Genomic DNA, 56,713 nt, shown 5'->3' with positions numbered 1-56,713 from the left:
GTCTGCTCATCATGGCGGACGAGACCATGGGTGGTGGCCTGATCGGCACCTGGGCGTTCGAGGTGTCCGACGGGAGGCTCGCGGCGATCCGGGGTGTGGTCAACCCGGAGAAGCTAGGGCACCTGGGGCCGTTGGCCGACCTGGACCGGATCCAGGCGTGGTTGCGGGGCCCCGGGCGGCGCCGGCCGGCGCGCTAGGGCGGCGCCGCCCGGACTGCCCCCGGCGGCGCTCACCCGTCGGCTACGGGGGCCTCCTGGACGAACCACATCAGGACGAGACCGAGGAGGACCACTGCGACGATGCCGAGGGTGCCCCAGATGGTCGCTCCCGTCACGGCGATGAGGATGGTCCACAGTCCGTGGGACATCCAGGACGTCGCACGGCCCGTGGTCGCGTAGAGCCCGAAGATCTCGGACTCCCTGCCCGCCGGCGTCACGCGGGCGAGGTAGGACCGGGACGCGGCCTGTGCCGGGCCGACGCACGCCGACAGGATCAGTCCGCCCACCCAGTAGACGACGGGGCCGAGGTCGCGCAGGAAAACGACCGCGAGGCCGGCGACCACGATCACGCTGAGCGTGGTGAGGATGACCGACCGCGGCCCGAAGCGGTCGTCGGCGCGTCCGACGAGGATGGTACTGATGCCGGCCACGAGGTTGGCGGCGATGCCGAAGATCACCACCTGATCGAAGCTGAACCCGAAGCTCAGCGTGCCGATGGCCGCACCGAACGCGAAGACGCCGCTGAGCCCGTCGCGGAACACTGCGCTGGCCAGCAGGAACCAGAACGTGCGCCGGGCGTTGCGCCACAGCCCTTTGATGTCCCGGTAGAGAACCCCGTAGCTGGCGAAGAACCCGACCTTGGGCCGGCCCTTGGTGGGCGGCAGCTCGGGCACGAACGCGAAGATCGGCCAGACGAACACCAGCGCCCAGAGCGCACAGCCCACCGCGATGACGCGGAAGCTGAGACCGTTGTCGGTGGGCATACCCCACCAGTCCGCGCCCGTAGCGATCACCACGAGCACCAGCACGAGGATGCCGCCGACATAACCGAGGCCCCAGCCGAGACCGGAGACCTTGCCTACGGTCTTCGGCGTGGCGACCGAGACCATCATGGCGTTGTAGTTGACGCCCGCGATCTCGCTGAGCACGCTGCCCAGGCCGATCACTATCGCACCGAACACGAAGTAAGCGGGGTCCGCCTCGACGAACCACAGCGCGAGCATGCACAGCACCATGCCGCCGGTGGCGCCGCCGAGCCACGCCTTGCGCCGGCCGGAGGCGTCGGCCCGCTGGCCCAGCACGGGGGCGAGCAGCGCGACGAGCACTCCGGCGAGGGTGGTCCACAGACCGAGACCACTGGCCAGCTCGGCGAGGCCGCGATCTCGGGCCGGGTCGCCCTCGCCGAGCGCCGCCAGCTCGGGATCCAGGAACGACTCCGTGAGCAGGTACCCCACGGTGAACACGAACGTGAGGATCACCGTGTTGAACGGCTGCGTCCCCCAGTCCCACAGCGCCCACGAGAAGATCTGGCGGCGTGGGATCCGCACGCCGTCCCGCAGCTCCAGGCCTGTCGTCGGCGGCGGCGGAGCGCTCGTCGAGCCGGAGTCCGGTGTGTCAGGTCGGTGGGGGGCGTCGGTCATGGCCGCAGTCTGCCCGCGTCGCGTGAATCATGGGTGCTGGGCCGGTCACGATCCCATACCGACCACCCGCCGACGGCGAGGTTGTGCCGCCCGATCTGCCCGGTCTCCGCGACACCCGCGAGCGCCATCGTGAGGTCGAGCTCGGCCAGGACGTGCTCGGTGACGGCGCGGACGCCGTCGGCTCCCGCGAGGGCGAGGCCGTAGACCCAGGGGCGGCCCAGGAGGACGGCGTCGGCGCCGAGGGCGAGCGCGGTGAAGACGTCGGCGCCGGTGCGGATGCCGGAGTCGAACAGGACGGGGACGGTCGCCCCGGTGCGTGGCCCGGCGCCCGGGTGCGCGCGGACGGCGTCGACGACGGGGCCCAGGGTGTCGAGGGACGCGACGGCGTTGTCGACCTGCCGTCCGCCGTGGTTGGAGACGATGATGCCGTCGGCCCCGTGGTCGAGGGCGGCGCGGGCGTCGTCGGGGTGCTGGATGCCCTTGACGAGGATGGGCAGGGTGGTGCGTTCGCGCAGCCAGGCGAGGTCGGCCCAGGTGAGGGTGGAGCGGGAGAAGACGTCGAGGAAGGTCTCGACGGCGGCGCGGGCGTAAGGCTGGGTGAGGTTGCGCAGCGTGGGGCCGGGGTGGTGGGCGGCCATGGACAGCAGGGAGTGGACGGCGGCGACGGTGGGCCGGGCGGACGTTCCAGGGGCCGACGGCGCCGCCCCGCGGGCGCGTGCCTCGACGAGCTGCTGGAACGCTGGGTCGCTCAGGTACTGGGCGATGCCCTCGGCGCGGGCGAAGGGCAGGTAGCCGAGGTCGAGGTCCATGGTGCGCCAGCCGAGCACGTGGGTGTCGAGGGTGACGACCAGCGCTTCGCAGCCGCTGGTCTCCGCGCGGGTGATGAACGACTCGACCAGGGCGTCGTCGGACGACCAGTAGAGCTGGAACCAGCGCGGGCTGCCGCCGAGCGTCGCGGCGGTGTCCTCCATGGGCGTGGATGCCTGGGAGGAGATGACGACAGGCAGGCCCAGGTCGCGGGCGGCGCGGGCGAGCACGGGCTCGGCGTTGCGTGGTGCGGCACCTCGGCCTCCGCGGGCGAGCTGGTGCTGTACGGCGAGCTCCAGCGCGCCGACGGGCGCGAACAGCAGGGGTGCCGGGAGGTCGCGTCCGAGCAGGGTGGTGGCCAGCGACCGCTCCCCCACGTCGACCATCTGCCGCGGCACGATCGGGTAGCGGCCGAACGCCTCCCGGTTGGCCGTGACGGTGCGCTGCGCCCCGGCGCCCCCGGCGACGTAGGACCAGGCGGCGCGGGTCATCCGCCGTCTGGCGGCGTCGGCGAGCGCGTCGGGGCTGGTGGGGACGACCGGCCGGTGGCCGTAGACCCCGTTGCGGTAGATCGACGACTGCACCGTTCGGCCGATATTTCGCATGCCGGACATCTTGTCACGCGCGCGTCGTCCGGCTCCGGAGGTCCCCGGGACCGGCTCGTCGTGCCGCACGACAGCACCGGACCGGGCTACGATCCACTCGTGCCCGTACCGCCCCTGCCCGAGTCGCAGCAGGTCACGCACGGCTGGCGCACCGACCGCCTGCTCGGTGAACCGTTCGAGGAGACCCCGCTGGGACCCGCGACGCTGGTGCGCTACCCGCGGCCGGCCGACGCTCCCGAGCCGCACGCCGCCGTCGTCCATGTGCACGGCTACAACGACTACTTCTTCCAGGCGCACCTGGCCCGCGCGTTCGCGGCGGCCGGCTACGCGTTCTACGCCGTCGACCTGCGGGCGGCAGGACGGTCGCTGCAGCCCGACCAGATCCCGCACTTCGTGATGGACCTACGCGAGCAGGCCACCGACATCGCGGCCGCCGCCCGGACGGTGCGCGTCCTGGAGCCGGGGCTGCCGCTCGTCGTGCACGCGCACTCCACGGGCGGGCTCACCGGAGCGCTGTGGGCGCACGCCCACCGCAACGCCGCGGGGGCCGACGCCGGGCCTGACGTGCTGGTGCTCGACTCGCCGTTCCTGGACCTGCAGGCACCGCACTGGAAACGCACCTTCGGGACGCGGGTGCTGGACACCGTCGGTCATCTCGCGGCGACCGCCGTCGTCAGCGACGGCCCGTCCCGGTACGCGGAGCACCTGCTCGCCGCGAACGGCGGGCGCTGGACGTTCGACACCACGCTCAAGCGGCCCGAGGGCGTGCCGAGCCGTGTCGGCTGGTTCGTCGCCGTGCGGCGCGGGCAGGCGCGGGTCGCCGCGGGGCTGGACATCGCGTGTCCCGTGCTGCTCGCCCGGTCCGGCTCGTCCGGTCCCGACACGCTCGACAACCCGCTGCTCGACGCGCAGGACACCGTGCTCGACGTGCGGCAGATGGCCGCGCTCGTGCCGTGCCTCGGCCACGACGTCACCGAGCTCGTCGTCCCGGGCGGCGTCCACGACCTGACGCTGTCGGCCGACGGACCGCGCGAGGCCTATCTCGACGGCATGTTGGAATGGACGAGCACCCGGGTGGGCGCCGCCGTCGGTGCCCGCGACGCGACGTAGTACCGATGAGCAGACCAGGACGCAGCACCGAGACATGAGGGACAGCCAGTGACCTATTTCGAGGGGCCGTTCCAAGCCCTCGCCCATCGCGGGTTCGCACACGCTTCGGCCGGCACCGAGGGGCTGGAGAACTCGTTGGCGGCGTTCGGCGCCGCCGTCGACCTCGGCTACCGGTACGTCGAGACGGACGCGCACGGCACGTCCGACGGCGTGGCCGTCGCCCTGCACGACGAGTCGCTCGACCGCACCACCGACGGCACGGGCCTCGTCGCCGAGCTGCCCTGGTCCGAGGTCCGCGAGGCCCGCATCGCCGGCCGGGAGCCCGTCCCGCTCCTCGAGGACCTGCTGGCCGGCTGGCCAGGGCTGCGGGTCAACATCGACGTCAAGCACGTCTCCGGTGTTGGGGCCGTGGCCAGGGCGATCGAGCGGACGGCGTCCTGGGACCGCGTGTGCGTCACCTCCTTCGAAGCCGTCCTGCGCCGCGGGACGGTCGACCGGCTGTCCCGACCCGTCGCGACGTCGGCCGGGCGCGCCGCGGTCAGGACGTTCCTCGCCGGGGTACGGCTCCACGCACGGCCCTTGGCCCGCCGCGCCCTGCACGACGTCGACGCGCTGCAGGTCCCGGTGCGCGAGAAGTCCGTCACGGTGGTCGACGCCGCGTCGATCGAGGCCGCGCACGCGCTCGGCAAGAAGATGCACGTCTGGACCATCAACGACCCGGACGAGATGGACGTGCTCATCGACCAGGGCGTCGACGGCCTGGTCACCGACCGTGCCGACCTGCTCAAGGACCTCCTGGTCGAGCGGGGCCTCTGGGAGTAGCTGCGCGCTCGGGGGTGACCGCGCTGCAGTGCCGGCCGTCACTCACAGCCCACGCCGTCACCGTCCCGGTCCAGGTGCGAGCCGTAACCAGGGTCCCCGCTATACACGGGCGCGGCGCCGGCAGCCCGCGCCGCGTCACAGTTGTCGTAGTACTCCGTGCCGCCCGTGTCCGCGGCGCCGTCGTCCGAGGATCCCCCGCCCCCGGCTCCGGCGAGGGCTGCGGCCTCGGCCGCCTCCACCGCCGCCTCGCGTTCATCGACCTCCGACTCCCTCGTCCCGACCTCGTTCTCGGCGGTCTTGACCGCCTCCTCACGGCCCGTCACCTTGTCCTCCTTCTGGGCGACGGCGGACTCCCTGGCCTTGAGGTCCTTCGCGTCCTCCGCGAGCTCGGCCTGGTCGGTCTCGAGCGTCTTCTGAGCACCAGTGAGCGTCTTGATCTCGGACCGGGCCGCCGCAGCCGCGGACTCGGCGTCGGTCACGGCAGCGGACGCCGACGCCTCGGCCGCCTCGATCTCCGCACCGCCCTGGTCCCCGCCCCCGACACCGATGCCGACACCGACGAGGAGGACGACGAGGAGGGCGACCACGCCCGTCACGACCGTGCCGAGGACCCGCAGCGGCTTGCGGCGGTCCGGTCTCCCCGCCGCCTCGTCAGGGACGTCGACGACGACGGCGTCACTGCCGATCATCGCCGTGTCCGGTACGTCGACCCAGAGCTGCCATCCCGGGGGCATCCTTCCCGGGTCCGGCTTCCACGACGCGTCGGGGTTCCAGTCGATGGGCGGAGCGGGCCAACCGGGTGGGAGGTTGTAGACCTTGCGCACGTGGGCTACCTCTCGGTCGGCGCACGAACGGGCCGTGCGCTGGTTCCCCCTGTCCACGGACCGTAAGCCTCATCCGCCGCTACAGCGCTCAAAAGGGGACAAGATCACCCTCGACGTGCCGCGTTCAGGTGGTTGCGCACGGGTGGAGGGCCCGTCGAGAATGAGGTGGTGAGCAGTCCAGACGGCAACACCGACGACCCTGGACAGCGCACGTCGCGACGCGGCCGGCGCACCGTGCTGCTCGCCGCCGTGACGGTCGCTGTCGGTGTCGCCTCGGCGGGCGTCGTGTTCGCCGCCACGGCGCACGACTCCGCGCCCCTGCTGCCGTTCGCGACGCCCTCGCTGTCGTTGGCACCGCCGCTGGTCCCGGACGGCACCGTCCCGACCGAACGCATCCTGGTCCCGGACATCGAAGAACGCCTGGGCCCGGAAGAGCTTCAGTACGCCCCGGTCGATGCCGCGACGTCCGACTGGATCGCCAACCTCCAGACCGCGGTGCGGGACGACCCGGACTTCGGCACCGTCGCGATCTCCGAGGACCGCGCCACCGTCACGATCACGTGGTTCGGCGACCCGAGCGCCATCCTTCAGGACCAGATCGACGCCGCCCCCGCGAAGCTGCGCGTCGTCGTCCAGGCTGCGGCGTTCCGCCCCGCGGTGCTGCAGGAGCTCGTGCGGGAGGCGATGCGGCCCGGGCTGGTACCCGACATCCGGGTCACGACCGGCGGCGCCGAGAACGACGGTTCAGGTCTCCGGCTCACCATCGAGGAGCTGCCCGCCGGGCAGTCCCTCGACGACGTCGGCCACGACATCGCCACCGCACTCGGCCGCACCGACGTACCGATCTCCGTCGAGGTCAGCGGGCCGGTCATGCCCATCTCCGGCGTCGGCTGACGAGCCCGCGCCCCTCAGCCCAGCGTGAGCGTGACCGGCGTGCCCGGGCCCTTGGCCGGGGGCTCCTTGGAGACCTCCGCGTAGGCGGCGGCCAGGAGCGTCGGGTCGGGGCCCTCCAGGCGGACCGGCTTGGCCACGTCGTCCAGCACCACGAACCGCAGCAGGTCGCCGCGCGTCTTCTTGTCGCGGCGCATGGCCGCGAGCAGCTGGTCCCAGCGGTCGCCCCGGTAGTGCACCGGTAGCCCGAGCGAGGACAGCAGTGCCCGGTGCCGGTCGGCGACGTCGTCGGACAGCTTGCCGGCCATCCGGGCGAGCTCCGCCGCGAAGACCATGCCGACGCTCACCGCGGCGCCGTGGCGCCACTGGTAGCGCTCGGCCAGCTCGATCGCGTGACCCAGCGTGTGCCCGTAGTTGAGGATCTCGCGCAGGCCGGCCTCCTTGAGGTCCTCGCCGACCACCTGGGCCTTGACCCGGACGGAACGCTCGACGAGCTCGGCCACGACGGCCCAGGTCTCGTCGGACGCGTCAGCGCCCGCCCAGCCCCGCAGGTCGTCGACGTGCGCCTCGACCAGGTCCAGGATGACCGGGTCTGCGATGAAGCCGGTCTTGACGACCTCCGCGAGGCCCGCCACGAGGTCCCACTTGTCGAGTGAGCCGAGCGCCGCCAGGTCGCACAGCACCCCGGCCGGCGGGTGGAACGCGCCCACGAGGTTCTTGCCCTCGGACGTGTTGATGCCCGTCTTGCCGCCGACCGCGGCGTCGACCATCGCGAGCAGCGTGGTCGGCACGTGCACCACGCGGATCCCGCGCAGCCAGGTGGCGGCCACGAATCCCGCCAGGTCGGTGGTCGCTCCTCCGCCGACGCCGACGACCGCGTCCGAGCGCGTGAAGTCGAGCTGACCCAGCAGACCCCACAGGAAGGCCGCGACCTGGGGCGTCTTGGCCTCCTCGGCGTCGGGGACCTCGGCCACGAACGCCTCGTAGCCGCCGGCCTTCAGGTCCTCGGCGATCGTGTCGGCGGTCGCGGACAGCGCGGCCGGGTGGATCACCATGACCTTGCGGGCCGCGCCCACCAGCGACGGCAGCTCACCCAGCAGGTGCCGGCCGATGACGACGTCGTAGGGGGCGTCTCCGCGCACGGTGATCCGTGTGGGGGCGCTGTCGGTGCTCACGTGGTGCTCTCCTTGATCTTGGGGTCCACCAGCTCGCCGGCCGGCGCAGCGAGGCCCAGGGCCTCGATGATCTCGGCCGCCACCCGCTCGCCGGGCCGCTCGCTCGACACGATGGTCAGGGTCGCGAGCCGCTCATAGGTGGGCCGCCGCTGCGTCATCAGCTTCTGCCACTGCGCGCGCGGGTTGCCCAGCAGCAGCGGCCGCGCCTGGTTCATGCCGACGCGCTGAGCGGCGATCGCGAGCGGCACGTCCAGGAAGACGACGTGGCCACCGTCAGCCGCGTACCTCTCGAGCGCGTCCTGCGTCACCGGGTTCATGATCGCGCCGCCACCGAGGGACAGCACGCCGTCGTGCTCGGCGAGTGCCGCCAGCACCGCGTCGCGTTCGAGCTCGCGGAACCGGGGCTCGCCGTCGTCCACGAAGATCTCGCTGACGGGCTTGCCCGCGGCCGCCTCGATGTCCGCGTCGGTGTCCCGGACGGTGACGCCGAGGCCTGCCGCGAGGATGCGACCCACCTTCGACTTGCCGGACCCGGGCGGTCCGATCATCACCGCGACGGGCCCGCTCACTGCAGCAGCTCCGGGATCGCGGCGACGTACGCGTCAAGGTTGCGGCGGACCTCGGCGACCGAGTCACCGCCGAACTTCTCGACCGCGGCCTCGGCCAGCGTGAGCGCGACCATCGCCTCGGCGACGACGGCGGCCGGCGGCACCGCGCACACGTCGGACCGCTGATGGTGCGCCACGACGGGCTCACCCGTGGCGACGTCCACGGTCGGCAGGGCGCGCGGCACCGTCGAGATCGGCTTCATCGCGGCGCGCACGCGCACGATCTCACCGTTCGACATGCCGCCCTCGATGCCACCGGCGCGGTTGGTCGTGCGGCGGATCCTGCCCGGGCCGACCACGGTGCCCTCCCCGCCGCCGTCGCGCACGATCTCGTCGTGCGCGGCCGTGCCGCGCCGACGCGCGGTGCGGAAGCCGTCGCCGACCTCGACGCCCTTGATCGCCTGGATGCCCATCAGAGCGGCGGCGAGGCGCGCGTCGAGCCTGCGATCACCCTGCACGTAGGTACCCAGGCCGGACGGCACGCCGTAGGCGAGGACCTCGACGACCCCACCGAGGGTGTCGCCGTCCTTCTTGGCCAGGTCGATCTCCTCGACCATGAGCTTCGAGGACGCGGCGTCGAAGCAGCGCACCGGATCGGCGTCGAGCGCGGCGACGTCGTCGGGGGTCGGCAGCGCGGCGTCGTCGGGCGCCTCGGCCTCGCCGATGGCGACCACGTGCGACACCAGGCGGATGCCGAGGGCCTGCTCCAGGAACTTCGCGGCTGCGACGCCGAGGGCCACACGGGCCGCCGTCTCACGTGCCGAGGCCCGCTCCAGCACGGGCCGGGCGTCCGCGAAGCCGTACTTGCGCATGCCCACCAGGTCGGCGTGCCCGGGGCGGGGGCGCGTCAGCGGCCGGTTGCGGGCCACCTCGCGCTCGTCACCGGTCCCCGCGTCGACCAGGAGCGCCTCGGGCGGCACCGGGTCGGCCGACATCACGTCGGTCCACTTGGGCCACTCCGTGTTGGCGATCTCGATCGCGAGCGGACCGCCCTGCGTGATCCCGTGGCGCAGACCGCCGAGGACCCGCACCTGGTCCTGCTCGAACTTCATGCGCGCACCCCGGCCGTAACCGAGGCGGCGGCGGGCGAGCGCACCCTGTATGTCCTCCGTCGTCAGCTCCACCCCAGCGGGCAGACCTTCCATCACCCCTACCAGGGCAGGACCGTGCGACTCACCCGATGTCAACCAACGCAGCATGCCGCGATTGTTTCACGCGGGTGACCCACCCGGCGCCCGCTGTCCACAGACCGTCGGACCCATGCCGTCAGACCCCGCGGGTATCGGCTCAGCCGAGCGCCGCTCGCAGCGCCTCGTCCATCGCACCCAGCGGCGCCGGGCGTCCCGTCATCAGCCGCACCTGCTCGGCGGCCTGGTGCAGCAGCATGCGTTCCCCGCCCACTGCGTCGGCCCCCAGGGCCGCCCACGCGGACTGCAGCACGGTGGGCCTCGGGTCGTAGACGACGTCGAGCAGCACGCCGCGGGGCTTCTCCCCCGAGCCTGTCGACAGGCCGGTCAGCAAGGGCGCCCACACGTCGGCCGCGTACTTCGGCGTCGTGGAGACGACGGCGTCCGCGGTAGCCAGGGCCGACGTCGTCGCGCGCTCGTCGAACACCTCGAACGACGGGCTCACGCCCATCCTCGCCACGGCCTCGCGCAGCGGCCCGATCCGGTCCAGGGACCGGACGAAGACCCGCGGCGAGGCACAGCCGAGCTCAGCGACCGCCGCGAGGGCCGACGCCGCGGTGGCTCCCCCGCCCAGGATCACGGCGTCCGTCACCCGGCGGGTGCCGAGGCCCTCACGCAGCGCCGCGACGATGCCGTGCACGTCGGTGTTGGTGCCCATCGTGGTCACCCCGCCACGGCCCGCGCCGCCCGCCACGGAGAACAGCACGGTGTTCACGGCGCCCACCGCCTCGGCGAGGGGCTCCACGTGGTCCAGCAGCCCGATGATCGCGTGCTTGAGGGGCATGGTCAGGCTCAGGCCCGCCCAGTGCTCGTCCAGGCCCCGCAGGAACCCGGGCAGGGTGTCCTCCGTGACGTCGTGGACGCCGTACTCCCAGCCGTCCAGCCCCAGCGCCCGGTAGGCCGCCGTGTGCAGCACCGGGGACAGGGAGTGGGCGACGGGGTGGCCGAGCACGGCGGCCCGGCGGATTGTCGTGGTGCGCATGATCAGTAGCCGTTCTCCGCTGCCCAGGTCTGGTACTCGTCCTTGAAGGCCAGGAACTCGTCGTAGCTGTCCGTGAACTTCGTCTCCTGGGAGTCCAGGTTGACCGTCACGTACCACACCCATGGCCCTTCCGGCGGGTTCAGGACGGCCTCGACCGACTCCCTGCCCGGCGCCCCGATGGCGGTCGGCGGAAGGCCGGCGACCACGCGCGAGGCATAGGGGAACGACTCGTCCTGGAACTCCTCCGTCGTGATCTCGTGCGAGGGCTTCTTGCGCCCGTAGGAGTCGATGGCGTCCAGACCCAGCGGCTCGTCGGCCGCGAGGCGGTTCTCGATCACCCGGGCGACCTCGCCCCGGTACTCGTCCGGTGCCTCACGCTCGACCAGCGACGCCTTGATGATGACCTCGTTGCGCTCGTCAGCAGGCACCTTCAGCTGGTCCAGCTCCGCGACGGTCTCCGCGACCGCCTGCCGCAGCACGTCGACCGCGCTCATCGTGTCGGGCGTGGCGTCATAGGTGCTGGCGGCCAGCCACCCCTCGAGCTCTCCCCCGGCCTCCTTCGGCAGGCCGAGGGCCTCGGGGTCGGCGATGGCTGCCTTGACCTCCTCCTCGGCCCAGCCCGCCTCGACCATCGTCTGCTGGATCTGCTCGACCGTGTGGCCCTCGACGATCGTCAGGCCGCTCCGGTCCACCTCGTTCTGCGCCAGGAGCTCGACGGCGGACGCCGCGCTCATCCGGAGCCGCATCTCGCGGGTGCCCGGCTGGATCGCCGCGGCGTCCGGGTTGGAGCCGAAGGCGTGCGCGAAAGCCTCGGCGCTGGCGACCACGTCCTGCTCGGCGAGCTCCACGCCGATCGTGTAGCCGTTGCCCGAGGGAACCTCGACCGTGACCGGCTCGCCGCCCGTGCCCTCGTAGTCGGCAGGGGCCAGCGGCGTGCGGAGGCCGAAGAGGTAGCCGTCGTTCTTCACGGTCCACGCGCCGAGCGCGCCGAGAAGCACCAGGACGACCACCGCCGCGATGATCAGCGGGCGACGTGACCGCTTCGACCGCCTGTTCGACCGCCTGTCGCGCCGGCTGGTGTGCACGTCCCGATGATCCCCTCGTCCGCCGCGAGAACCGCTGGCGTGCCGCGGTGGCCCCTGATAATTCACTCCGGGCAGCGCCTCGGTCACGCTCGCTCCATCCTCTGCACTGCCTGGATCTCTGGTCGATCCACGCCTGGTCACCGACCGGGCGCGCGACACCGCGATCGCATGTCACGATCGCATCACAGCCCGGGTGCCGCGAACGCTACCCCGATCGGAGCATTCCCGGCCAACTCCCGGGATTCACCGTCCTGAACCGTCGGGAACCCGTCCGACCTGCGAATTCACCCGTTCTCGTCCTGCCACGCGCGCAGCTCCTGGACGTTCCGCTGGTGCTCCTCGAAGTCCTCGGCGAACTTCGTCTCGCCGGTGTCGAGGTTGACCGTGACCCAGAACTTCCAGGCGCCCGGCGCCGGGTTCAGGACCGCGTCGATCGACACCTCACCAGGGTTCGCGATGGGGCCCGGCGGCAGGCCCGTGTGCTCGTAGGTGTTGTACCGGTTCTTCGCGTCGTTGAGGTCGTCCCGCGTCAGCTCGGTACCGGGCTTGTCGGCTCCGTACGCGACCGACGCGTCGATCTCGAGGAACGTGTCGTCCTCGAGCCGGTTCTCGATCGCGCGCGCGATCTTGGGCTTGTCCTCGGCGTGCAGGCCCTCGCGCTCCACGAGCGACGCCTTGGTCAGCACCGCCTGCCAGTCAGAGGCGGGGACGTCCTTCTTCCCGAGCATGTCGGTGGTCCGGTCGACCATCCGCGACAGCAGGGTCACGGCGGTTTCGTCCGGCTTCAGCATGTAGGTGTCGGGGTACAGCCAGCCCTCGACCTCACCGTCGGCCTCCTTCGGCAGCCCGATCTCGGCAGGATCCTTCAGCGCGGCCTCGAAGTCCTCCGCAGGCAGGCCCGTGACCTGGACGGCCCGCTCCACGATCTGGTCGGCTGTGTAGCCCTCGGGGAGCGTGAGCCGGAGGTCCACGGTGTCGTTCTTCACGAGGAGGGCCACGGCGTCCTGCGCCGGCATCTCCTCGAGCATGGTGTGGGTGCCCGGCCGGATCAGCACCGAGTCGGAGTTGGCCTCGAACGCCTTCGTGAACGCGGACACGCTCGCGACGACCCCGGCCTCGTAGAGCGACTCGCCCATGGCGGTGCCCGTGGCACCCTCGGGGATCTCGACGTCGACCGGGTCGCCGCCGGGGCCCGCGAAGTCCTTGGACTCGAGCGGGTTCGTCAGTCCGGTGAGGGATTCGAGGTTCGTCCACACCGCGTAGCCCGAACCGCCGACCAGGACGAGGGCCACCAGCAGCACGACGACGGAGCGCCCGTTCCGGCTGCGCCGGCGTCGGCGCTGGGCTCGCCTGCTGGATCTCGGTTCAGGGAAAGGGGGATCTGCCTGGCTACGCGGGGGCGCCGTGAAGAGGTCCGTCACCGGAGACTCACTGTCCTTCGTTGGGGGGGCCGCTGGGTCGGTCGTGCGTGTCGCGCACGGTCCGCGCCTCGACGAGCTCGCCGGCGCGCTCCCCCTTCGCCCGCTCCGCGTCGAGTGCAGATTGCAGAATGATAACGGCTGCGGCCTGATCAATCACGGACCTGTGCCGCTTACTTTTCCGGCCCGCCGCGTGGAGGGCCTGATGGGCCGAGACGGTGGTCATCCGCTCGTCCACGAGACGAACCTCCGCGACCTCGCCCGCCGCCGCCAGAGCGGCGACCAGGCGGGCCGCGAAGGCCCGTGCGTCCGCCGTCGCGGCGCCCTCCTTGCCCGACAGGTGCCGGGGCAGGCCCACGTAGACGACGGCGGCGAAGCGCTCCTGCGTCTCGGCGACGATCCGGGCCACGTCCGCGGTGGCCCCCCGGCCGTCACGCACGCGCGGGACCGTCTCCACGGGTGTCGCGACCAGGCCGTCGGGGTCGCTGGCGGCCAGCCCGATCCGGGCCATGCCGACATCGACCCCGAGCCGGGCCCCGCGAGGGAGGCCGGGCTGGGTCTCGACGGGCTCGACCACCGGGGGCACGGGCTCGACCGGTGCCACCGGCGTCAGGCGCCGACGGCGGCCAGGCGCACGCTCTCGGCGATGCCCGCCAGCGCCTCGCCCAGCTTGGCCGGGTCGGTGCCGCCGCCCTGCGCCAGGTCCGGCTTGCCGCCGCCACCGCCACCGAGCGTCTGGGCCGCGGCGCGGACCAGGTCGCCGGCCTTGTAGCCGGCGTCACGCGCGGCGGCGTTGGTCACGACCACCACGACCGGCCGGCCGCCCGACACGCCGCCGGCGGCGGCCACGACGGGCTCGGCCTCGCCGAGGCGGCCGCGGACGTCGAGCACGAGGGCGCGGAGGTCGTCGGCCTGGGCCTCCCCGGCGTCGTGCGCCACGACGCGGACGTCACCGACCCTGGGTGCCTCGGCGGCGAGCCTGCCCGCTGCGGCCAGCAGCTGACCCTGCCGCAGCCCGGCGAGCTCCTTCTCGGCCTCCTTGAGCCGGGAGACGAGCGAGCCCACGCGGTCGGGAAGCTCCTCGGCGCGCGTGTTGAGCAGCCCGGTGAGCTGGCCCACCAGCGCGTGCTCCTTGGCCTGGAAGCCGTAGGCGCCGTCGCCGACGAGGGCGTCGACCCGACGCACGCCGGAGCCGATCGACGCCTCGCCGAGCAGCGTCACGCGGCCGAGCTGACCGGTCTGTTGGACGTGCGTGCCCGCGCACAGCTCGCGCGACCAGTCGTCACCGATCGAGACCACGCGCACGACGTCGCCGTACTTCTCGCCGAACAGCGCCATGGCGCCGGCCTCGCGGGCCTCGGCGATGGGCATGAGCTGGTCGGTCACCTCGAGGTTGTCGGCGAGGCGCACGTTCACACGCTCCTCGATCTCCGACAGGGCCGACGCCGGCACGGCCGACGGCGAGCGGAAGTCGAACCGGATGCGGCTCGGGGCGTTCTCGGAGCCGGCCTGCGTACGGTCAGGGCCCACCAGCTCGTGCAGCGCCTTGTGGATCATGTGCGTGGCCGAGTGGGCACGGCTGATGGCCTTGCGCCGCGCGGTGTCGATCTGCGCGGTACCCGGGTCGCCCAGTGCCACGGTCCCCTCGATCAGCCGGCCGCGATGCACGCTCAGCCCCTTGACCGGGCGCTGCACGTCGTCGACCTCGATGGTCGCGCCGGCGTCGAGCACGATGGTGCCGTGGTCGGCGAGCTGACCACCGGCCTCCGCGTAGAACGGGGTGCGGTCAAGGATGACCTCGATCTCGGCCGGGGCCGTGACCGCCGGGGCGGGCACGCCTCCGCTGAGCAGGCCGGTCACGCGCACGGAGGCGTCGGTCCGGGTGTAGCCGAGGAACTCGACCGGGGCCGTCAGCTCCTTCTGCAGGGCCTCGTAGGCGGCGACGTCGGCCCCGCCGGTGCGCTTGGCGAGGGCATCGGCACGGGCGCGGGAACGCTGCTCCTGCATGAGCGCGCGGAAGGCGTGCTCGTCGACCTGCACGCCCTGCTCGGCGGCCATCTCGAGGGTGAGGTCGATCGGGAAGCCGTAGGTGTCGTGGAGCTGGAAGGCGGCCTCGCCCGGCAGCACCAGGCCCCGGTCACCCGTGCCGCCCTGGTCGGCGGCGCGCCGCTTCAGGTTCGTCACCGCGTTGTCCAGGATCGTGGTGCCGGAGACCAGCGTGCGCCGGAAGGCCTCCTCCTCGGCGTAGGCCACGGCGGAGATCTGGTCGAAGTGCGCGGCGAGCTCGGGGTAGGACGGCGCCATGGCGTCCTTCGAGACCGGCAGGAGCGACGGCAGGGCGAGCCCGTCCACGCCGAGCAGGCGCATCGCGCGCACGGAGCGGCGCAGCAGCCGGCGCAGCACGTAGCCGCGGCCCTCGTTGGAGGGGCGCACGCCGTCGCCGATGATCATCAGCGAGGAGCGGACGTGGTCGGCGACGACGCGCATGCGCACGTCGTCCTCGCGGTTCTCGCCGTACTTCTTCCCGCTGAGCCGCTCGGCGGCCTCGATGACGGGGAAGACCTCGTCGATCTCGTACATGTTGTCCTTGCCCTGCAGCAGGAAGGCAACACGCTCGAGACCCATGCCGGTGTCGATGTTCTTGTTCTCGAGCTCCCCGAGGATCCGGAACTCCTCCTTGGACTTCACCTCGTCGATCTCGTACTGCATGAACACGAGGTTCCAGATCTCGACGAAGCGGTCACCGCCCTCGTCGATCAGCGGGCCGCCGTCCGGGCCGTAGGCGGCGCCCCGGTCGTAGAAGATCTCCGAGCACGGGCCGGCCGGGCCGGGCTGGCCGGTGGACCAGTAGTTGTCCTTCTTGCCGAGCCCCTGGATGCGCTCGTCGGGCAGGCCGACGATGTCCTTCCAGAGCTGCCGGGCCTCGTCGTCCTCGTGGTAGACGGTGACCCACAGCCGGTCCGGGTCGATGCCCAGCCTGCCGTCGTCGAGCGAGCCGGTCAGGAAGTCCCAGGCCATGCGGATGGCGTCGGCCTTGAAGTAGTCGCCGAACGAGAAGTTGCCGTTCATCTGGAAGAACGTGCCGTGGCGCGTCGTCTTGCCCACGTCCTCGATGTCGAGCGTGCGCACGCACTTCTGCACGCTCGTGGCGCGCTTCCACGGCGGCGTCTGCTGCGCCGTCATGTACGGGATGAACGGCACCATGCCCGCGATGGTGAACAGCGTCGACGGGTCAGGGGAGATCAGCGACGCAGACGGCACCACCGCGTGACCCTGAGCTTCGAAGTAGTCGAGCCAACGCTTGCGGATCTCGGCGGTGCGCATGAGGTCAGTGATCCTTCTTCTCGGTCGTACGGGAACGGGGCGCGAGACACGTAAGGCTCCTTACGTGGCGCAGGTCCTATTCTGCCGCTCCAGGAGGGGCAGACGGAAACTGAAAGGTGCAGCTGAACGCTCTGGGCAGGCGCTACAGCTCGCGGCGCGGGAGCTCACCGCGGAGGGACGCCAGGAGCTGGGCCTCGCGCTCGGCGCGGGCCGTGGTGAAGTCCGACCGGAACGAGTGCGCCATCCGGTTCAGCCGGGCCCCTGCGTCGTCCACGGCGGCCGCGGCCCGCTCGCTCACCGCTTCCGGCGTGTAGCGCGCGACGACCTGCCGGCCCTTGCGGATGACGACGACCGTTGCGGCCACGCCGACGCCCACCCAGAACAGCCGGCGGATCATGCGCCGGTCCCGGTGGCGCCCGCGTTCGGGTCGGTGTGCTTGCCGGCCCGGCCCTTGGCCTGGCCGAACGCCTGGCGCACGCCGTAGGAGAAGGCGGCGACCTTGACGAGGGGCTTGCCGAGCGTCGCGGCGTACAGGCCCGTCAGCGCGGACACGTTCTCGCTGACCGACGCCGCCGACGTGGTGATCGTGTCGACCTTGACGAGCTGCGTGTTCGCGGACGCGACGGTGCTCGCGGCCTCGTCCAGGATCGGCACCGAGTGCTCGGTGACGTCACGGACGCTCGTTCGTGCCTCGTCGAGGAGCTTGCCCAGCTTCCACAGGGGAACGGCGAGGAATCCCACCAGGAGCACGAACGCGATCGCCGCGATCAGTCCCGCCACGTCTCCGAGGTCGCCGAGGGTCATGCGCAAGCTCCTACCTGAAGGTCCGCTGGTGGTCAGCTGATGTCCGGCCTGGTCGGACTGCGACCCGTCGGCACGGAACCGTTCGTCACCCTATCCCGGACGCCGCCACCGGCGCCGCCCGACGCAGGACGCCCCGCCTGCGCCGAAGCGCGGACGGGGCGTCCTGTACTGCTCAGCGATGCGGATCAGCGAGCGTAGAACTCGACGACCATCTGCACGTCGCAGGTCACGGGGACCTCGGCGCGCTTGGGCGCACGGGTCAGCGTGGCCGACAGCTTCTCGATCTGGACCTCCAGGTAGCCCGGGACGGCCGGCAGCACGTCGCGGTGCGCGCCGGCGGCCGCGACCTGGAACGGCACGGTGGCCTGGCTCTTCGCCTTGACCTGGATGGTCTGGCCCGGCTTCACGCGGAACGACGGGCGGTCCACGATCTTGCCGTCCACGAGGATGTGGCGGTGCGTCACGTGCTGACGCGCCTGCAGGATGGTGCGGCCGAAACCGGCGCGCAGCACGACGGAGTCGAGACGCGTCTCGAGGTCCTCGACCATGACCTCACCGGTCAGGCCGGCCTGCTTGCGGGCGTTCTCGTACACCTTGAGCAGCTGCTTCTCGCGGAGCATGTACTGCGCGCGCAGACGCTGCTTCTCGCGCAGACGCACCGCGTAGTCCGACTCGGTGCGACGGCGGGCACGGCCGTGCTCACCGGGCGGGTAGGGGCGCTTCTCGAAGTGCTTGACGGCCTTGGGCGTGAGCGCGAGGCCCAGCTTGCGGCTCAGGCGCACCTGACGGCGCGCACGGGTCACAGAAGTCACTGTGATGTCCTGTCCTGTAGTGAGTGAAGGTCACACCCGGACACGGCTCTCCCGTAGAGGGAGACCACACCGGGTGCGGGACCAGCCGATGGAGCGCGGCGATCAGATCAGTGATCGGACCACCACGTTCGCGGGGCCGAGGTCCCAGGGGCTGCCATGGGCAACCTGAACATCTTAGCGCACGTCAGCGCTCCGGCCCGCCGTGGGGCTCGTCACCGTCGGTCGTCCTCGCTGCCGAGGATGCCCCGGATGCGCTCGAGCCGCTCCGAGACCTGCCGCTCGTAGCCGCGGTCGCTCGGGTCGTAGTAGCGCGAGCCCGCCAGCACGTCCGGCAGGTACTGCTGCGGAGCGACGCCGTTCGGCCAGTCGTGCGCGTAGCGGTAGCCGTCGCCGTGGCCCATGTCCTTCGCGCCCGCGTAGTGCCCGTCGCGCAGGTGCGGCGGCACCGTGCCGACCTTGCCGGCACGCACGTCCGCGAGCGCCGCGTCCACGCCGAGGTAGGCGGCGTTCGACTTGGGTGCCGTGGCCAGGTGTACGACGGCCTCCGCCAGGATGATGCGCCCCTCGGGCATGCCGATGAGCTGTACCGCCTGGGCGGCGGCGACGGCGGTCTGCAGCGCTGAGGGGTCAGCCATGCCGACGTCCTCGGCCGCCGAGATGACGAGGCGCCGGGCGATGAACCGTGGGTCCTCGCCCGCGGCCACCATGCGGGCGAGGTAGTGCAGCGCGGCGTCGACGTCGGAGCCGCGGATGGACTTGATGAACGCGGAGATGACGTCGTAGTGCTGGTCGCCGTCGCGGTCGTAGCGGACGGCGGCGACGTCGACGGCGCGCTCGACGTCGGCCAGGCCGATGCGTGGCACGGCGTCGCCGCCCTCGCTGGTCGAGCTCGTCGAGACCTCGTCCGAGAGCACCGCGCCGGCCGCCGCCTCCAGGATGGTGAGGGCCTTGCGGGCGTCGCCGCCGGCCAGCCGCAGGAGGTGCTCGGTCGCGTCGTCGGCGAGCTCGACCGCTCCGCCGAGGCCGCGGTCGTCGGTGACCGCGCGCAGGATGAGCTCGCGGACGTGCTCGGTCTCGAGCGGCCGGAGCGTGAGGAGCAGCGAGCGGGACAGGAGCGGGGAGTTCACGGAGAAGCTGGGGTTCTCGGTGGTGGCGGCGACGAGGGTGACCCAGCGGTTCTCGACGCTGGGCAGCAGGGCGTCCTGCTGGGACTTGGAGAAGCGGTGGACCTCGTCCACGAACAGGACCGTCTCGTCGCCGCCGGTGGCGAGCCTGCGCCGGGCGTCCTCGACGACCTGGCGCACGTCCTTGACGCCGGCGGTGACGGCGCTCAGCTCCACGAAGCGGCGCCCGGACACGGTGGCGACGAGATAGGCGAGCGTGGTCTTGCCGGTGCCCGGCGGTCCCCACAGGATGACCGACGACGGCGCCGCACGGCCGCCCCCGCCGGGCTCGATGAGCCGGCGCAGCGGCGACCCGGGGACGAGCAGGTGCTTCTGTCCGGCGATCTCGTCGATCGACGCCGGGCGCATGCGCACGGCGAGAGGGGACGACGCCCGCGCGGCCGGGGTACCAGCCGTGTCGGTCGTCGCGGCGTCGAAGAGGTCAACCATGCCCCCAGCCTACGGACGGTCACTGACATGCCCGGCCACGTGGGGCGCTGCTGCTGGTCAGGGCCACTCCTCTGGTGGGGTCCGCTCGCTCGGCGCGCGGGAGGACGAGCACGGTGAGATGGTCGCTCGGTGCTCACTTCGCTGTTCGACGCGCTGGGCCGCACCGTCGCTCGCCGTCCGCTGACGACGGTCGCCGTCTGGTTCGTCCTCGCCGCCACCGGGTTCCTCGCGGCCGCCACCGGGCTCGGCGGGTCGAGCCTCCTGGACCGGGTCGAGGTCTCCGCGCCGTCCGCTCCTGGCTCGGACAGCGCGGTGGCGGACGCCGTCCTCGGCGAGGTGGCGCCGGGCGGCGGCGCCGTGTCCCTCGTGGTGCGGGGTGTCGAGCCGGCCGACCCCGCGGTGGCGTCGACGATGGGGTCGCTGAGCGGCCGGCTCGCCGAGCTCGACGGTGTGGCCACGGTCGTCAACCCGTACGTGCTCGACGGCGGTCCGGCCAACCCCGCGGCGCGCGACCTCGTGGCGGAGGGGGGCGACGGGTTCGTCACCTACGTCCTGCTGGAGGACGCCACGGGGAGCGACGTGGGCGCGCGTCGTTCGGGTGCTGCCGCCGCACGGGACGCGGAGGCGGAGCGTGCCGTCGTCCACGATGCCGTGGTGGACCGGCTGGAGGCCGTGCCCGCCGCGCTGCGCCGGGAGGCCGGTGCCGGCGCGGCGACGGCGTCCGGCCTGGTGACCAGCACGGCCCTGGTGGACGACGCGGTGCGCGACCAGGCGAGGGACGACCTGCGGACGGGCCTGCTCGTCGCGCTGCCGGTCGCGCTGGTCGTGGCGGCGCTCGCGCTGGGCGGCCTGCTGGCGGCGGCCGTCCCGCTCGCGGCGGCGGTGGCGGCGCTGGGCACGGGGCTCGGCGTCCTGTACGCGCTGACGTACCTGCCGACCCGGGCCGTCGTCGTCGATGCCTCGCTGCCCGCGGTCGTGGCCATGCTCGCGACGGGGGTCACGCTGGGCAACGGGCTGTTCGTGACGGTGCGGTTCCGCGAGGAGCTGCACGCCCTGTCGGGCCTGGCTGGCGAGGCGCGTCTGCTGCGTCGGCGGCGGCGTGACGGGGTGGTGGTCGAGGCGGTCGCCCGGACCACCGCGACGGCGGGCCGGGCGGTCGCGCTCGCGGGTCTCGCGCTGGCGGCTGCCACGGCCGGCCTGCTCGTGCTCTCCCCCGCCGTCGTGCTCGGGGCCGGGGCGGGCGCCCTGGCCGCGGCGGTGCTCGCGCTGCTCGCGGCGGTCACGCTCGTGCCCGCCCTGCTGACCCTCACCGGGCGCCGGCTCGCGCGTCCGGGTGCGGGCCACCGGGCGGCGGCCGGGCCGCTGGGGCAGCGGTACCGGGTGGTGCGGGAGAGGGCGGCGCACCCGCGGCGCGTGGCCGTCCGTCTCGTGCGCCGACGCCGGTGGGCGGTCGCCGTCGGCTGCCTGGTCGTGCTGCTCGGGCTGGCGGCCCCCGCCGTCGCGCTGCAGGTGCGTTCGACGAGCGCCATCGAGCTGCTGCCCGACGACGCCGAGCAGCGCCGCTTCGTCGAGACCCTCGCCGCCTCCTACCCGGCCAGCGAGGGCGCGGAGGTGACGGTCCTCGCCCGGGCGGCCCCCGGCGACGTCGGGCCGCTGGCTGCCGAGATCGGCGGGCTGGACGGCGTCACCCGGGTCGACGGGCCGAGTACCCTCGACCCGGCCGGGTCGGGGACCGCGCGGGCGGCCACGCAGTCCGTGCACGCCGTGGTGGGCGTGCACACCGGCGCGGCGGGCGCCACGAGCCGGGAGGTCCAGGACGTGGTGCGTGCGGTGCGTGGGCTGGAGGCGCCCTACGAGGTGCTGGTCACGGGCCCGGCCGCCACGCAGGTGGACCTCGCCGGGTCGCTCGCCCAGCGCGGGTGGCCCGCCGCCGCGGCCGTCGCCGTCGCGACGGCGTTGCTCGTGCTGCTCGCGACGGGCTCGGCGACCGTGGCGGCCGCCGCCGTCGCCTCGGGGTGCCTGACGCTCGGAGTCTCCCTCGGTGTGCTGGTCCTCGCGTTCCAGTGGGGCGCGCTGACGCTCCCGCTGGGCGTGGCCTCGGTCGGTGGCATCGAGGCGAACGTCCTCGCCACCGTCGCGGCCCTGGCGTTCGGGCTGGGTTGTGCGCACACGCTGCTGGCGACGTCGCGCGTGGCCGAGCTGCGCGCCGGCGGCACACCCGACACGGACGCGGTACGCCGTGGCCTGCACCGGTCGGGACGGTCGGTGCTCGCGGCCGTCCTGGTGGTCGTGGTGGTGTGCGCCGCGTTCATGGCGGGTGGCGGCCTGGTCATCAACGAGACCGGGTTCGCCGTCATGGTGGCCGCGCTGGTCGACCTGCTGGTCCTCGCTCTGCTCTGGCCCGCCGCCCTGGCCGTGCTGGGCCGCCGTGCCTGGTGGGCCCCACGAGCCGTGCGCAGGACCTACGCCCGCCTCAGCTGACGCCGTACCGGACCTGCGCCGCCGGGGCGTCGGTGGGCCACGGCTCGTTGGGCTCGCGCGGGTCGTCCGGCAGGACGGTCCCCACCCAGGCGTCACGCCGCACGCCGCGCTGCACAGCGTGCTTGCGCAGGGTGGCCTCGACACGGAACCCGAGGCGCCAGGCCACCCGGCGGGACGCCCAGTTGCCGACGTACGCCACCCAGCTCACCACCGACAGCCCGAGCCCTGCCGGGTCGAGGGCCCAGTCCACGACCAGCCGGGACGCCTCGGTGCACAGCCCGCCGCCCCGGACGTCTGCCGCCATCCAGTAGCCGAGCTCACCCGCGCGCTCCTCCCCCTGGCCACCCTCGCACGTGAGACCGACCATGCCGATCAGCGGCCCGTCGACGTCGCCGGGCGCGCGTACCGCCCACGTGTACACGGAACCCTTCGCCCAGCCGTCGGCGACGTGGTAGCGCACGAACCCCTCGGCGTGCCTGCGCTCGTACGGCACCGGCACGACCGTCCACTCGGCGACAGCGGGGTCCTGACAGGCCGCTGTGATCACGTCGACGTCCGCGTACGTGGGGACGGACAGGCGGACGTGCTCAGTGGCCAGGACGAACGGTTCCATGGCTCGATGGTGTCACAGAAATGGCTTCCGACCTGCAGGTTTACTGTTTCGAAACCGCTTCTTCGTCGGGTGGGCCCGCGTCGGGCGGACCCTCGTCGGGCAGGCCCTTGTCGGGCTCCGTGCGCAGCGTGCTGAACACGGACCACGCGACCGCGATCAGGGGGACGGCGACGATCGCGCCGAGGATGCCGCCCACCACGGTCCCGCAGGTCACGCCGAGGGCGACGACCACGGGATGCAGGGAGACCTGCTTGCCCATGATGAGCGGCTGCAGCACGTGGCCCTCGAGCTGGCCGATGCCCGCGATGCCGAGCGTGACGAGCAGCGCCGCCAGCAGCCCGTCGGCCGCGAGCGCCACCACGGCGGCGATGATCATGGCCAGTGGCGCGCCGATGAGCGGGATGAAGGTGCCGATGAAGACGAGCACCGCGAGCGGCGCCGCCAGCGGCACGCCGATGATGGTGAGGAAGATGCCGGCCAGGATGCCGTTGCTGATCGCGACCAGGACGATGCCGCGGGTGTAGCCGGAGAAGGTGTACCAGCCGGCGCCGGCGACGGCGTGCCACCGGTCCCGCGTGCGGACGGGCACCTGGGTCATGAACCAGCGCCACATCGAGGTGCCCGACGCGACGAAGAAGACGGTGCAGAAGATCGCGAGCACCAGCACGGCGACGCCCTCGACGATCGAGCCGGCGCTCTCGGCGGCGCGGCCCACCAGGGTCTCGGCGTTCTGCTGGAGCCAGTCGGCGGCGTCGTCGATCCACTGGTCGCGCGTGTCGACGTCGACGTCGACCCGCAGCGGGTTGTTCTCGATGAGGTCGACGATCTGGTCGATGCCGGTGTTGAACTGTCCGGCCAGCCGTTCCCACTGGCCGGCGACCGAGACGACGACGTAGGTGAGCAGGCCGCCGACCACGAGCACGCCGGACAGGATGGCGGCGGCCGTGGCCAGGGCGCGGGGCATGACCCGGTTGTACAGATCGGTGAGCGGGTTGAGCACGGCGGTGAAGACCAGCGCCAGGAACACCGCCACGAAGACGATCAGGACCTGGGTGACGGCCCAGAACACCAGGGCGACCCCGGCGACGAGCACGATCAGGCGCCACGACCAGCCCGCGGAGGTGCGCAGCCAGGCCGGCGGGACAGGATCGCCGCGCAGCAGGTCGCTGCGTGCGGCTGCGCGTGGTGCTGGGTCGGGCGGTGCGGGGTCAGGCACCGAGTCAGTCTGCCCCATGGGTGGCCGCTGTGCCCTGTGCTGGGGCCGGTGTCGTCCTGCGGAGCGTGCTGAACACGGCCCAGGTGACCGCGGTGAGCGGCACGGCGACGACGGCGCCGAGCAGCCCGCCCAGCACCGAGCCGCCCGCGACGACGAGTGCCATCACCACGGGGTGCAGCGAGACCTGCTTGCCGGTGATCAGCGGCTGGAGCACGTTCGCGTCGATCTGTGCCACCACGACCATGCCGATCAGCACCACCAGCGCCAGCACCGGGCCCTTGGCGGCCAGCGCGACGAGCACGCTGATCACTATCGCGGCGACGGGGCCGATCATGGGGACGAACGCCCCGAGGAACACGACCACGGACAGCGGCAGCGCGAGCGGCACGCCCACGACGCTCAGGAAGATCCCGGCCATGGCGCCGTCGGCCAGTGCGACGAAGAACATGCCGCGCGTGAACCCGGAGAACGCCGTCCAGCCGGCGGACGCCGCGGTCTGCCAGCGGTCGTGCCGGTCCGCGGGGACCAGGGAGAGCACCCACTGCCACATCCGGCTGCCCTGGGTCAGGAAGAACACGGTGCAGAAGATCGCGAGCACGACGGCGGTGGCGCCCTCGGCGATGGTTCCGGCGCTCTCGGCGGCGGTGCCCGCGTAGGCGCCGCCGTTCTCCTGGAGCCAGGCGCCGCCGTCGGCGAGCCACTCGTCGGGACCGCCCAGGCCCGCCAGGAGCGGGATGTCGGTGAGGAGCACGGCCAGGTCGGTGAGACCGGTGCCGAACTGGGTGGCGAGCTCGTCCCAGCGGCTGACCACTGACGAGACCACATAGGTCACGAGCCCGCCGACGGCGAGCACAGCGGTCAGCAGGGAGGCGGCCATGGCGAGCCCGCGGGGCATCACGCGGTCGTACAGGTCGCCGAGCGGCAGCAGCACGGTCGTGAAGACCAGGGCGAGGAACAGGGCGACGAACACGAGCTGGACCAGGCCCACCACGTAGAACACCACGGCCACGGCGGCCACGATGCCGACCAGGCGCCACGCCAGGTCACCGGTGGCCCGGATCCACGGTGCGCCGAAGGTGGTCCCCTGGGAGGGCTGCGCGGCTCCCGGGTCGGGAGCCACCGGGTCCGGGGCCGCCGGCTGGGGGGTGGTCGGCGACTCCGCCGTTGTCGTCGGCGCTATCGTCGGCGCGTCAGCAGTCATCGCCATGCTCCCACTATTGTTTTGGGCGAATTGTCCAAGCGGACGTTAGCGGCAGGTCGCGACCTACGACAACTGGTCGAGCTCGCCCGCCAGGATCGCGTAGTTCAGCTCGGTGGCCCACGCGCCGTCGTCGGGCCGGATGTCGCTCTCGACCAGACGTGCCTCCAGCCGCATGCCGAGGCGCTCGCACACCCTGGCCGACGGCGTGTTCTCCTCGTCGAGGCGCGCGAACACCCGGTGGAAGCCGTAGGTGCCGAAGGCGAGCCCGAGCGCGGCACGGACCGCCTCGGTGGCGTACCCGGCGCCCGCCACGTCCGGGCGGAACCCGTAGCCCACCTCCGCCTGCCCCGTGCCGGGCGCCCACTTCAGGAGCACCTCGCCGATCACCCGACCGCCGGCGCGGTCGACCACCGCGAGGACGAGCACGTCGCCCGGCATGCTGAACGGCGCGCCCGACCAGTCGACCAGCTTGCGCTCGGCCAGTTCGCGCGTCCACGGGGGCTGGAACATGTAGCGGGCCACCTCCGGTCTTGAGCGCCAGGCGAGGAACGCGGCCGCGTCACCCGGGGTGACCGGACGCAGCTCGAGCCGTTCGGTGAGCAGGGGCCAGTGCGAGGTCGTCACACTTCGTGAGTGTGCCAGCCGCCCGCGGACGAGGGCACGTGCGGCGTCCGGGCGGTGCGCCGTGCGGCCCGCCGACCCGCGACCCAGGTCACACGGTTTTCGATTCGGAATCGGCCCGTCGTGCGTGTTATGTTTTTCCCCGCACCGGAACGGCGGGAACGCCGGGATCGGTCCACCTGTCCGGGTGGCGGAATGGCAGACGCGCTAGCTTGAGGTGCTAGTGCCCTTTATCGGGCGTGGGGGTTCAAGTCCCCCTCCGGACACTCTCATCGTCCCGCCGGGCTCAAGATCTTGAGCCCGGCGGGACGATTTCGTTGTGGGTTCGACGGCGATAGCTCTGGGAGATCGCCCGGATCCCGAACTGGGCCACCCAGTGCGATACGTCGTAACCGTGGTCCGAGTCCTCCAACGACCAGAACTCCGGGTGCTCGACCTGATATGTCACGAGCGCGGTGTAGTTGTCCCGGTACCGCGTGTTCCGGGTGGCCTCCCACAGGTGCCACAGCGCGTAGGGGCGGCTGAAGTTCAAGCCGTGCGCATGGATGCTGACCGGTTCGACCACTGGCTCGATCCACAGGTCGGCGGGGACCCGCTGCTCGAGCCAGCCGGCCAGGGTCCTGCGGTCGACGTCCCAGATCTGGGCGACGGCCGCGAGCCGCATCAGGCAAGGCGGCAGGAACTCGGGATAGTCCTGTGCGGTGTCCGCCTCGACCGGGCACAACGCGTCGAGCTCCGGATCGAGAAGGATCTCGCGTGCTTGCTCCTGAACGAAGCCGAGCAGTTCCGCGTCACGGGTGTGCTCGCCCCACAGCTGCAGGTGGATGAGTGCCCACGACACGTTCGGGTAGCTCGGGATGAGAACCAGCTGACGCGCTGTCTCCGGCGACACCGAATCGATGGTCTCGCGGATCCGTGCGACCGCCTCGTCCGCCAGAGGGCGTAGGTCGTGGCGGCCGGTCACCTGCTCGCGCTCCTTGACCAGGGCGAGCATCCAGGAGAACCCGTACGGGCTCTCCCGTTGGCGAATGGTGGTGCGCATGTGCTGGAGCTCCGCCGCGACTCGCTCCGGGGAGTTCTTGGACTCGAAGATCTCCAGGTACCGGGTGTCACCGGTCTCCCGGTACAGGGCGTGCAGCGAGTACGCGGCGTGGACGGCGGAGTGCCAGTCGTAACAACCGTCGAACATCGCACTGCCGCCATCGAGGGCGTCGTTCTGGGCGAAGCAGTGCTCGACCGGAGCGATGAGCTCTTCGAGCATCGCCGTGCGGTTCGAGACGAACCGGCCCCAGCTCCCCGCTCCGTCATCCGCGAATGCGGCCGGTTGGACCGTGGCAGCGAGCAAGCACGCGCTCACCATGGTCGGGATGAGCCGTGCCCCAGGTCGTCTCACGAGTCGCCTTCCCTCTCCCCTGCCGATGGAACCGTGCACACGCTATCGCGCGCACTCGCCTGCACGGCTGGAAGCCGAGCTTCAACCCTGGGGTGGCATCGCCGGGCACCGGAGGGTCCGTAGCGTCGGCGCAAGTCGTTCGCAGACCGGAGGCGTTGATGGGTATTCAGGTGCAGTCGCTGGGCAAGCAGTACGGGAGCACATGGGCGGTGCGCGACCTGTCGTTCGAGGTGCAGCCGGGGAAGGTGACCGGGTTCCTGGGGCCGAACGGGGCGGGCAAGTCCACGACGATGCGGTCGATCGTCGGCCTCGACCGTCCCACCACGGGCGAGGCGCTGATCGACGGCGTGCGGTACGCCCGGCTGCGCGCGCCGCTGCGGGAGGTGGGGACGGTGCTGGACGCGGGATCCGCGCACCGGTCCCGCCGTGCCGTCGATCATCTGCGCACGGTCGCAGCCACGCACGGATTCCGCGCGGCTCGGATCGACGAGGTGATCGGGCTGACCGGCCTGGAGAGCGCGGCACGCGTCAGGGCGGGGAAGTTCTCGCTCGGCATGGGTCAGCGACTGGGGATCGCCGTCGCACTGCTGGGTGACCCGCACACACTGATCCTGGACGAGCCGGTCAACGGACTGGACCCGGACGGCGTGGCGTGGATCCGGGGGCTGCTGGGGGCGCTCGCCGCCGAAGGGCGCACGGTGTTCCTGTCCTCCCACCTGCTGAGCGAGCTGGCGCTGGTCGCGGACCACGTGGTGGTGATCGGGCGGGGCGAGCTCATCGCGGATGCCCCGGTCGCGGAGCTGACCTCCGCTGCCGGCCGGACGCTCGAGGAGGCGTACGTCCACCTGACCCGGGACGCCGTCGAGTACCGCGGCGGTGACGTGGGCGGGGCTCAGGCCGGCGGCGCGAGCGGCGGCGGGTCATGACCGTGGCACGCGCGGTACAGGCCGAGTGGGTCAAGTTCTGCTCGCTCCCGTCGAACCCGGTCACCGTGCTCGCCGCGTTCGCCGTGATCATCGGGCTCGCCGCGATGCTGCTGTCGGCCAAGGACGGCAGCGGTCCCGTTCCGGCGCCGACTCCGACCGAGCTGCTGGCCGGGGTGACGTGGGCGCAGATCGTGCTGGCAGTGCTCGCCGTCGTGATGATCTGCTCCGAGTGGGCATCGGGCACGAGCAGGGTCACGTTCCTGGCCGTGCCGACCCGGTGGCCGGTACTGGCCGGGAAGGTCGCGGTCGTCGGCGTGGTCGGACTGGCCGCCGGTACCGCCGGAGGCGCGACGACCTTCGCCCTGGCCTCCGCCACGGGAACCGACCTGGGCGCGGAACCCGCCCTCACTGTCCGGCTGGTCGCCGGCGCCGGGCTGTACCTGGGCACCATCGCGGTGCTCGCGCTCGGGATCGGGGCTATCGTGCGCGACCTCACGGGCTCGATCCTCGCGGTGGTCGGGTTCCTGTGGGGCATGCCGTTCGTCGCCACCATGATCCCGGTGCCGGAGGTCCAGGAGCTCGCGGTCTACCTGCCGACGTCGGCGGGCGTGCTCCTGCTCGCGCCCGACGGCGCCTTCACTGAGCTCACGCCCTGGGGCGGCTTCGCCGTCCTGCTCACCTGGACGGCCGCCGCGCTCGCCGGTGCCGTCATCACGCTGCGGGCCCGAGATGTCTGACCGGTACGAGCAACATGGAGGTAGTCCGATGACCCGCCGAAGCACCCTGACCCCGGCCCGACCCCTGTTCATCGGCGCGGTCGCGGCCGAAGCCGTGAAGCTGTGGACGCTGCGCTCCCACCGCGTGCTCAGCGCCGTCGCGCTGCTCGTGATCATCGGTTCGGGTGCGCTGCTCTCGGTCAGCACGCAGGCCCGGCTCACCGATCCTCGGTTCGCCGGGCAGACCATCACCGCCGAGCCGATGCAGTTCGTGGACAGCGTGCTGTGGGCGCAGATCGTCGTCGCCGTGCTCGCCGTCCTCGCGGTCACCGGCGAGTACACGTCGGGGCAAGCCAGGCTGTCGCTGCTGGCCCTGCCGGGACGGTCACCCTGGCTCGCCGCCAAGGCCGTCGTGCTGGCCACGCTCGGATTCCTGATCGGCGTGCTCGGCGCGGCCGGCAGCCTCGGGCTCTCGATGCTGATCCTGCCGGGGTCCGACGTCGTGTACACGCCCGAGCCCGGGGAGGCCGTCGTGCTCGCGCTTCATTCGGGGGCGTATCTCGGGGCCATCGCGGTCCTCGCCACGGGTCTGGCAGCCGCGCTGCGCCACGTCGCCGGCGCGCTCACCGCCGTCCTCGGGCTCCTGGTCGTGGCACCGCTGCTGCTGTCGTCGATCCCCGGGATCCAGAGGGCTGCCGACTACACACCCACCTACGCGGGGCGCAGGCTCATCTCCGACTTTCCCTCCGTCGCGCCCTCCGTCGCGCAGCTCGAACCCTGGGTGGGGTTCGGCGTCCTCGCGCTGTGGGCGGTCGTCGCGCTGCTCACCGCGGGCGTCCTGCTCCACGCGCGTGACGCCTGACGGACGGCTGACCTGTGGCAGCGCGCAGAATGGACCCCGGACCTGAGCCGACACCCACTGCGAGGACGGGGACGATGACGACCGAGAGCCTGCGGGTCGAGGCGACCGACCTGACCCGTCCGCCGTCGCCCCTCGCCGTCTGGCTGCGCGGGCATCCAGGCGCCGTGGACACCGCTGTGATGGTCGCCGCGGGACTCCCCCACCTGCTCGCGCTGGGTTTCCGCGCCGAGGACACCGCGTGGTGGGGGTACCTGCTCCTCGCCGTCGCCGCCGGGATCCTGCTGGCGCGTCGCAGATGGCCGCTGACGGTGCTGATCGTCACCGCCCTGGCCGGCGCGCTCAGCTCGCTCACGCAGCCGGGGTTCGGCTTTCCGACCATCCCGTTCGCCGTCGCCCTGTACACCGTCGCCTCCCGCGAGACGACGACCCGCACGCTGGTCGGCTACGGCACGGCGATGGCGGTGGCCATGCTCGCCACCGTCCCGTACTCGCTGAGCGGGATCCGCCCGGAGCTCGGCTCGCTGATGCACCCGGTCTCGCTGATCGCCCTCGCCGCCGGGTTCCTGGTCAAGAGCCGGCGCGACCACACCCGCTGGCTCACCGAGACCGTGAACCAGCGGATCGAGAACGCCGCCCTGACCGAACGCACCCGCATCGCAGCCGAGATGCACGACCTCGTGGCGCACTCGCTCACCGTCATCGTCACCCTCGCCAACGGCGCGAGCAGCGCCGCGCGGAAACACCCCGAGCGGTCGCAGGCAGCAGTGGAGAAGATCGCGGAGGTCGGCCGCGACGCGCTCGACGACATGCACCGCACCCTGGCCCTGCTCCGCGACGCCGACGCAGGGCTCGATACGAACCTGCACCGCTCCGGCGACAACCTGCCCACCCTCGAGGAGCTGGTCGAGGGTTTCCGGGATGCGGGGCTGCCCGTCACGCTGACCCGGACCGGGCCCGAGCTGCCCGCGGACGCCGCACTCCGGCAGGCCGTCTACCGCATCACGCAGGAGTCGCTGACGAACACGCTCCGGCACGCGCACGGCCCTACCGGGGCAAAGGTGGCGATCGACCACAGCGACGGCGGCGTCGCCCTCACCATCACGGACGACGGCGGGCCGGTCACCCGGCAGGGTCCGCCCGGGCACGGGCTGGTCGGCATCCGGCAGCGTGCCGCGGCCCACGGCGGCGACGTGGAGTCCGGGCCGCGGCCGGGCGGCGGCTGGCGTACCCGGGTTGTCCTGGGTACCCGCGGCACGAGCGCCCTCCCGGACTCCGGAGGAACGAGCAACGAGAGGAACGGCCCCGCAGATGGCTGAGCCACGTCCGCAGATCCGCGTGCTCCTCGTCGACGATCACGCCCTGATCCGCACCGGCAACTCCCTGGTGCTCGCCGCGACCGACGACATCGCCGTCGTCGGCGAGGCCGGCACCGGGGAGGAGGCCATCGCCGTTGCCCGAGCTCTCCAGCCGGACGTGGTGCTCATGGACGTACGGATGCCCGGGATCGGCGGCATCGAGGCGACCCGTCGCATCACCGGTGCACGTCCTGGCACGAAGGTCGTCGTGCTCACCACGTTCGACCTCGACGCCTACGCCTTCGAGAGCCTGCGGGCCGGCGCCAGCGCCTTCCTCCTGAAGAGCGCCACACCCGCCGCGCTCACCGACGCGATCCGTACCGTCGCGGCCGGGGACGCCGTCCTCACGCCCCGGGTCACCGGACGTCTCATCGAGGCCCACGCAGAGGCCCTGGACCGCGCCGACGCCGGTCCCCCGTTACGGTCCCTGCTCTCACCGCGCGAGTACGACGTCCTCCTCGGTATCGCACGAGGGCTGTCCAACCCCGAGATCGCCGCCGAGCTCACGCTCGCGCTGCCGACGATCAAGACCCACGTCAACCGCATCCTGGCCAAGCTCGGTGCCCGCGACCGGGTGCACCTCGTCATCCTCGCGTACCGGCACGGTATCGCTCGGCCCGGCTGAGCGGTGGGGCAGCTGCTCCGCTTCAGTGGCCCAGCTCGCCGATCGGAGCGCCAGAGAACCCAGAGGCTTCGGACGCGCCGAGCTCGATAGCGGCCTGGATCAAACTGCATCACATTCCCTCTTGACGGCCCCGAGCTCCCGGGGCGAGTCTTGTCGCGCAGTCATCCCCGTTTTCGAGCAATGGAGACCGCCATGCGTGCACACTTCCTCGGCAAGGACCCGCAGTCCGGCAAGGATGGGTCACCCACGCTGTTCGCCACGGACCGGACCGACCGCGAGACCTTTCTCGTCCAGGGCTGGAAGGTGACCGACGGCGACGCGCTGTCCGACGTCGGCCCGGTCCCCGGGCACGAGGACGTCGTCGAGGTGCCCGTCGAGATCCTGGAGATGTATCTGGCCCACAAGGAGGCAGGCTCCTGACTGCCCTGCTCCCGATCGGGCCCCGGTGGCGCGAGCTGTTCGAGTCCTTCGAGCACACCGCGTTTCGGCTCGAGGTCCGCGACCGGTACAACGTGCCCAGCGAGCAGGGGCCGCTCCACCGGCTCCTGGTCGAGCATGTCGAGGACCCGAGCTGGCTCGACGACTGGCTGGTCGAGATCCGTCAGGCCACCGACGCCGGCCGTCGGTTCCGACGGGTCCGGGTCGTGTCGCTCCCATTGAGCGGCTACAGCCGGTTCGGCCTGACGTACTCGAGGTACAACAACGACGCCGGCGAGGACATCCGGTACCTCGCCCGCGACGACGCAGCCGGGCTGCCCGATTTCGACTACTGGCTGTTCGACTCCCGGACGGTCGCCCGGATGCACTTCGACGATCAGGACCAGCTGCTGGGCTTCGAGCTCGTCGAGGACCCGTCCTTGGTCGTCGACCTCAACTTCCAGCGCGACGCCGCATGGCACCGCGCCATCACGAGAGACGATTTTGCCGCGAAGCACCTCGACCAGCGCTGACGTCAGCGACGCTCGCAACGAGCTCGCGGGACGCCTGCGCGAACTGCGGCGAGCTGCCGGCCTCACCGGCCAGCAGCTCGCCCAGGTGCTGTCCTGGCAGCCGTCGAAGGTCTCCAAGATCGAGCACGCCAAGCAGACACCGTCGGACGACGACATCCGCACATGGTGCCGGGCCGCGAGCGCCGAGCAGGATACGGAGAGCCTGATCGCCGCGCTGCACACGCTGGAGTCGCGGCATGCGGAGTGGCGACGGCTGCTGCGTGGTGGCCTCGCGTCGTTCCAGGACCACCACGCGCGCGACGAGGAGCCCGGGACGATCTTCCGGGGGTTCTGCCCGGTCTACGTACCCGGCCTGCTGCAGACGCCCGAGTATGCACGTGCCCGGTTCATCGAGAGCGCCCACCAGTTCGGGCACCGCCAGGACATCGACAGCGCGGTGGCCGCGCGGATGCGTCGGCAGGAGATCCTGACCAGGCCGGGCAAGAAGTTCCGGATAGTCATCACGGAGGCGACGCTTTCATACACGCTGTGCTCCCCCGAGGTAATGCTGGGGCAGATCGGCAAGCTGATCTCGTTCTCGATGCTGCCGAACGTCCGCCTCGGCGTCATCCCGTTCGACACGTTCTGCGCCGTCGCCCCGCAGCACGGATTCTGGCTTCGCGACGAGGACCTGGTCACGGTGGAGACGTTCTCGGCCGAGCTCAACCTCGCTCAGCCACCCGAGATCGAACTGTACACAAAGGTGTTCGAGACGCTCGCCCTGGCAGCCAGCTACGAGCGCAAGGCCCGCACCCTGCTGAACGACGCACTGGAGACAGTCGCCGACCGCCTCCGCGCATCCGAGCAATCCTGAGCAAGTTTCTCGCCAGGTCTGTTTCATGTCCCTAACCTCCAAGGCGTGACCTCAACATCGCCTCAGCCGCAGGCCCTGCAGCGCATGGACACCACGCCGGCGCTGGTCGCCTGCGACATCGACGGCACGCTCGTGCGCACCGGCCACCCCGTCAACCAGCCCGTACGCGCTGCGGCCTCACGGGTCCGTGCCGCCGGCCATCACCTCGTCCTGGCGACGGGCCGCTCGCTGGTCGGCGCCCTGCCGGTCGCGGTGCAGCTCGGGCTCGACGACACGTGGCTCGTCACGAGCAACGGCGCGATCACGGCCCACCTCGTCGAGGGCTATTACGAGATCACCAAGCAGCACCTCGTCGACGCCGAGACCGCCATCCGCATCGCTCTCGCCGAGGCACCCGTCGTGCGGATCGCGGCCGAGATCGTCGGCGACGGCTACCGCGTGAGCACCCCGTTCCCCGACCACGAGCTCAACGGCCGCCAGCGCCCCGCAGGGGACCTCCGCGAGTTCTGGACCAACCCGACACCACGCCTCGCCCTGCGCGGCCACGCGGCCTATCAGCTCGTGCCGAGCCTGCGCGCGGCCGGCCTGACGGCGATCGCCACCACCCTGGATTGGGTCGACGTCACAGCACCTGGGATCTCCAAGGCGACCGCGCTCGAGGAGATCCGCACCCACCTCGGTGTCGAGGACCACAACACCGTCGCGATCGGCGACTCGGAGAACGACGTCGAGATGCTCGACTGGGCAGCATGCGGCATCGCCATGGCCCACGCGCCCGCGTTCGTCATCGCCGCCGCGGACCGCACCACCGGCACCATCGACGACGACGGCGCCGCGAGCGCCCTGCTGTCACTGCTGGCGTGAGCGACGACATCGATCTTGGCCACCCGCGCTCACTTGAACAGCTGGTCTGCCGCGACGGACAGCCGCACCTCGGTGCCCGCGACCGAGGCGATCTGGTCCGCCTCGACGTATCGATGTCCCGCGAACATGCCGCTGGCGTCGACTCGGACGTAGCCGAGACGTGCGAGCCGCTCCTGGGCCTGTTCGCTCATGCCGCTGTCGGTGCTGAAGATCTCGGCGAGCGACGTGAGGACGTTGCCCGACGTCTCGGAGGACTGGCCGGCGCCGGTGACGGCACCGGCGTCGGCCATGCGCACCTCGTCGACGGTTCCCACCTCCTCGCCCCCGGCGTCGACCACCGTCATCCCGGTGGTCACCTCGCGGATCGGTCCTTCGGGCCCTACGAACTCGCTCATGTCCGTCCTCCTCTTCGTGGGTTCTCGTGACTCATGTGGCCGTCCCGGCCGCCGCTCACCACCCGGGACGGGTCGGGCGTCAGGTACTGGTCTTCGGCACGATGCTGATGCCGCCGGAGGCTTCCAGGACGGCCCACTTGATCTGGTCCATCCGCTCCAGGCCCTGCGACTCCCTGGCCGCGCTGAGCACGTCGTCGGTCGTGATCTGCTCCTTGGTCATGGCTTCCTGGAGCGGTCGACCGTTCTCGACGACGATCACCGGGAGGCCCTCGGCGACGCGCTTGAATCGGGGTAGGCGCCACGAGGCATAGTCGAACAAGCGCTCGAGCAGGACGAGAGTAGCGATGACCAGAGCGGCCTGGGTGATGGAGAAGTCCTCGCCGAGAAGTGCCTGCTGGGTCGCCTCGCCGACGATGAGCAGGATGATGAAGTCGAACGTGGTCACCTGGGCCATCGACCGCTTGCCGGTCAAGCGGAAGATGACCAGCAGGACCGCGTAGATCGCCACGGCGCGCAGGACTGCATCCATCGAGGCCTCCTCAGGGCAGGACGAACTGCGAGAACGAGACGGACCGGCCGGCGACGGTGATCTCACCGCGCAGCGGGCCGTACTCCTGGGCGCGGAAGCTCACGGTGACCTCGAGGCGATCGGTGTCCTCCACGGCGAACTCCAGCACGAGCCCGCCCGCCGCGACCCTCTGCTCCGTTGGCTCGGGCGAGATGCCGCGGACGTCGACGCCACCGGGCCAGGTCCCGGTGAGCTCCACGGTGACGGTGCCGTCCGAGACCGCCTCGGGCCCGAACGCCAGGGTCACGCTGTCGTCGGCCTTGTGGTGCGTGACGCGTTCGAACGCGACCGTCACGACGCCGTCGCCGCTGTCCCTCTCGGTCCAGCTCAGCGGCCCGTTGCCGAAGAGCCCCGCCAGGGCCGCCACGACGGCCAGCACCAGCAGAACGGTGCCGCTGCGCTGCCACATCCATTCACGGCGCTGAAAGCCCTCATCCTGTTCGATGTCCAGACCTATCGGCCCCCTCAGCTCACCTGTCGCCGTGCTACGCCGCCACCAGTGTGGCCCGCAAGCACCTTGTTCGCACGTGCTCAGCCGGCTCGCTGAGCACGGCCGTAAGCAGCCAGCACGGTCGCCGTCGTCCCTCCGGTGTGCAGGTACCCGGAGTCGAGCACCTCCGCAAGGCCAGTCAGACTGACGTCGAGCATTCCACCCGCGTGTCGCACCTGTGCCGAGCCGGACTCCTGAGCCGCCGCGGAGAGCTCCAGCACATACCCAGCCATCGAGGCGAGCGAAGTGCTCGCGTGCGGATCAGCGAAGTAGTAGATGACCTCGTACTGCGTGAAGTCCACGCGAACCTGATCGATACCCGCCGCCAGGTCACGCAGGATCGTTGCCACCGCGCCAGGATCCATGCCGCCCATGAGCTCCACCGTCCGCATCCCGCGGAGCCCGTGCACGTGCAACGCCACAGCGCGACGCCGTGCCAGCGCGGGGTAGACCTCCAGGAGCCACGAGACCCCCGCGGAGAGCAGGGCGAAACCGATCAGACCCTCGACAGGAGCCGCCAGCCGCAGCCACCAGACCGCTGGAACCACGTCACCGAAACCGAGCGTGGTCAGCGTGACGACCGAGACATAGAAGGCGTCGACGAGGTCGCTGCGCCGCGTCGGATCGAGGCTGGTGCTGTAGGAGAACCCGGTCTCCATGTTCGGCCAATACACCAGGGCCCACCCGATGACGACGAGCCCTACCCAGACCACCGTCACGACCACCATCGCCGCCGGCCCGCTCAACCTCACCGCACGCGTCCCGAGGCGGTGACAGAACCACCACACGAAGCTCGTCACCGCCACGCTGATACGGCCGCGTCCGCTGGGATGCAGCAGAGTCTGGAACACGTCCCGCAGCGCCGCCAGCACGAGGAGAACCCCGACCGCGGTCGCCACGGCTGTCAGAAACACGTCGGCTCGCCTCGGCTACCCGCCCCGAGCTTCACCTGCGCCTCTGGTCCGTCCATGGCGAGCCACGCTACGCATGGCATCCGGGTATCGCCATGCCGGGCCCTGGGCACATCCGCGGGCCGCCCGTTCATAGGTGTCCACCCGTCGACGGTCGCGTTCACCGACTCACCGCCGGGCAGGTCCTCCAGCCTCCTCGTCGAGTGCCCGGACGACCTGCTCGACCGAAGCCAGGAAGACGCTCGCCTGGTCGGCAGGCCATTCCGCGAAGAGCGCAGCCAGACGTGCGTTGGGCTCCGCGTAGAGCGCACGGAACCGCTCCACACTCGTCGCGTGGACACCGATCGAGCGGCGGTCGCGCGAGTCCGATCGCCGCTCGATCCAGCCCTCCTTCTCCAGCCGAGCCAGGACACCCGTCATGGTCGCCAGGTGAGTGCGCGTCCGGCGTGCCAGGTCCGTCGGCGTCTGCCGCCCCTCGCGGTGCAGGACGTCGAGCACGGTGAGATCGCTGTCCCTGAGCTTCGCGACGGCGGCCACATCACGGTCGACGGTAGCCACGGCGGTACGCAGCTTCCGCAGGGCGAGAAGGAGCTCGTGGGGCTCCGGCGCGTTGGTCATGCGCTCATCCTCCTGGTGAACACGGGGTACGGCGTGATCCCAGCGTCGCGCAGGCGCCGGCGGACGACGCGGTGGAAGCTCGGGCGGAGCATCTGACCGGCGAGGAACGGGACCACACCGCCAGGGATCACGGCGTAGTTCACGATCAGGAACGGCGCGTCGGGCTCCGCCTCCAGCAGCGTGGAGTTGTCGACGCCCAGGGTCTCCGCGTACCAGGGCGCGACCGCCTTCCACGCCTCCACCGCGTCCTGAGGCGTCACCGGCCCGGCGAAGTGGTTCAGCAGGACCTCACCGTCCCGAGCCTCGGTGTCGCCGATCCTGCCCGAGTTGCGTCCCGTCAGCACGAGCTCCGGTACAGGCAGGCCGAGCGCCGCCGCCCGCTTCGCGACCTCGTCGCCCAGGCCGCGATCACCATGGACCAGAACAGCCAGGTCGTACCGTGGTCCGCCTGCGATCGGCGGGATGACTGTCGCCTCCAGCGCGTGCGCGGTCCGCACCCCGAGCTCGCCGGCGAGCTCCCGCGCCAGCCCGATGAGGTGCTCCCTGTGCGCGTCCCGTCGCGCGCTCGCCCGGACGACGGCGCCGGCGAGGCGCACGTCGATGTCCCAGGTGACGTAGGTGAACCAGCCGTCGAGCGGCTCGTCGAATCTCATGTTCCTCCCTATGTAGTATGACACTCATATTATATGAGTGTCATAGCATCCGGAAGGGGTGCAAGAAGATCGCCTCGCGGTCGGTCCCGAAGTCCGAGGCTGGCGCAGCCATCCTGTTTTCACTACCCTCCGGGTGGCTGGCAATGCGTTTCTTCGTACGTGCCGGCCACTTGGCCCCGAACGAAGGAGTTCCGCCATGCCCACCCCGATCACCCGCCGCACCCTGCTCGTCTCCGGCGCCACCGTCGGTGCCTCGGCCCTGCTGGGCGTACCGGCCGCGAGCGCCGATGCCGGCGAGCACGGCGATGTTCTGGTGACACCGATCGCCGAGGTGCTCGACGGCGGCGAGCAGGTGACCTCGCTCGTCCTGTCCGCCCGAGCCCTCGGCCGCGTGGAGCGGTCGTCACTCACCGCGTCGACGTTCGTCGTGCACGTCACGGCCACCAACCCGCTCAGCGGCGAGGTCGCCTACGAGCAGGATCGCCGGGTGACCGGTGCGGGCTGGACACGCCGCGGTGCGATCACCCTGGGGCTCGAGCACGGGTGGGGGGTCGACGGCGGGGGCACCCTGCAGTACATGGGTGCGCACGGCCGCAACGTGGTCCTGGACCTCGACTACGTGATCACGCAGGTGGAGCCGCTGCGCGGCAGGGGCGGGTCCGGCGCGGTCGTGCTCGACTCGTTCCGTCAGGGCCGGCTGTCCGATCCGGAGGTCGACGCGTTCACCCACCACACGTCCGCGTCGGGTCTGAACTACCGGCTGTTCTCGCCTGCGCGTGGGCGGGGGCGTGACGGCGCGGCGCTCGTCGTCTGGCTGCACGGCGGCGGCGAGGGCGGTCTGCTGACCGACGGGTACGACTACTACGACAACGAGGCGCAGCTGCGGGCCAACCGGGGCGCGCTCGGCTTCGCCACGCCGGAGGCGCAGGACGTGTTCGGCGGCGCCTACGTGCTGGCGCCGCAGGCGACGTCCGCCTGGATGCTCGACGGCGACGGCTTCGCACCGCTCGTCCTGGAGGCGATCGAGGAGGTCACCGCGGCGCACCGGATCGACGTGAGCCGGATCCACGTCGTGGGCTGCTCCAACGGCGGGTTCATGTCGCTGAAGATGGTCGCGGAGCACCCCACGACGTTTGCGAGCTCCGTGCCGATCTGTTGCGGGATCGGCGCCCGTGACGGTTCCGGCGGCTACTTCATCTCCGACGACGAGCTCGCGGCGATGGCGACGCCGACGTGGCTCGTGGCCTCGGCCGACGACACCACCCTCGACCCCGAGGACAACACGGTGTACGCCCATGAGCGGATCGACGGCTCGATCATGAGCCTGTACGACGGCGTGACCTGGGACGGGAACACCTTCCCCGGGCACTGGTCGTGGATCTACGTCGCGCGCAACGACCCCCGCCACGACGGCGCAAGCATCTGGGAGTGGATGGCGACCACGAGACGCTGAGCCGCACGGCCCGCGCCCGGCCGCGCGAGAGGAGACCTGCCCCGCGTTCCCGCGGGGCAGGTCGGAGGTCGGACCGTCATACCCTTCCGGCCGAGCGGGTCGCGCCCGGTGCGATCTTGAGCTCGTGCAGGCGCGAGCCGTCGGTACTGATGTTCGCGGTGGCGGTCGCGACAGCACCGATGACGCAGATCACGGCGCAGTACACGACCACCGGCCAGATCTCTCCGCCGACCAGCGCGACCAGCGCGGTGCAGATGAAGGGTGCGAGCCCCCCGCCGAGGGTGTTGGAGATCTGGTAGCCGATGTTCACGCCGGTGGTCCGGGCCTCCGGGTCGAACATCTCGGCCAGCATGGTCTGCAGCGTCGCCTGCATGGCGACGCCGGGGATCACGAAGCCCAGGATCATGCCGGCCCAGATCAGGAGCAGGTTGCTCGTGCCGAACAGCAGGAACGTCGGCCAGACCAGCAGCGCGAAGCCGATACAGCCCGCGATGTACACCTTTTGGCGGCCGATCCGGTCGGACAGCAAGCCGTAGGCCGGGGCGACGAAGATCTGCAGGAGGCCGACGATCATGGTGCCGGCGAAGCCCTGCCAGGCGGGGATGTCGTTCTGGTTGACCATGTAGGCGATGCCGAACGTGAGGACGACGTAGCCGGCGATACTCTGCGGCAGGCCGATGAGGATGCCCATGATCGCGTTCTTCGGGTGCCGGAAGACCTCCCTGATCGGGTTGCTCTTCACACCGGCGTCCGCCTGCGCCTGCTTGACGTCCTTGAACTCCTGCGACTCCTCGAGCTTGCTGCGCAGCACGAGCGCGATGATAGCGAGCACGAGGCCGAGCACGAACGGGATGCGCCAGCCCCAGGTCATGAACCAGGACTCGGGGCCGAGGCCCAGACCGGCCATCAGGCCGGCGGACGCCACGTTCGCGATGCCCGCACCGCTGATGAGGAACGCGCTGTACATGCCGCGCCTGCCGACCGGGGCGTGCTCGACGACCATCGTCGCCGCACCACCCATCTCGCCGCCGACGAAGAAGCCCTGGCACATGCGGAAGAAGATCAGCAGCAGCGGTGCGGTGATGCCGATCGACGCCTCCGGAGGGATCAGCCCGATGCCCGCCGTGGCGATGCCCATGCCGACCACCGTGATCATCAGTGCCGTCTTGCGACCGACGCGGTCACCGATGGGGCCGAACACCAGCCCGCCGACCGGGCGGAGGAAGAAGCCGACCGCGAACGTCGCGAACGACGAGAGCTGCGCGACGATCGGGTCCTCACCGCTGAAGAACACCACGGGAAAGATGGCGGCGGACGCCAGGCCGTACAGGTAGTAGTCGTAGTACTCCATGAGCGTCCCGATCGCGCCACCGGCGATCGTGCGCTTCTGTGTGCCGCTCAGCGGCGGCGTTGTAGCCGTCCCAGCCACGGGAACCTCCGAGATAGTCAGATCAGCGGTCCGGCATCTGATCGGGTCGGGCCGCGTTGCCGCACCCCTGAGCCGGACCTGAGTCAGTCTGACCATCTCTGAACACAACGTCTATGCCCCGAACGTTTCGTTCAGGTAAAACCTGGTCAGTCCCGGTCGGACCGGAGCTGGTCCAGGTAGGCGTAGGCGGTGACCTTGGAGATCCCCAGGCGCTTCGCCACGGTCTCGACCGAACGCTTGACGTGGAAGGCGCCCAGGCCGTCGAGGATCCGCAGCACTGCGATCCGGTCGGGCTTGTCCATCATCGCCACCGGACGACCGACCGCCGAGACGGCGTCGGTGATCATGGTGTCGAGCAGGCCCGCGATGCCGTGCGTGTGGAGCTCGCGGTCGCGCTTTTCCGGGGCCGCCGACGGCAGCAGGGTGCTGAGGAGGTTCTGCGCGGTCTGCAGCGGCGTCAGGTCGACGTTGATGCAGAGCGCGGCGATGATCCGCCCCGACGCGTCACGGTAGTAGACCGACGAGCAGTGCAGCTCCCGGCCGTCCGCCGTGCGACCCGAGTAGCCGAACTCGTTGTGCTCCGCGTCCTCGTCCCGCACCGCCTCGAGGCCGAGATTCGTGGACGGGCCGCCGACCTTCCGTCCCGTCACGTGGCCGTTGACGATCGCGTAGATGGTGTGGTCCAGGTCGCGCTGGCTGAGGTCGTGCAGCACGACCTCGCAGTGCTCGCCGACCGCCGAGGCGATGGCGCGCATGACCGGCTCCAGCACCAGGTGAGCCGCTTCGATGCTCTCGAAGCGGCCCTTCGTCACCACTGCGCGGATCCGATCGTCCGCGTTCTCCGTGCCTGTCATCAACGCTCCGCCCGGTCGCACCCGTGCGAGATTCTACGTGGCGTGCAACGTGCGAGGCCGCCGTCGGATCGATGGCCGTGGCCGACACAGTGGCGAGTCCCGCGACCGGCAAGGTGTTCGACCTTGCGGTTCGCGGGACCCGCCGTCGAGTCTGCACCGGCGCCTGGCTCCCCGCAACCAGAGCGCCCACGGATCCGTCCCGGGTCCGCACGGACAGCGCGAACGGCTCCCCGCTGTGGATGTGGGAAGCCGCTCGCAGTCCGCTGTCTCATTCGGACCCGCCGGCACCCGCGGGCGCCGGAAGTATGTGGTCAAGCCTACATGGTCCTGGTTCGCACCGGTCGAAGCAGCGCACCCCGAGTCGTCGGTCCGGCGCTCAGGGTCCGTTCAGGTCGATGCCCCATGGTGCCGCGCCACCGTGCTTGACAGAGTGTCGACCATGTTCCTGACGCGCCGCCTGGCCCCGATGCTCCTGCTCACCGCTGCGATAGCGATGTGCACCGTCCCGACGGCGTCCGCGTCCGCCGTCGGAGCACCGACGCCGCCGAGCGGCCCGGCGCAGTCAACGGTCCAGGAGTCGCTCGACCGGTTCGTCGCGGAGCACGGGACGCCCGGCATCCAGGCGGCGGTGCTGCGCGACGGCGAGCTGCTCGCGCTCGCCGCGGCGGGGTCGGACGGCAACGGCGGAGCCATGACGACAGCGACGCCCGTGCGGGTCGAGTCGCTGTCCAAGTCGTTCACCGCACTCGCGGTGCTCCAGCTCGTGGAGGCCGGCAAGCTGGACCTCGACGAGCCGGTGGTCGACCAGCTGCCTGAGCTCACGCTCGACGACCCCCGGGCCGGCGCGATCACGCTGCGGCAGCTGCTGCACCACACGTCCGGGATGACGGACCCCACCGGCCCGCCCCTCTACGAGGAGCACGTCCGGACGCTCGAGGACGCCGTGGCACGCCTGGAGCCGGCGACGCTCGCCACCGACCCGGGTAGCGCGGCGGCCTACCACAACCCGAACTACCACGTGGCCGGCCGGCTCGTCGAGGTGGCGAGCGGCCAGCCGTTCAGCCAGTACCTGGACCAGCAGGTCCTGGGCCCGCTCGGCATGGCCGACACCAGCTCTGTCCCGACCGCCGGGGCCCGGGTACCGGAGATGGCCGCGGGCCACCTGCTGGTTTGGGGCCGGCCGTTCGCCGCCACCGGACCCGACTACTTCACCGAGGGATCCGGCGGAGTCGTCAGCACCGCGGCAGACATGGCGCGCTGGATCGCGATGCAGCAGTCGGGTGGCGCCGCCATGGACGGCACCCGGGTGGTGACGCCGGAGTCCGTCGCCGCGATGCACACCCCGGGCGAGGACACCGACGACTACGGGTTCGGGTGGTACCGGGCCGAGTCCGCCGAAGGGCCGCCCGTGCGCATCTCGCACTCCGGCGCCGGGGCCGGCTTCGGCGCCTACCAGGGCATCTTCGTCGACTCCGGCTACGCCGTCGTCGTCCTGATCAACAGCGGCGCGGGGCTCACCTCGCCCGACCCGGGCGTCGTCGCGCAGAACCTGCTGCACGACGTCGACCCCGCGATCCCGACCCTGACCTCGGGCGCCGACCGCGGCCGCACCGACTGGGTGCTCACGGGCGTCGCGCTGGTCACCGTGGGCCTCGGCGTCGTGGCGCTGGTCCGGGCGCGGCACTGGGCACGACGCCGTTCGGGCCGGTCCGGCGTCGTCACCGTGCTCCGGATGCTGCCGTGGCTCCTGCCCGCCGCCGTGTTCGCCGGACTCCCCGCCCTGCAGGTCTGGGCGACGGGGCGGACGGCGCCGTACGAGCTCCTGTTCCACGTGAGCCCCGTCGCCGTCGGCTGGCTCGGCCTGTACGCGGCCACGGGTATCGCGGTCGTGGCGCTGCGCGCGACCCGCCTCTACGCGGTGGGCCGCGCGCCCGCGCGCTGAGCCGATCAGGGGTTGGCGTACATCTGCACGTCCACCCGGTCGAAGCGCCGCGCCTCGAGGTCCTGGCGGTTGATCGTCCAGTACACGATGCCCATCGGGACCCCGACCCACTGGGCGAGCACCGCCCAGTCCTCCGGGCGGGAGAACATCTCCCCGGGCTCCGGGACCGCCGAGGCCCGTACCGGGTCCCCGTAGCCGTCGAAGTCGTAGGCGTGGCCGCCGAGCTGCCACTGGCCTCCCCCGTCGGACTGCTCGGACCACACCTCCTGCAGCGCTCGTGCGTGCGGGTGCTCGGCACGGGTCTCGGCGCCGGGCGGGCAGGAGGGCAGCGACACACCGGGGACCAGCCGCAGGTCACCCGTGCGCCGCAGGTCCTCGTCGAGGTCCTCGGGCGAGTCGTACTCGTAGGGTTCGTAGTCCGGAGAGACCTCCCGCTCCTCGACCGGAGCGCCCGCGGGGACGTACACGGCGCCGCCCGGCAGGAACACGTCGTCCAGCTGGATGTTCGCGAACAGGAGCACGTGACCGTCGGGCGGCAACGGCAGGTCGGTGGCGCCGGGCGGGATCGCCGCCAGGTCGAGCGTCACGATGAGCTGGTACTCATAAGGATCGGGGTCGTCGGGGTCGTACTCCGCGGCGGGGGTGGGCACGTCCGGCGGGAGCATCAGCGGGCTGCCGAGCCGGCCGACGACGGGCCCGCCGCCGTCGGCCGCCGTGCGCAGGGTGGCGCGGGCCAGACCGAGCCACCGGTCGACGTCGTCCGCCGGGATGCCCTGGTCGAGCGCCTGCTCCCGGAACCGGTCCAACCACCACAGCGTGGAGGCGGGCAGGGTACGGACCGACGGGTGCAGCACCCCCGCGCCGAACTCCCAGCCGGGCTCCGGCCCGACCACACCCGGCTCACCGAGGTCGGCGAGCCACTCCGCCGCGGAGGAGCGTGCCGTGTCGTCGAGACCGACCAGTGCGCCCAGCGCGGCTGCGCGTCCCTGCGGCTCGTCACCGAGCACCCGCCGGGCCGGCAGGCGATGGCGGTCGGCGCCGAGCGCGAGCGCGATCAGGCGCGGGACGAGCGCCTCGGGGACTGCCGGGAATCGTTCGAGGATGGTCAGGATCATCGTCGGCGTGTCGACGGCGTGCTCGTCCGGGTGCCGCTTCCTGTCACCGCCGTCGAGATACTCGTCCGCGAGGTCCAGGCGCTCGGCGAACAGCGGCCACCAGCGCTCGGCGTCCTCCGGCGTCAGGTCGGCTCCGATCTTCCGGTAGTCGGCGGTCGTGCAGGTGACGAGGAGCCCGGCGGCCCACCGGTCCGCGTCGGCCGCACCAGCTGCCCGGCGCACGTCCCGCAGGGCCCGGACGTCGGGCAGCCGCGTCACCCGATCCTCGGCGATGCTCCAGGTGCGGTCCACCTCCGGCCCGCTCCCCGGTCGCAGGGTCCGCAGGACGCTCAGCTCCTCCGCGAGGTCCGCGTCCTGGGGCGCCGCGACGGGCGGCGCGGGGACGGCGGCCTCCACCGAGCGCAGCACGCGCACCCGGAACACCACCCGGCGCAGCAGCCGCTCGCGTTCCGGGCCGAGCGGCCCGGCGTCGCCGTCCGCCAGGGTCTCCTCGATCGCCGCGACGCCGCCGTCGAGGTCGGCCAGGCGGGCGAGGACGTTCGGCAGGCGGTCGGGCGACGCGGTCCGCAGGTGCTGCCGCAGCACGTCGACCTGCCTGGGCCCGTCCAGCCGGGACAGCGTGGCCAGCGCCTCCGCGCGGACGCCGCCGTCGGCGTCGACCGCCAGCTCGGCAGCGAGTCCCGCATGCGCTTCGGGACTGCGCGCGCACGCCAGCGCCACGTACCGTCGGACGTAGAGCTCGAGCCCGGGGGCGACTGCCGCGAGCTCGTCGGCGTACCGGGCGAGGAACGCGACGCCCGCGCCGGTCTCCAGGAGCCGGCGCCGGCGGTGCGCCGGACAGCTGTTGTCCGCGTCCAGCAGGGCCGACAGGGCGGCGTGCACGGCGCTCCGTCCGGGAGCGTCGCCGGCTCGGGCGACCTCCGCGAGGACGTCCGGGCTCCACCGCCGCCGGACGCTCTCTGCGGCGCCTGCGTCGTCGGCGGTGTCTGCGTCGTCGGCGCTCGCCCGCGCCACGTCGTCGGCCAGCACGAGGAGCCATGACGGCTGGGCGTGCTTCGGGGATCGGCCGGAGGCCGCGTGCAGCAGCTGTCCGAACCGGGCGAGCACGTCGACCGGCGCGGTCCCGTGGACGGTGCGCCGGGCGGCGTCGGCGCCCTGCCGGGTCCATCCGGGATGCAGGTCCGCGATGGCGTCGACCAGCCTGCCGGACCAGTAGCCGTCCGGTTCGGCGACGGCCTCGGCGCCGTGGGGCTGCGCGCGCAGCGTCGCCAGGACTTCGGGCCCGGTACCGCGCAGCACGTGCTCGACCGCCGGTTCGAAGGCGTCCGACAGCCGCAGGGGTGCGAGACAGTCCCGCATCGCCGCCACCAGGAGCGGGCGCTCCATGGTGTCGCCCCGACCAGTTCTCTCGTCGTCAGATTGGTACATACCGGGAGTCTATGGACAGCATCTGACACGCCTGCTCGGGCCCTGCGAGCCCGGGTGGGCCTGGCGGACGGCCCGTGTCACCGGCCCCTGGCACACTGGCCGCCATGACGATCCCGGACGCCGCCCTGACCGCGCCCGCCCTCGATGTGCTCCGTGAGGTCTTCGGCTACGACGCGTTCCGCGGCGACCAGCAGGAGATCATCGAGACGGTCGCCGACGGCGGTGACGCCCTCGTGCTCATGCCCACCGGCGGCGGCAAGTCGTTGTGCTACCAGATCCCCGCGCTCGTCCGGCAGGGCACGGGCGTGGTGATCTCACCGCTGATCGCGCTCATGCAGGACCAGGTGGACGCGCTGGACGCGCTCGGCGTCCGGGCCGGGTTCCTCAACTCCACACAGGACCCGGACCAGCGCCGCGCGGTGGAGCAGGCCTACCGGTCGGGCGAGCTCGACCTGCTGTACCTCGCCCCGGAACGGCTCGGCGTCGAGTCCACCGCCCGGTTGCTCGACCAGGGCACCATCGCCCTGTTCGCCATCGACGAGGCGCACTGTGTGTCCCAGTGGGGACACGACTTCCGCCCCGACTACCTGCGGCTGGGCGAGCTGGCCCAGCGCTGGCCGGGCGTGCCGCGCATCGCGCTGACCGCCACCGCGACCCAGCACACGCGCGAGGAGATCGCCGTCCGCCTGGGCCTGACCGAGGCCCGGCGCTTCGTCGCCAGCTTCGACCGGCCCAACATCACCTACCGGGTGGCCCCCAAGGACAACCCGGGCAAGCAGCTGCTGGAGCTGCTGCGCACAGAGCACCCCGGGGACGCCGGGATCGTGTACTGCCTGTCCCGCGCGTCGGTGGAGAAGACCGCCCAGCAGCTGACCGACCAGGGCATCCGCGCCCTGCCGTACCACGCGGGCCTGCCCGCCCACGTGCGGGCGGCCAACCAGTCCACGTTCCTGCGCGAGGACGGCGTGATCATGGTCGCGACGATCGCCTTCGGCATGGGCATCGACAAGCCCGACGTCCGGTTCGTCGCCCACCTCGACCTGCCCAAGTCGGTCGAGGGCTACTACCAGGAGACCGGTCGAGCGGGGCGGGACGGCCTGCCGTCCACGGCGTGGCTCGCCTACGGCCTGGCGGACGTCGTCCAGCAGCGCAAGATGATCGCCGAGTCCGACGGCGACCTCGCTCACCGCCGCAGGCTCTCCTCCCACCTGGACGCCATGCTGGCGCTGTGCGAGACCGTGGAGTGCCGCCGTGCCCAGCTCCTGCGCTACTTCGACCAGGACCACCCCGGCAGCTGCGGTGCCTGCGACACCTGCCAGAACCCGCCCGAGGCCTGGGACGGCACAGTCCCGGCACAGAAGCTGCTGTCCGCGGTGTTCCGCCTGGACCGTGAGCGCAACCAGCGTTTCGGCGTGGGGCACGTGGTCGACATCCTGCGCGGGAAGGCCACGCCCAAGGTCACGCAGTGGGGGCATGACGGCCTGACCGTGTTCGGCGTCGGCGAGGACCTCTCGGAGGCCGAGTGGCGGTCCGTGGCCCGCCAGCTGCTGGCCCTGGGCCTGCTGGAGGTGGACTCGAACCACGGCACGCTGCTGCTCACGGAGGCCAGCACGGAGGTCCTGGGCCGGCGGCGCGAGGTGCGGCTGCGGCGCGATCCGCGCCCCCAGGGCGGCACGCGCAGGCCCGCGCGCTCCGGTGGCGCACGTCCGGAGGCCGCCGCGTTGTCGGACGCCGACCAGGGCGTCTTCGAGCGGCTGCGGGCCTGGCGGGCGTCGACCGCCAAGGAGCAGGGCGTGCCCGCCTACGTGGTGTTCCACGACGCGACGCTGCGGACCGTGGCCGCCGAGCACCCGGCGGACCTGGACGCCCTGAGCGGGATCAGCGGCGTCGGCCAGGCCAAGCTGGACCGGTACGGCGAGGGCATCCTGGCGGCGCTGCACGCCGGCGAGTGACGCTCCCGGGCACGTCGGCATAGCCAGCACGGGCCGGCGCACCTACGCTGGAGGTGTCCCAGTTCCGCGACGACGTGGCGGTGACACGTCATGACCTGGCCATTCCCGACGCGGTCGACGCGACCGCCCGACCCCCTGGCCACGCTGCGGCTGCAGGTCCGGCTCGGGGAGCTCGCCGCGGAGCTGCGGCGGGTGGAAGAGGACCCGGAGCTCTACGCACGAGCCCACCACTGGTTCGCCGTGCAGTGCGCGTACGACGCGCTGCTGCGTGAGGCGTGCCGCCTCGCTGGCCTGCCTACGGATCGAGCGCCGTTGCACGCGGACCAGCACTCCGCCGCGGACGAGCGGCTGCGGGAGGAGCTGGAGCTGAGCTCGCGCGGCTGGTCCTGGTAGGGCGTACCGGTCACCTCTGCGCGCCGGCGGCCGCGCAGGGACACCGTTCACCGCGCCCGGACGTGCACGTGCCCCTCGAGCGGGTAGACCGGCGGCCACGGCGCGAGCACCGCGTCCAGCACGTAGCCGGTCTTCTCCGCCACCCGGCACGACGCCACGTTGTCCACCTGGTGCAGCAGGCGGAGGCGTTGCAGACCGTCCGGGCCGAACGTGTCGAAGGCCCAGGTGGTGAGCGCCTCCAGCGCCCGGTGGGCCACACCTCGACCTCGGGCGTCGGCGACCGTCCAGTAGCCGACCTCTGCGGCGGGCTCGCCGGGCGTGACCTCCCGAAGGACCACATGACCGGCCAGCCGTGGCGCGGCGCCGGGAGCATCCTCCAGGACCGCGAAGGCGAACTGGTGCCCGTCCGACCAGCCGTCCTGATGGCCCTTGATCCAGGCCCGCCCCGCACGGCGGTCCTGCGGGACGGCGGCACTCCAGCGGCGCATCGCAGGGTCCTGGTACGCCGCCAGGAGGACGTCGACGTCGTCGTCGGTCCAGGGCCGGAGGACGAGCGCCGCGGCCGGCGGAGCGCCGCCGACGGCGAGCGTCACGGCATCGGTGATCACGGAGCTTCCGTCGTTCGGGCCACGTTCGGGACCCTAGGTGGCGGCGTCCGTGCTCGCAAGGACCTTGTCGGCTCGCGAGCTCCGAGCACGCCGCCGGGTCAGGCCCCCGGCATGGCCGGCAGCGGCGGGAACGTCACCACCAGGGGGTGCGGCACGAGGATCGCGCGGTCGGGTTTCCCGGAGCCCGCGGGCGCCGTCCGCCCCGGCAGCCACACCAGCGCCGGGTGCACGGGTGCATCACCGGCCCGGTCCTGCAGCCACGCGGCGCCCTCCTGCACCCAGGTGAAACCCGGCCGACCGAGGGCCGCGCGATAGATCTCGCCCGCGCGAGCGGGATGCCGTTCCGCGAGGTCGCGGAGGGCGAAGTCGGGAACCCGCCCGGCGTCGAGGAGCTCGGACACCTCGTGCACCGCCGCGGCGTCGACCGGTCGCTCCGACCGGTGCAGGTCGACGAGCCTCCCGTACGACGCTCCGAGCACGCGCAGCCCGCGGAGCGGGTCGTGCACCGGGTACCAGGTCCCGCCGTCGGGCCGCGGCTGCTCCAGAGCCTCGCGGAGGTCGCACAGGTCGCCTTCCAGCGGCAGGCTCGGCCACCACGCGTCCCAGACGGCCGACGACGCCCAGAGCTGGTCGAGGACCCCGACGAGCCGAGTGCCGGAGATGGGCTGTCCGCTCTCCCCGAAGAGGCGCAGAAACTTCTCGTGCTCTGCCTGGAGCACCGTGCGGGCCTGCTCGACGATCACCGGATTGCGGAACGGCAGCGCCGGTGCGCCGCGCACCAGCTCGGCCATCAGGCCGAGCATCGCCTGCCGCTCTCGTGCCGCGTACACGTCGATGTCGCCCGCAAGCATCCACGCGTCGCCGACCGGGAGGACGTGCCCGGCGACGTACCGTCCCGTCCGCAGTTCCGCACGGCCCAGCGACGTCCTCGGGTCGGGGTACAGCGTGTACTCCAGATCGTCCCCGAGGCACCGGGCCCGCACTCCCCCACCGGCGCGGCGCAGGATCTCGAACACGCAGTGGGCGCCACCTGTGCGCCACGCCTCGAGCACGCGCCGGTCCTGATCGGTGAGGTCGGCGGACCAGTCGGCGTAGCGGTCGATCAGGCGCATCCCGTAGGGCGGCACGTCGAAGACGATCTGCGCCACGGCCTGGAGCACTCGTCGGTCACCGTGATGGTGCGTGCACAGCCCCGGGTCGCGAGGCCCGTGCATCTCCGCCAGGCGGCGCACGTTGGCAGCGGTGCGCTCTGCGAACGGCGGGCTCGTCGCGTACTCCAGGAGCCTCGCGTACAGCTCCGACGCGTGGCGCAGGTCAGGACTGGTCTCTTCGGTCTTGGATTCCATAGGATGATCATCCGACATCATCAGCACGAACATGCAGCTTTATCCACAGTTCTATGGCGGCTCTCACGAGCAGCCATAAGGTCAGGGCATGTTCCCCTGGCTCGAGATCGGAGGGTGGCTAGGCTCCGCCCTCATCGTGCTCTCCCTCACGCAGGCGCGTGTGCTCCGTTTCCGCTGGCTCAACCTCACCGGCTCCCTCGTCGCGACCGCCTACAACGCGATCCTCGGGATCTGGCCGTTCGTCGCCATGAACGCCGCGATCAGCCTCATCAACACCTACTGGCTGTGGCGGCTGAACCGCGAGCGCCACGACGCCGCCGTGTACGAGGTGGTCGAGGTGGCTCCCGACGACGCATACCTGCTGCACGTGCTGCGCACCCACGCGGCGGACATCGCGACCTTCGCCCCGCGGTTCGCGCCGGTGCCGGAGCCCGGCGAGGAGCGTTCGGCGTTCCTGGTCCAGCGCGGTGACGAGACCGTCGGTGTGGTGGAGGTGCGCGACGCCGGGGACGGGGTGGGCGTCGTGGAGCTCGACTGGGTGACCAAGCGGTTCCGCGACTTCACGCCTGGTGAGTTCGTGCACCGTCGCAGCGGGATCTTCGCGGCGAAGGGTTTCGACCGCGTCGTCGTGCCGCAGGCGGACGGGAGCGACCGCGCCTACCTGCGCGGCGTCGGCTTCCGTCCCGAGGGTTCCGCGTGGGTGCGGGACGTCGTGGTGGGCGCGGAGGGCTGATCTCGGTCGCGGGGCCGGCGCGCCCCTGCCGAACCGTCGACCGGCAGTAGCGCACGGACGACGTGGACGCCAAGGCTCTCGTTCGTCGAACCTACATCCCTGGCGCTTGCACCACGCCGTCGGTGTGCTGTCCACCGGTAAGGTGCGGCTCGCACGCGCCGTCGCCGTCGGGCACGAAGGGAATCGCAAGGGTGTACGACCAGGTCACGTCAAGCCGGCGCTCGCCGCTCAGCATCTTCGCGTGGGCGCTGGCCGTCCTGCTGGCGCTCGCCGCAGTGGTCGGCACGGGCTGGGTGCTGACCCGCGACCTGTCCGGGTCGCCGGCACAGGCTGGGCAGAGCACCGCGCCCGCCGCGGGGACACCGGAGGCGAGCCGGGTGAGCGCCCCTGCCGGCCCGGACCCGTCACCGACGGCGGACTCCCCGTCCGCCTCCCCCACGCCGACGCAGGCACCGCCGACCGTCGTCGCCCTGCAGGGGGCCGGCTCCGGGCGGTGCCTCGACGTGCCCGGTGGCGCGGCCGTCGATGGCGCTGCGCTGCAGATCTACGACTGCACGGGGGCCCCGGGCCAGCAGTGGACCGCGTCCGCTTCCGGAGAGCTGCGCACCCTGGGGACGATGTGCCTCGACGACCCGAGCGGCGGAGAGTCCGGCGCGCCGGCCACCATCTGGACCTGCCACGGTGGCGCGACCCAGCAGTGGGCCCCGCGAGCCGACGGCACCGTGCGCAACGCGGCCACGGGGCTGTGCCTGGACGTCTCGGGAGCGGCCGCCGACAACGCGACGCCGGTGCTCGTGTACGACTGCCATGCCGGGGACAACCAGAGGTGGTCGACCTCGTGATACCGACCCGTAGACGGTGCGCCGCTACCCCATCCGCGGGGCTGACGTCACCAGGGGCGCACGTCACCCCGGGCTATGCAGCGGGCTGCGACCCGACCAGCTCGCGCAGCGCCTCGACCACCAGGGCGTGGTCGTCCTGCTGGGCCAGACCCGAGACGGTGACGACGCCCACGATGCCCACCCCCGAGACATGCACGGGAAAGGCCCCGCCGTGCGCGGAGTACTCCTGGAACGCCAGACCGTGGTCGGCGTTGAAGTCGCGGCCCTTCGCCCGCGCACGGAGACCCACCAGGTACGACGACGCGCCGAACCGGTAGACGACCCGCACCTTGCGCTCGATCCACGAGTCGTTGTCGGGCGTCGTGCCGGGCCGGGCGGCGTGGAAGACCTGCTGCGTGCCCTTGCGGATGTCGACGGCGACGGGGAGGTCACGCTCGGTCGCCAGCTCGACGAGCCGCACGCCGAGGTGCCAGGCCTGGTCGTGCGTGAACGCGGTCAGGACGAGCTCGGCCTCCTGGGCCTCGACCTCGGAGACGGCTGCGGTGGTATCTGGTTCGCTCATGCGCCCATCCTGCCCGGACTGAACGATCGACGGAGGGTCTGTCCGAATCGTCCGAGCTGCTTTAGACTCAAGAATTCGGGAGTCAGGAAGCGGCTCCAGGTCCGAAACGGATCTGGGAGGTTCACGTGCCATCCATCAACCAGCCTCGGGGCGTATCCGCGGAGGACCCCCCGGGTGCCATCGGCCCCGACCAGGCGGACGAGGCAGTGTCACCGGCACTCCTCGGCGAGACGATGATCGAACGGGCCAAGACCGTTGTCGTCGTGGCCCGGCGGTGCGACGAGGACCAGGCCGCACAGATCCTGCTCGACGCCGCCAGCGAGGCCCACATCCCGCTGCGGATGGCAGCCGACCAGGTCATGAGCGCACTCCAGGCCGACGACGACCGCGCAGGCATCACGCAGGACACGCTGGCGCACGCGCTGGGCTCCGTCCGGCCCGTGGAACGGCCGCGAGACCAGGACCCACTGCCGAGCGGACCGTCGACTGACAAGGCTGCCTGACCGGACCGAACATCACGGCGCCCACGGTGACAGGTCTAGCCGAACGGCCCACGTGCCGACACCCCGCCGTCGATCACCAGCTGCTGCCCGGTGACGTACGACGCGGCGTCGGAGGCCAGGTACACCGCGGCGTCGGCCACCTCGTCGCTCCGGCCGTACCTGCCGAGCGGGATCGGGTCGACCCAGCCGTCGGGCCCGGGGTTGACGGCGGTCGCGATCGCACCGGCGACCACGACGTTCATGCGGATGCCGTCGGCGGAGTACTCGGCTGCGACGGTCCGTGCCAGGCTGAGCAGCCCCGCCTTCGCCACGCCGTAGGCGGCCTGGTGCGGCGCGGCCATGACTCCGGTGACCGATCCGACGCTGACGATCGAGCCGTGGCCCTGCTCGAGGAAGACCGGCAGCACCAGGCGCACCGCGCGCGCCACGTAGCGCAGGTTGAGCTCGTAGACGGTGTCCCAGTCGTCGTCGCGCATCTCGTGGAGCCGCACCGCGGGGACGAACTCGAGCTGCCCGCCCACCACCGTGACCAGCGTGTCGAGCCCGCCCAGCTCACGCACGGCCGTGGCGACCAGCGCGGCCAGCTCGTCGGCATCACGGACGTCCACGGTCACAGCCACCGCGGTCGCGCCGGCGACGCGCAGCTCGGCCGCTGCCTCCTCTGCGCGGTCCGGATCCCGGTCGGCCACCGCCACGGCGGCGCCCTCTGCACCGAACGCCCGCGTCATCGCGCGGCCGATCCCGCCGCCGCCACCGCCGATGACCAGTATCCGCCTGCCCTCGAGTCGCATGGGCAGGAACCTACCGGGCACCGCGCGGCAGCACCGGCCGGCACCCGCGGCTCACCGCGGGCGCCGGCCGGCCTTGGTCAGGACGTCGGGGTCAGGACGTCCCGAACTGAGCCGAGACGTGATAGACCCCGCCGCCCCAGCCGTCCTCGGTGAAGGCATCGGTCATCCGGATGTAGACCGCCTTGTCCGGCCCGAGGTAGGGCGTCAGGTCAAGGGTGTGATCGGCCTTGTTGGAGCTGTCGCGGATCTGCTCGTCCTCGGCCAGGACCGTGGTCCAGCTCTCGCCGTCGGGCCCGACGTCGACCACGTACTGGTTGTCGATGGTCAGGGTCGCCTCGGCCGAGGTGGCCTCAGCGGGGAACGGGAACTTGTAGATGAAGTGGCTGGTGCCGTCGGCGAACCGGCTGCCGACGTGGCTCAGCCCCGAACCGCCGGCGTCCCAGAGCCACGCGAGCTCCTGCGTCGATCCGGCGTCGAAGTCGATGACGCTCGCTACCTGGATCGTGGCCCGGGTGGTGTAGCTGAGCCCAGGCCTCGCGGTGACCGTCACGGTCACCGGATAGCTGCCGTCCTCAGTGTCCGGAGGCACTGAGACGTCCAGCGGGACGCTCGTCCTGGCGGGGGTGCTGTCGCCTGCCGGATCCAGGACGACCCTGTCCCGCGCCGGGTGCACGGTCCAGCCGTCCGGGCCGCTGACGCGCACGTCCACGCGGACCGGCCGCCGACCCTGCGACGTCGCCGCCACCTGGACCTCGGTGTGCACGGACGACGCGGCCCCCGGGCTGGGCATCATGACCAGCTGCGTCGGTGACATCGTCGCGGACAGGGACCGGCGGGGTGTCTCCTGCGGGACGTCGGCGATCAGTGCGCTGAGCGCGCTGGCCTGGGTGCGCCAGTCGAAGACGTTCGGGGACGCCTCGCTGCTCGCACCGGTCCAGCGCAGGCCCAGCCGCTCGGAGGAGTCACGGTCGTTCGCCCAGATGGTCTCCGCCTGCCGGTCCACGAACTCCTCGTAGCGCGGCGCACCGGTCGTGTCGGCCAGCTCCGTGAAGTACCGCATGAAGATGCCCTTGAACTGCTTCTGGTTGTCGTCGCACGTGCGGCCCAGCGGGTCGCACGACTCGGTCAGCACGCCGTCGGTGACCAGCTCGTCGGACTCGAGCGCGGCGTCGGCCAACCGCTGTGCGGTGGCCAGCAGCTCCGGGTCACCGGTCGCGCGCCACAGCTCCAGGGGTGCACCGATCGCCAGGCCCTGGTTGTAGCTCCACACGGTGTCGCCGTTGCTGGTGCAGTCGTCGGTGAGCCCGTCGTTGACCAGACCCTCCCCGTTGATCATGCCGCTGCCGACGTACCAGTCCCACGCTTCCTGGGACCGCTCCAGCCAGGCCGTGTCACCGGGGATCCGGTTGTGCAGCTCGGCGGTCAGGCGGACCCACTGGCCGTTGGTGACGGCGTTCTTGTAGGTGCGCTCCTCGTTCCACCAGATCCCGCCGCCGCAGGTGCTCGGGTCCCAGAAGCCGTGCATGAAGTCGGCGATGGTGCCCGCCATGTCGAGGTACTTCTGGTCACCCGTCAGGTCGTAGGCGGTGACCCAGTTCAGCGCCCACCAGCCGGCGTCGTCGATGGCCCGGCTCGTGAAGTTGCCGTAGATCTCGTCAGTGGACCGCTCGCCGGCCGGGAACGGCCCCTTGTTGGTCTCGAAGCTGTGGTCCAGCTCGTCGACATAGCTCCGGTCACCGGTGCGCTTCATGTAGTCGCCGATCGTCTGCAGCGCGACCGCGGAGTTCCACCAGCTAGACGGGAACCACGCTTTCTCCTCGTCGTAGGAGTCGAGCAGGACTTCGGTGGCGACCCGAGCACGGGCGACCTCGGTCGCCCCCGAGGCTGCCGGATTCTGCGGAGGTGGGGCAGCCTGGACGGCGACCACCGGCTGCAGGCCGACGAGCAGGACGAGACTGAGCAGGACAAGGCGGATGCGACGCAGCATCGTCATCGATGAGCTCCTCCCCCGGGTGCGACGTTGCATCCCGGATTCAGGACAAAACTTACATTACAAAAGGGTTAAATGCACCTGGCAGTGCGGATAGCGCACGTGGACCTGAACGATGAGCGCTCAGCCCGTCTCGCCGGTGGCTCGATACCGGTCGACCACACTTCCCGCTCGCTCTTCTGCGGTGGGCAGATTGCTGGGCGTCGTGTCAGTGGCACCGGTTAGAGTCGAACACAGGTCCGCAAGGTTGGTGTAGTTCGCACTGGCGACAGAGAGACGAGGGTGGTTGGCATGTACGCAGGCCGGTCCGACGGCGGTTCCGACGACGGCATGGCTGGTGCCTTCCTTGCGGACGAGCTCCCGCCCGGTACAGGTCCGGACGAACGTGTACGCGGGATGCCTGACCGCGCTGCGCCGGGTGACCTGCCGTCCGAGCTACCGCCCGACCTGGCGGGCGGCCCGCCGCCCGACTTCGAGCCCAGCGCAGGCCCGGACTGGCCGCCGTCCGTCGTGCCGGTCGCGTTGTGGCCGGTCGAGATCCTTCAGCAGGCACTGACCGGTGCGCCGGGCGCGCAGCTGGCCCGGATCGTCGCCGAAGCCACGGACCGGGCCACCGAGATGGACCCCGATCTCCTGGCCGATCTGCCCGATGACGCGCTCGGTGACCTCGTCACGGCGTGTGGGCGGTTGCAGTCCTGGGCAGCGGGTGTGCAGGCCCGCGTCGTGGCCGAACGCTCCGCGAGGGAGACGCACGC

Annotated in this window: 55 protein-coding genes, 1 tRNA gene and 1 pseudogene (1 of these 57 cut by a window edge); 23 read left to right on the top strand and 34 right to left on the bottom strand. The window is 71.8% G+C overall.

Translation table 11 applies throughout. The features are described 5' to 3' along the window. A protein-coding gene (locus tag AB0F40_RS14085) for a sigma-70 family RNA polymerase sigma factor (RefSeq protein ID WP_357468208.1) crosses the window boundary here: on the top strand, positions 1–197 show its 3' portion. It extends 850 nt beyond the left edge of the window; the window shows 197 of its 1,047 coding nt (coding positions 851–1,047); the start codon falls outside the window, past its left edge; the stop codon is at positions 195–197. Positions 198–229: 32 nt separating this feature from the next. Here the strand turns inward: AB0F40_RS14085 and AB0F40_RS14080 are convergent, their stop codons facing one another. Then, complete coding sequence (locus AB0F40_RS14080; protein WP_357468206.1) at positions 230–1,639, bottom strand: MFS transporter; 1,410 nt, start codon at positions 1,637–1,639, stop codon at positions 230–232. Then, on the bottom strand, positions 1,636–3,051 hold the full coding sequence (locus AB0F40_RS14075; protein ID WP_357468204.1) for an alpha-hydroxy-acid oxidizing protein: 1,416 nt from the start codon (positions 3,049–3,051) through the stop codon (positions 1,636–1,638). Before AB0F40_RS14075 ends, AB0F40_RS14080 begins: the two co-directional genes overlap by 4 nt. Before the next feature lie 99 nt (positions 3,052–3,150). On the opposite strand from AB0F40_RS14075, the gene AB0F40_RS14070 reads away from it, so the two are divergent. Both AB0F40_RS14070 and AB0F40_RS14065 read left to right on the top strand, forming a co-directional pair. Continuing rightward, positions 3,151–4,161: an alpha/beta fold hydrolase gene (locus AB0F40_RS14070; protein WP_357468201.1), complete on the top strand. Its 1,011-nt coding sequence runs from the start codon at positions 3,151–3,153 to the stop codon at positions 4,159–4,161. A 48-nt stretch (positions 4,162–4,209) separates the two neighbouring features. Then, the gene (locus AB0F40_RS14065) at positions 4,210–4,983 is read left to right on the top strand and encodes a glycerophosphodiester phosphodiesterase (protein ID WP_357468198.1); all 774 of its coding nucleotides are present in this window, start codon (positions 4,210–4,212) and stop codon (positions 4,981–4,983) included. 38 nt (positions 4,984–5,021) lie between these two features. Here AB0F40_RS14065 and AB0F40_RS14060 read toward each other — a convergent pair whose 3' ends face one another. Then, positions 5,022–5,807, bottom strand: a complete 786-nt coding sequence (locus tag AB0F40_RS14060; protein WP_357468195.1) for an excalibur calcium-binding domain-containing protein — start codon at positions 5,805–5,807, stop codon at positions 5,022–5,024. Positions 5,808–5,975: 168 nt separating this feature from the next. Between AB0F40_RS14060 and AB0F40_RS14055 the strand changes: the two genes are divergently transcribed. Beyond that, positions 5,976–6,701: a hypothetical protein gene (locus tag AB0F40_RS14055; RefSeq protein ID WP_357468192.1), complete on the top strand. Its 726-nt coding sequence runs from the start codon at positions 5,976–5,978 to the stop codon at positions 6,699–6,701. Between the two features lie 14 nt (positions 6,702–6,715). On the opposite strand, the gene aroB is transcribed toward AB0F40_RS14055, so the two are convergent. The 12 genes from aroB to AB0F40_RS13995 form a co-directional block, all read right to left on the bottom strand. After that, positions 6,716–7,873 (bottom strand): 3-dehydroquinate synthase, encoded by a 1,158-nt coding sequence (gene aroB, locus AB0F40_RS14050; protein WP_357468189.1) that lies wholly within the window; start codon positions 7,871–7,873, stop codon positions 6,716–6,718. After that, entirely contained in the window at positions 7,870–8,421 is a 552-nt protein-coding gene (locus AB0F40_RS14045; protein WP_357468243.1) for a shikimate kinase, read from the bottom strand. The genes aroB and AB0F40_RS14045 overlap by 4 nt, the downstream gene beginning before the upstream one ends. Before the next feature lie 17 nt (positions 8,422–8,438). Next, complete coding sequence (aroC, locus tag AB0F40_RS14040) at positions 8,439–9,680, bottom strand: chorismate synthase (protein ID WP_357468186.1); 1,242 nt, start codon at positions 9,678–9,680, stop codon at positions 8,439–8,441. An 88-nt stretch (positions 9,681–9,768) separates the two neighbouring features. Next, a complete protein-coding gene (locus tag AB0F40_RS14035) occupies positions 9,769–10,650 on the bottom strand; it encodes a shikimate dehydrogenase (protein WP_357468183.1) in 882 nt (293 codons plus the stop codon). A gap of 2 nt (positions 10,651–10,652) precedes the next feature. Then, complete coding sequence (locus AB0F40_RS14030; RefSeq protein WP_357468180.1) at positions 10,653–11,735, bottom strand: endolytic transglycosylase MltG; 1,083 nt, start codon at positions 11,733–11,735, stop codon at positions 10,653–10,655. Positions 11,736–12,019: 284 nt separating this feature from the next. After that, positions 12,020–13,027 carry an endolytic transglycosylase MltG gene (gene mltG / locus AB0F40_RS14025; protein WP_357468177.1) on the bottom strand — a complete coding sequence of 336 codons (1,008 nt, stop codon included), beginning with the start codon at positions 13,025–13,027 and terminating at the stop codon, positions 12,020–12,022. A gap of 136 nt (positions 13,028–13,163) precedes the next feature. Next, positions 13,164–13,757: a Holliday junction resolvase RuvX gene (gene ruvX, locus AB0F40_RS14020; protein WP_357468174.1), complete on the bottom strand. Its 594-nt coding sequence runs from the start codon at positions 13,755–13,757 to the stop codon at positions 13,164–13,166. A gap of 5 nt (positions 13,758–13,762) precedes the next feature. After that, positions 13,763–16,477 (bottom strand): alanine--tRNA ligase, encoded by a 2,715-nt coding sequence (gene alaS / locus AB0F40_RS14015; RefSeq protein ID WP_357468171.1) that lies wholly within the window; start codon positions 16,475–16,477, stop codon positions 13,763–13,765. 142 nt (positions 16,478–16,619) lie between these two features. Next, on the bottom strand, positions 16,620–16,874 hold the full coding sequence (locus tag AB0F40_RS14010) for a hypothetical protein (protein ID WP_357468169.1): 255 nt from the start codon (positions 16,872–16,874) through the stop codon (positions 16,620–16,622). After that, positions 16,871–17,281, bottom strand: coding sequence for a DUF948 domain-containing protein (locus tag AB0F40_RS14005; protein WP_357468166.1), 411 nt, complete (start codon positions 17,279–17,281; stop codon positions 16,871–16,873). The genes AB0F40_RS14010 and AB0F40_RS14005 overlap by 4 nt, the downstream gene beginning before the upstream one ends. A gap of 185 nt (positions 17,282–17,466) precedes the next feature. Further along, positions 17,467–18,093 carry a 30S ribosomal protein S4 gene (gene rpsD, locus AB0F40_RS14000; RefSeq protein WP_357468163.1) on the bottom strand — a complete coding sequence of 209 codons (627 nt, stop codon included), beginning with the start codon at positions 18,091–18,093 and terminating at the stop codon, positions 17,467–17,469. Between the two features lie 212 nt (positions 18,094–18,305). Then, a complete protein-coding gene (locus AB0F40_RS13995; RefSeq protein WP_357468160.1) occupies positions 18,306–19,706 on the bottom strand; it encodes a replication-associated recombination protein A in 1,401 nt (466 codons plus the stop codon). A 129-nt stretch (positions 19,707–19,835) separates the two neighbouring features. On the opposite strand from AB0F40_RS13995, the gene AB0F40_RS13990 reads away from it, so the two are divergent. Further along, entirely contained in the window at positions 19,836–22,187 is a 2,352-nt protein-coding gene (locus AB0F40_RS13990) for an MMPL family transporter (RefSeq protein ID WP_357468157.1), read from the top strand. Here AB0F40_RS13990 and AB0F40_RS13985 read toward each other — a convergent pair. Genes AB0F40_RS13985 through AB0F40_RS13970 form a run of 4 tightly spaced genes read right to left on the bottom strand, consistent with a single transcriptional unit; the run spans position 22,180 to position 25,841 of the window. Next, positions 22,180–22,800, bottom strand: coding sequence for a GNAT family protein (locus tag AB0F40_RS13985; RefSeq protein ID WP_357468154.1), 621 nt, complete (start codon positions 22,798–22,800; stop codon positions 22,180–22,182). The two genes, AB0F40_RS13990 and AB0F40_RS13985, sit on opposite strands and share 8 nt — an antisense overlap. 40 nt (positions 22,801–22,840) lie before the next feature. After that, positions 22,841–24,016 (bottom strand): AI-2E family transporter, encoded by a 1,176-nt coding sequence (locus tag AB0F40_RS13980; protein WP_357468151.1) that lies wholly within the window; start codon positions 24,014–24,016, stop codon positions 22,841–22,843. A 4-nt stretch (positions 24,017–24,020) separates the two neighbouring features. Then, positions 24,021–25,223 (bottom strand): AI-2E family transporter, encoded by a 1,203-nt coding sequence (locus AB0F40_RS13975; RefSeq protein ID WP_357468148.1) that lies wholly within the window; start codon positions 25,221–25,223, stop codon positions 24,021–24,023. A gap of 57 nt (positions 25,224–25,280) precedes the next feature. Next, a complete protein-coding gene (locus AB0F40_RS13970) occupies positions 25,281–25,841 on the bottom strand; it encodes a GNAT family N-acetyltransferase (RefSeq protein WP_357468145.1) in 561 nt (186 codons plus the stop codon). Positions 25,842–26,019: 178 nt separating this feature from the next. Between AB0F40_RS13970 and AB0F40_RS13965 the strand changes: the two genes are divergently transcribed. Further along, a tRNA-Leu gene (locus AB0F40_RS13965) sits at positions 26,020–26,104 on the top strand. Positions 26,105–26,124: 20 nt separating this feature from the next. Here AB0F40_RS13965 and AB0F40_RS13960 read toward each other — a convergent pair. Next, positions 26,125–27,231, bottom strand: a complete 1,107-nt coding sequence (locus AB0F40_RS13960) for a DUF2891 family protein (RefSeq protein WP_357468143.1) — start codon at positions 27,229–27,231, stop codon at positions 26,125–26,127. A gap of 158 nt (positions 27,232–27,389) precedes the next feature. On the opposite strand from AB0F40_RS13960, the gene AB0F40_RS13955 reads away from it, so the two are divergent. The 9 genes from AB0F40_RS13955 to AB0F40_RS13915 all read left to right on the top strand — a co-directional run bounded on the left by AB0F40_RS13955 (position 27,390) and on the right by AB0F40_RS13915 (position 34,382). Then, the gene (locus AB0F40_RS13955; protein WP_357468140.1) at positions 27,390–28,157 is read left to right on the top strand and encodes an ATP-binding cassette domain-containing protein; all 768 of its coding nucleotides are present in this window, start codon (positions 27,390–27,392) and stop codon (positions 28,155–28,157) included. Continuing rightward, positions 28,154–28,894, top strand: a complete 741-nt coding sequence (locus AB0F40_RS13950) for a hypothetical protein (RefSeq protein WP_357468137.1) — start codon at positions 28,154–28,156, stop codon at positions 28,892–28,894. The genes AB0F40_RS13955 and AB0F40_RS13950 overlap by 4 nt, the downstream gene beginning before the upstream one ends. Before the next feature lie 28 nt (positions 28,895–28,922). Continuing rightward, a complete protein-coding gene (locus tag AB0F40_RS13945) occupies positions 28,923–29,735 on the top strand; it encodes a hypothetical protein (RefSeq protein ID WP_357468135.1) in 813 nt (270 codons plus the stop codon). A 74-nt stretch (positions 29,736–29,809) separates the two neighbouring features. Continuing rightward, positions 29,810–31,051: a histidine kinase gene (locus AB0F40_RS13940; protein ID WP_357468132.1), complete on the top strand. Its 1,242-nt coding sequence runs from the start codon at positions 29,810–29,812 to the stop codon at positions 31,049–31,051. Beyond that, complete coding sequence (locus tag AB0F40_RS13935; protein ID WP_357468130.1) at positions 31,044–31,715, top strand: response regulator transcription factor; 672 nt, start codon at positions 31,044–31,046, stop codon at positions 31,713–31,715. The genes AB0F40_RS13940 and AB0F40_RS13935 overlap by 8 nt, the downstream gene beginning before the upstream one ends. A gap of 192 nt (positions 31,716–31,907) precedes the next feature. Then, positions 31,908–32,135: a hypothetical protein gene (locus AB0F40_RS13930; RefSeq protein ID WP_357468127.1), complete on the top strand. Its 228-nt coding sequence runs from the start codon at positions 31,908–31,910 to the stop codon at positions 32,133–32,135. Beyond that, complete coding sequence (locus AB0F40_RS13925; RefSeq protein WP_357468240.1) at positions 32,132–32,665, top strand: DUF6879 family protein; 534 nt, start codon at positions 32,132–32,134, stop codon at positions 32,663–32,665. Before AB0F40_RS13930 ends, AB0F40_RS13925 begins: the two co-directional genes overlap by 4 nt. Then, positions 32,637–33,518, top strand: a complete 882-nt coding sequence (locus AB0F40_RS13920) for a helix-turn-helix transcriptional regulator (protein WP_357468125.1) — start codon at positions 32,637–32,639, stop codon at positions 33,516–33,518. The genes AB0F40_RS13925 and AB0F40_RS13920 overlap by 29 nt, the downstream gene beginning before the upstream one ends. Before the next feature lie 45 nt (positions 33,519–33,563). After that, a complete protein-coding gene (locus AB0F40_RS13915; protein ID WP_357468122.1) occupies positions 33,564–34,382 on the top strand; it encodes an HAD family hydrolase in 819 nt (272 codons plus the stop codon). A 29-nt stretch (positions 34,383–34,411) separates the two neighbouring features. On the opposite strand, the gene AB0F40_RS13910 is transcribed toward AB0F40_RS13915, so the two are convergent. The 6 genes from AB0F40_RS13910 to AB0F40_RS13885 form a co-directional block, all read right to left on the bottom strand. Next, positions 34,412–34,777 carry a hypothetical protein gene (locus AB0F40_RS13910; protein ID WP_357468119.1) on the bottom strand — a complete coding sequence of 122 codons (366 nt, stop codon included), beginning with the start codon at positions 34,775–34,777 and terminating at the stop codon, positions 34,412–34,414. Between the two features lie 79 nt (positions 34,778–34,856). Next, positions 34,857–35,306: a YetF domain-containing protein gene (locus AB0F40_RS13905; protein WP_357468116.1), complete on the bottom strand. Its 450-nt coding sequence runs from the start codon at positions 35,304–35,306 to the stop codon at positions 34,857–34,859. A gap of 10 nt (positions 35,307–35,316) precedes the next feature. Beyond that, positions 35,317–35,754 carry a hypothetical protein gene (locus AB0F40_RS13900; protein WP_357468113.1) on the bottom strand — a complete coding sequence of 146 codons (438 nt, stop codon included), beginning with the start codon at positions 35,752–35,754 and terminating at the stop codon, positions 35,317–35,319. A 122-nt stretch (positions 35,755–35,876) separates the two neighbouring features. Beyond that, the gene (locus tag AB0F40_RS13895) at positions 35,877–36,749 is read right to left on the bottom strand and encodes a potassium channel family protein (protein WP_357468110.1); all 873 of its coding nucleotides are present in this window, start codon (positions 36,747–36,749) and stop codon (positions 35,877–35,879) included. Positions 36,750–36,914: 165 nt separating this feature from the next. Then, positions 36,915–37,364 (bottom strand): MarR family transcriptional regulator, encoded by a 450-nt coding sequence (locus tag AB0F40_RS13890; protein WP_357468107.1) that lies wholly within the window; start codon positions 37,362–37,364, stop codon positions 36,915–36,917. Continuing rightward, positions 37,361–38,017 carry a hypothetical protein gene (locus AB0F40_RS13885; RefSeq protein ID WP_357468105.1) on the bottom strand — a complete coding sequence of 219 codons (657 nt, stop codon included), beginning with the start codon at positions 38,015–38,017 and terminating at the stop codon, positions 37,361–37,363. Before AB0F40_RS13885 ends, AB0F40_RS13890 begins: the two co-directional genes overlap by 4 nt. 196 nt (positions 38,018–38,213) lie before the next feature. Between AB0F40_RS13885 and AB0F40_RS13880 the strand changes: the two genes are divergently transcribed. Further along, entirely contained in the window at positions 38,214–39,470 is a 1,257-nt protein-coding gene (locus tag AB0F40_RS13880; RefSeq protein WP_357468102.1) for a prolyl oligopeptidase family serine peptidase, read from the top strand. A 76-nt stretch (positions 39,471–39,546) separates the two neighbouring features. Here AB0F40_RS13880 and AB0F40_RS13875 read toward each other — a convergent pair whose 3' ends face one another. Together AB0F40_RS13875 and AB0F40_RS13870 are read right to left on the bottom strand one after the other, a co-directional pair. Further along, positions 39,547–40,899, bottom strand: a complete 1,353-nt coding sequence (locus AB0F40_RS13875) for an MFS transporter (protein ID WP_357468099.1) — start codon at positions 40,897–40,899, stop codon at positions 39,547–39,549. Between the two features lie 146 nt (positions 40,900–41,045). Further along, a complete protein-coding gene (locus tag AB0F40_RS13870; protein WP_357468097.1) occupies positions 41,046–41,753 on the bottom strand; it encodes a helix-turn-helix transcriptional regulator in 708 nt (235 codons plus the stop codon). Between the two features lie 439 nt (positions 41,754–42,192). Between AB0F40_RS13870 and AB0F40_RS13865 the strand changes: the two genes are divergently transcribed. Continuing rightward, on the top strand, positions 42,193–43,695 hold the full coding sequence (locus AB0F40_RS13865) for a serine hydrolase domain-containing protein (protein WP_357468094.1): 1,503 nt from the start codon (positions 42,193–42,195) through the stop codon (positions 43,693–43,695). Positions 43,696–43,700: 5 nt separating this feature from the next. Here the strand turns inward: AB0F40_RS13865 and AB0F40_RS13860 are convergent, their stop codons facing one another. Continuing rightward, positions 43,701–46,238: a hypothetical protein gene (locus AB0F40_RS13860; RefSeq protein WP_357468091.1), complete on the bottom strand. Its 2,538-nt coding sequence runs from the start codon at positions 46,236–46,238 to the stop codon at positions 43,701–43,703. 104 nt (positions 46,239–46,342) lie between these two features. Here AB0F40_RS13860 and recQ point away from each other — a divergent pair, with 104 nt between their 5' ends. Continuing rightward, positions 46,343–48,190, top strand: coding sequence for a DNA helicase RecQ (gene recQ / locus AB0F40_RS13855; RefSeq protein ID WP_357468088.1), 1,848 nt, complete (start codon positions 46,343–46,345; stop codon positions 48,188–48,190). A 90-nt stretch (positions 48,191–48,280) separates the two neighbouring features. Next, positions 48,281–48,583 carry a hypothetical protein gene (locus AB0F40_RS13850; protein WP_357468085.1) on the top strand — a complete coding sequence of 101 codons (303 nt, stop codon included), beginning with the start codon at positions 48,281–48,283 and terminating at the stop codon, positions 48,581–48,583. Positions 48,584–48,630: 47 nt separating this feature from the next. Here the strand turns inward: AB0F40_RS13850 and AB0F40_RS13845 are convergent, their stop codons facing one another. Continuing rightward, positions 48,631–49,191 carry a GNAT family N-acetyltransferase gene (locus AB0F40_RS13845; RefSeq protein ID WP_357468083.1) on the bottom strand — a complete coding sequence of 187 codons (561 nt, stop codon included), beginning with the start codon at positions 49,189–49,191 and terminating at the stop codon, positions 48,631–48,633. A 98-nt stretch (positions 49,192–49,289) separates the two neighbouring features. Further along, on the bottom strand, positions 49,290–50,537 hold the full coding sequence (locus tag AB0F40_RS13840; RefSeq protein ID WP_357468081.1) for a hypothetical protein: 1,248 nt from the start codon (positions 50,535–50,537) through the stop codon (positions 49,290–49,292). Positions 50,538–50,625: 88 nt separating this feature from the next. Here AB0F40_RS13840 and AB0F40_RS13835 point away from each other — a divergent pair, with 88 nt between their 5' ends. Both AB0F40_RS13835 and AB0F40_RS13830 read left to right on the top strand, forming a co-directional pair. Next, positions 50,626–51,270, top strand: a complete 645-nt coding sequence (locus tag AB0F40_RS13835; RefSeq protein WP_357468078.1) for a hypothetical protein — start codon at positions 50,626–50,628, stop codon at positions 51,268–51,270. Between the two features lie 191 nt (positions 51,271–51,461). Beyond that, positions 51,462–52,112: a ricin-type beta-trefoil lectin domain protein gene (locus tag AB0F40_RS13830; protein ID WP_357468075.1), complete on the top strand. Its 651-nt coding sequence runs from the start codon at positions 51,462–51,464 to the stop codon at positions 52,110–52,112. Between the two features lie 73 nt (positions 52,113–52,185). Here AB0F40_RS13830 and AB0F40_RS13825 read toward each other — a convergent pair whose 3' ends face one another. Beyond that, on the bottom strand, positions 52,186–52,674 hold the full coding sequence (locus AB0F40_RS13825; protein WP_357468073.1) for a heme-degrading domain-containing protein: 489 nt from the start codon (positions 52,672–52,674) through the stop codon (positions 52,186–52,188). A 125-nt stretch (positions 52,675–52,799) separates the two neighbouring features. On the opposite strand from AB0F40_RS13825, the gene AB0F40_RS13820 reads away from it, so the two are divergent. Next, a complete protein-coding gene (locus tag AB0F40_RS13820) occupies positions 52,800–53,177 on the top strand; it encodes an ANTAR domain-containing protein (protein WP_357468070.1) in 378 nt (125 codons plus the stop codon). A gap of 35 nt (positions 53,178–53,212) precedes the next feature. Here AB0F40_RS13820 and AB0F40_RS13815 read toward each other — a convergent pair whose 3' ends face one another. Both AB0F40_RS13815 and AB0F40_RS13810 read right to left on the bottom strand, forming a co-directional pair. Then, entirely contained in the window at positions 53,213–53,968 is a 756-nt protein-coding gene (locus AB0F40_RS13815) for an SDR family NAD(P)-dependent oxidoreductase (protein ID WP_357468067.1), read from the bottom strand. A gap of 91 nt (positions 53,969–54,059) precedes the next feature. Next, entirely contained in the window at positions 54,060–55,961 is a 1,902-nt protein-coding gene (locus AB0F40_RS13810) for a glycoside hydrolase family 76 protein (RefSeq protein WP_357468064.1), read from the bottom strand. A gap of 288 nt (positions 55,962–56,249) precedes the next feature. Here AB0F40_RS13810 and AB0F40_RS13805 point away from each other — a divergent pair. Further along, positions 56,250–56,713: pseudogene (locus AB0F40_RS13805) on the top strand (hypothetical protein); the annotation flags it as partial.

Origin of the sequence: Promicromonospora sp. NPDC023987, from assembly GCF_040639055.1 — a bacterium.
In the GTDB taxonomy this organism is placed as follows: Bacteria; Actinomycetota; Actinomycetes; order Actinomycetales; family Cellulomonadaceae; genus Promicromonospora.
Note: the sequence above shows the minus strand (reverse complement) of the source record. Positions and strands in the feature narration are given on the sequence as shown.

Coding starts and splice junctions, on each gene's coding strand:
- AB0F40_RS14080 (WP_357468206.1), bottom strand. CDS start 1,639: ATGACCGACGCCCCCCACCGACCTGACACACCGGACTCCGGCTCGACG.
- AB0F40_RS14075 (WP_357468204.1), bottom strand. CDS start 3,051: ATGCGAAATATCGGCCGAACGGTGCAGTCGTCGATCTACCGCAACGGG.
- AB0F40_RS14045 (WP_357468243.1), bottom strand. CDS start 8,421: ATGATCGGACCGCCCGGGTCCGGCAAGTCGAAGGTGGGTCGCATCCTC.
- aroC (WP_357468186.1), bottom strand. CDS start 9,680: ATGCTGCGTTGGTTGACATCGGGTGAGTCGCACGGTCCTGCCCTGGTA.
- AB0F40_RS14035 (WP_357468183.1), bottom strand. CDS start 10,650: ATGCGCACCACGACAATCCGCCGGGCCGCCGTGCTCGGCCACCCCGTC.
- alaS (WP_357468171.1), bottom strand. CDS start 16,477: ATGCGCACCGCCGAGATCCGCAAGCGTTGGCTCGACTACTTCGAAGCT.
- AB0F40_RS14010 (WP_357468169.1), bottom strand. CDS start 16,874: ATGATCCGCCGGCTGTTCTGGGTGGGCGTCGGCGTGGCCGCAACGGTC.
- AB0F40_RS14005 (WP_357468166.1), bottom strand. CDS start 17,281: ATGACCCTCGGCGACCTCGGAGACGTGGCGGGACTGATCGCGGCGATC.
- AB0F40_RS13995 (WP_357468160.1), bottom strand. CDS start 19,706: ATGGTTGACCTCTTCGACGCCGCGACGACCGACACGGCTGGTACCCCG.
- AB0F40_RS13985 (WP_357468154.1), bottom strand. CDS start 22,800: ATGGAACCGTTCGTCCTGGCCACTGAGCACGTCCGCCTGTCCGTCCCC.
- AB0F40_RS13975 (WP_357468148.1), bottom strand. CDS start 25,223: ATGGCGATGACTGCTGACGCGCCGACGATAGCGCCGACGACAACGGCG.
- AB0F40_RS13955 (WP_357468140.1), top strand. CDS start 27,390: ATGGGTATTCAGGTGCAGTCGCTGGGCAAGCAGTACGGGAGCACATGG.
- AB0F40_RS13950 (WP_357468137.1), top strand. CDS start 28,154: ATGACCGTGGCACGCGCGGTACAGGCCGAGTGGGTCAAGTTCTGCTCG.
- AB0F40_RS13945 (WP_357468135.1), top strand. CDS start 28,923: ATGACCCGCCGAAGCACCCTGACCCCGGCCCGACCCCTGTTCATCGGC.
- AB0F40_RS13940 (WP_357468132.1), top strand. CDS start 29,810: ATGACGACCGAGAGCCTGCGGGTCGAGGCGACCGACCTGACCCGTCCG.
- AB0F40_RS13935 (WP_357468130.1), top strand. CDS start 31,044: ATGGCTGAGCCACGTCCGCAGATCCGCGTGCTCCTCGTCGACGATCAC.
- AB0F40_RS13930 (WP_357468127.1), top strand. CDS start 31,908: ATGCGTGCACACTTCCTCGGCAAGGACCCGCAGTCCGGCAAGGATGGG.
- AB0F40_RS13910 (WP_357468119.1), bottom strand. CDS start 34,777: ATGAGCGAGTTCGTAGGGCCCGAAGGACCGATCCGCGAGGTGACCACC.
- AB0F40_RS13905 (WP_357468116.1), bottom strand. CDS start 35,306: ATGGATGCAGTCCTGCGCGCCGTGGCGATCTACGCGGTCCTGCTGGTC.
- AB0F40_RS13900 (WP_357468113.1), bottom strand. CDS start 35,754: ATGTGGCAGCGCAGCGGCACCGTTCTGCTGGTGCTGGCCGTCGTGGCG.
- AB0F40_RS13890 (WP_357468107.1), bottom strand. CDS start 37,364: ATGACCAACGCGCCGGAGCCCCACGAGCTCCTTCTCGCCCTGCGGAAG.
- AB0F40_RS13885 (WP_357468105.1), bottom strand. CDS start 38,017: ATGAGATTCGACGAGCCGCTCGACGGCTGGTTCACCTACGTCACCTGG.
- AB0F40_RS13880 (WP_357468102.1), top strand. CDS start 38,214: ATGCCCACCCCGATCACCCGCCGCACCCTGCTCGTCTCCGGCGCCACC.
- AB0F40_RS13870 (WP_357468097.1), bottom strand. CDS start 41,753: ATGACAGGCACGGAGAACGCGGACGATCGGATCCGCGCAGTGGTGACG.
- AB0F40_RS13865 (WP_357468094.1), top strand. CDS start 42,193: ATGTTCCTGACGCGCCGCCTGGCCCCGATGCTCCTGCTCACCGCTGCG.
- AB0F40_RS13860 (WP_357468091.1), bottom strand. CDS start 46,238: ATGTACCAATCTGACGACGAGAGAACTGGTCGGGGCGACACCATGGAG.
- recQ (WP_357468088.1), top strand. CDS start 46,343: ATGACGATCCCGGACGCCGCCCTGACCGCGCCCGCCCTCGATGTGCTC.
- AB0F40_RS13850 (WP_357468085.1), top strand. CDS start 48,281: ATGACCTGGCCATTCCCGACGCGGTCGACGCGACCGCCCGACCCCCTG.
- AB0F40_RS13840 (WP_357468081.1), bottom strand. CDS start 50,537: ATGGAATCCAAGACCGAAGAGACCAGTCCTGACCTGCGCCACGCGTCG.
- AB0F40_RS13835 (WP_357468078.1), top strand. CDS start 50,626: ATGTTCCCCTGGCTCGAGATCGGAGGGTGGCTAGGCTCCGCCCTCATC.
- AB0F40_RS13825 (WP_357468073.1), bottom strand. CDS start 52,674: ATGAGCGAACCAGATACCACCGCAGCCGTCTCCGAGGTCGAGGCCCAG.
- AB0F40_RS13815 (WP_357468067.1), bottom strand. CDS start 53,968: ATGCGACTCGAGGGCAGGCGGATACTGGTCATCGGCGGTGGCGGCGGC.
- AB0F40_RS13810 (WP_357468064.1), bottom strand. CDS start 55,961: ATGACGATGCTGCGTCGCATCCGCCTTGTCCTGCTCAGTCTCGTCCTG.